The 54,181-nt window shown below is 62.0% G+C and carries 58 protein-coding genes and 3 pseudogenes (2 of these 61 running past the window's edge); 27 read left to right on the forward strand and 34 right to left on the reverse strand.

Translation table 11 applies throughout. The features are described 5' to 3' along the window. On the reverse strand, positions 1-775 hold the 5' portion of the coding sequence (locus tag G9X68_RS07825) for an MFS transporter (protein ID WP_171601899.1). It extends 461 nt beyond the left edge of the window; 775 of the gene's 1,236 nt are visible here — the first part of the coding sequence; its start codon is at positions 773-775; the stop codon falls past the left edge of the window. Positions 776-907: 132 nt separating this feature from the next. Between G9X68_RS07825 and G9X68_RS07830 the strand changes: the two genes are divergently transcribed. Beyond that, entirely contained in the window at positions 908-1,504 is a 597-nt protein-coding gene (locus G9X68_RS07830) for a TetR/AcrR family transcriptional regulator (RefSeq protein WP_171602177.1), read from the forward strand. 322 nt (positions 1,505-1,826) lie between these two features. Here the strand turns inward: G9X68_RS07830 and G9X68_RS07835 are convergent, their stop codons facing one another. Continuing rightward, positions 1,827-2,426: an NADPH-dependent F420 reductase gene (locus G9X68_RS07835; RefSeq protein ID WP_244956121.1), complete on the reverse strand. Its 600-nt coding sequence runs from the start codon at positions 2,424-2,426 to the stop codon at positions 1,827-1,829. A gap of 215 nt (positions 2,427-2,641) precedes the next feature. After that, positions 2,642-3,376 carry an SDR family NAD(P)-dependent oxidoreductase gene (locus G9X68_RS07840; protein ID WP_171601901.1) on the reverse strand — a complete coding sequence of 245 codons (735 nt, stop codon included), beginning with the start codon at positions 3,374-3,376 and terminating at the stop codon, positions 2,642-2,644. Between the two features lie 291 nt (positions 3,377-3,667). Between G9X68_RS07840 and G9X68_RS07845 the strand changes: the two genes are divergently transcribed. Then, positions 3,668-4,564 carry a LysR family transcriptional regulator gene (locus tag G9X68_RS07845; RefSeq protein WP_171601902.1) on the forward strand — a complete coding sequence of 299 codons (897 nt, stop codon included), beginning with the start codon at positions 3,668-3,670 and terminating at the stop codon, positions 4,562-4,564. Between the two features lie 79 nt (positions 4,565-4,643). Here G9X68_RS07845 and G9X68_RS07850 read toward each other — a convergent pair whose 3' ends face one another. The 3 genes from G9X68_RS07850 to G9X68_RS07860 form a co-directional block, all read right to left on the reverse strand. Further along, positions 4,644-5,174, reverse strand: coding sequence for a dihydrofolate reductase family protein (locus G9X68_RS07850; RefSeq protein ID WP_171601903.1), 531 nt, complete (start codon positions 5,172-5,174; stop codon positions 4,644-4,646). A gap of 194 nt (positions 5,175-5,368) precedes the next feature. After that, on the reverse strand, positions 5,369-6,403 hold the full coding sequence (locus G9X68_RS07855; RefSeq protein WP_171601904.1) for an SDR family oxidoreductase: 1,035 nt from the start codon (positions 6,401-6,403) through the stop codon (positions 5,369-5,371). A gap of 28 nt (positions 6,404-6,431) precedes the next feature. After that, positions 6,432-7,427 carry an aldo/keto reductase gene (locus tag G9X68_RS07860; RefSeq protein WP_171601905.1) on the reverse strand — a complete coding sequence of 332 codons (996 nt, stop codon included), beginning with the start codon at positions 7,425-7,427 and terminating at the stop codon, positions 6,432-6,434. A gap of 106 nt (positions 7,428-7,533) precedes the next feature. On the opposite strand from G9X68_RS07860, the gene G9X68_RS07865 reads away from it, so the two are divergent. After that, a complete protein-coding gene (locus tag G9X68_RS07865; RefSeq protein WP_171601906.1) occupies positions 7,534-8,481 on the forward strand; it encodes an AraC family transcriptional regulator in 948 nt (315 codons plus the stop codon). A gap of 239 nt (positions 8,482-8,720) precedes the next feature. Here G9X68_RS07865 and G9X68_RS07870 read toward each other — a convergent pair. From G9X68_RS07870 to G9X68_RS07890, 5 genes and pseudogenes are all read right to left on the reverse strand, one after another. Then, positions 8,721-8,930 (reverse strand): annotated as a pseudogene (locus G9X68_RS07870) (AraC family transcriptional regulator); the annotation flags it as partial. 103 nt (positions 8,931-9,033) lie between these two features. Further along, positions 9,034-9,876: an SDR family NAD(P)-dependent oxidoreductase gene (locus G9X68_RS07875; protein WP_171601907.1), complete on the reverse strand. Its 843-nt coding sequence runs from the start codon at positions 9,874-9,876 to the stop codon at positions 9,034-9,036. Positions 9,877-10,171: 295 nt separating this feature from the next. After that, positions 10,172-10,717 (reverse strand): YbhB/YbcL family Raf kinase inhibitor-like protein, encoded by a 546-nt coding sequence (locus tag G9X68_RS07880; protein ID WP_171601908.1) that lies wholly within the window; start codon positions 10,715-10,717, stop codon positions 10,172-10,174. Positions 10,718-10,755: 38 nt separating this feature from the next. Next, the gene (locus G9X68_RS07885) at positions 10,756-11,610 is read right to left on the reverse strand and encodes a helix-turn-helix transcriptional regulator (RefSeq protein WP_171601909.1); all 855 of its coding nucleotides are present in this window, start codon (positions 11,608-11,610) and stop codon (positions 10,756-10,758) included. 131 nt (positions 11,611-11,741) lie between these two features. After that, positions 11,742-12,638, reverse strand: coding sequence for a LysR family transcriptional regulator (locus G9X68_RS07890; protein ID WP_171601910.1), 897 nt, complete (start codon positions 12,636-12,638; stop codon positions 11,742-11,744). A 104-nt stretch (positions 12,639-12,742) separates the two neighbouring features. Between G9X68_RS07890 and G9X68_RS07895 the strand changes: the two are divergent. The 3 genes and pseudogenes from G9X68_RS07895 to G9X68_RS07905 all read left to right on the forward strand — a co-directional run bounded on the left by G9X68_RS07895 (position 12,743) and on the right by G9X68_RS07905 (position 14,817). Beyond that, a pseudogene (locus tag G9X68_RS07895) lies at positions 12,743-13,116 on the forward strand (Atu4866 domain-containing protein). A gap of 58 nt (positions 13,117-13,174) precedes the next feature. Then, complete coding sequence (locus G9X68_RS07900; protein ID WP_171601911.1) at positions 13,175-14,026, forward strand: oxidoreductase; 852 nt, start codon at positions 13,175-13,177, stop codon at positions 14,024-14,026. 56 nt (positions 14,027-14,082) lie between these two features. Continuing rightward, positions 14,083-14,817: an SDR family oxidoreductase gene (locus G9X68_RS07905; RefSeq protein WP_171601912.1), complete on the forward strand. Its 735-nt coding sequence runs from the start codon at positions 14,083-14,085 to the stop codon at positions 14,815-14,817. 86 nt (positions 14,818-14,903) lie between these two features. Here G9X68_RS07905 and G9X68_RS07910 read toward each other — a convergent pair whose 3' ends face one another. Continuing rightward, the gene (locus G9X68_RS07910) at positions 14,904-15,467 is read right to left on the reverse strand and encodes a methylated-DNA--[protein]-cysteine S-methyltransferase (RefSeq protein ID WP_171601913.1); all 564 of its coding nucleotides are present in this window, start codon (positions 15,465-15,467) and stop codon (positions 14,904-14,906) included. A 273-nt stretch (positions 15,468-15,740) separates the two neighbouring features. Here G9X68_RS07910 and G9X68_RS07915 point away from each other — a divergent pair, with 273 nt between their 5' ends. From G9X68_RS07915 to ybaK, 4 genes are all read left to right on the forward strand, one after another. Continuing rightward, the gene (locus G9X68_RS07915; protein WP_171601914.1) at positions 15,741-16,340 is read left to right on the forward strand and encodes a 2'-5' RNA ligase family protein; all 600 of its coding nucleotides are present in this window, start codon (positions 15,741-15,743) and stop codon (positions 16,338-16,340) included. Between the two features lie 100 nt (positions 16,341-16,440). After that, positions 16,441-17,502 carry a M14 family metallopeptidase gene (locus tag G9X68_RS07920; RefSeq protein WP_171601915.1) on the forward strand — a complete coding sequence of 354 codons (1,062 nt, stop codon included), beginning with the start codon at positions 16,441-16,443 and terminating at the stop codon, positions 17,500-17,502. A 118-nt stretch (positions 17,503-17,620) separates the two neighbouring features. After that, entirely contained in the window at positions 17,621-17,971 is a 351-nt protein-coding gene (locus G9X68_RS07925; RefSeq protein WP_171601916.1) for an ArsC family reductase, read from the forward strand. Between the two features lie 32 nt (positions 17,972-18,003). Then, positions 18,004-18,477, forward strand: a complete 474-nt coding sequence (gene ybaK, locus G9X68_RS07930; protein ID WP_171601917.1) for a Cys-tRNA(Pro) deacylase — start codon at positions 18,004-18,006, stop codon at positions 18,475-18,477. A gap of 63 nt (positions 18,478-18,540) precedes the next feature. Here ybaK and G9X68_RS07935 read toward each other — a convergent pair whose 3' ends face one another. After that, positions 18,541-18,984: a MarR family winged helix-turn-helix transcriptional regulator gene (locus tag G9X68_RS07935; protein WP_171601918.1), complete on the reverse strand. Its 444-nt coding sequence runs from the start codon at positions 18,982-18,984 to the stop codon at positions 18,541-18,543. A gap of 82 nt (positions 18,985-19,066) precedes the next feature. Here G9X68_RS07935 and G9X68_RS07940 point away from each other — a divergent pair, with 82 nt between their 5' ends. After that, positions 19,067-19,750: a glutathione S-transferase family protein gene (locus G9X68_RS07940; protein ID WP_171601919.1), complete on the forward strand. Its 684-nt coding sequence runs from the start codon at positions 19,067-19,069 to the stop codon at positions 19,748-19,750. A 124-nt stretch (positions 19,751-19,874) separates the two neighbouring features. After that, a complete protein-coding gene (locus G9X68_RS07945; RefSeq protein WP_171601920.1) occupies positions 19,875-21,128 on the forward strand; it encodes an aminopeptidase in 1,254 nt (417 codons plus the stop codon). Here the strand turns inward: G9X68_RS07945 and G9X68_RS07950 are convergent. After that, positions 21,076-21,987, reverse strand: a complete 912-nt coding sequence (locus G9X68_RS07950) for an EamA family transporter (RefSeq protein ID WP_171601921.1) — start codon at positions 21,985-21,987, stop codon at positions 21,076-21,078. The two genes, G9X68_RS07945 and G9X68_RS07950, sit on opposite strands and share 53 nt — an antisense overlap. Positions 21,988-22,068: 81 nt before the next feature. On the opposite strand from G9X68_RS07950, the gene G9X68_RS07955 reads away from it, so the two are divergent. Next, positions 22,069-22,569, forward strand: coding sequence for a MarR family winged helix-turn-helix transcriptional regulator (locus G9X68_RS07955; protein WP_011650088.1), 501 nt, complete (start codon positions 22,069-22,071; stop codon positions 22,567-22,569). Between the two features lie 3 nt (positions 22,570-22,572). Here the strand turns inward: G9X68_RS07955 and G9X68_RS07960 are convergent, their stop codons facing one another. Continuing rightward, positions 22,573-23,166 carry an NAD(P)H-dependent oxidoreductase gene (locus G9X68_RS07960; RefSeq protein ID WP_171601922.1) on the reverse strand — a complete coding sequence of 198 codons (594 nt, stop codon included), beginning with the start codon at positions 23,164-23,166 and terminating at the stop codon, positions 22,573-22,575. A gap of 2 nt (positions 23,167-23,168) precedes the next feature. Beyond that, the gene (xseA, locus tag G9X68_RS07965; protein ID WP_171601923.1) at positions 23,169-24,749 is read right to left on the reverse strand and encodes an exodeoxyribonuclease VII large subunit; all 1,581 of its coding nucleotides are present in this window, start codon (positions 24,747-24,749) and stop codon (positions 23,169-23,171) included. Between the two features lie 340 nt (positions 24,750-25,089). Here xseA and G9X68_RS07970 point away from each other — a divergent pair, with 340 nt between their 5' ends. Beyond that, complete coding sequence (locus tag G9X68_RS07970) at positions 25,090-25,335, forward strand: hypothetical protein (RefSeq protein ID WP_003544643.1); 246 nt, start codon at positions 25,090-25,092, stop codon at positions 25,333-25,335. A 119-nt stretch (positions 25,336-25,454) separates the two neighbouring features. Here G9X68_RS07970 and G9X68_RS07975 read toward each other — a convergent pair whose 3' ends face one another. Continuing rightward, positions 25,455-27,302, reverse strand: coding sequence for a hypothetical protein (locus G9X68_RS07975; RefSeq protein WP_171601924.1), 1,848 nt, complete (start codon positions 27,300-27,302; stop codon positions 25,455-25,457). A 161-nt stretch (positions 27,303-27,463) separates the two neighbouring features. Here G9X68_RS07975 and G9X68_RS07980 point away from each other — a divergent pair, with 161 nt between their 5' ends. Both G9X68_RS07980 and G9X68_RS07985 read left to right on the forward strand, forming a co-directional pair. Beyond that, a complete protein-coding gene (locus G9X68_RS07980) occupies positions 27,464-28,474 on the forward strand; it encodes a glycosyltransferase (protein WP_171601925.1) in 1,011 nt (336 codons plus the stop codon). Further along, positions 28,471-28,848 (forward strand): GtrA family protein, encoded by a 378-nt coding sequence (locus G9X68_RS07985; protein ID WP_171601926.1) that lies wholly within the window; start codon positions 28,471-28,473, stop codon positions 28,846-28,848. The genes G9X68_RS07980 and G9X68_RS07985 overlap by 4 nt, the downstream gene beginning before the upstream one ends. 103 nt (positions 28,849-28,951) lie before the next feature. Here G9X68_RS07985 and G9X68_RS07990 read toward each other — a convergent pair whose 3' ends face one another. Then, positions 28,952-29,938, reverse strand: a complete 987-nt coding sequence (locus G9X68_RS07990) for a Gfo/Idh/MocA family protein (RefSeq protein ID WP_171601927.1) — start codon at positions 29,936-29,938, stop codon at positions 28,952-28,954. Positions 29,939-30,116: 178 nt separating this feature from the next. Here G9X68_RS07990 and G9X68_RS07995 point away from each other — a divergent pair, with 178 nt between their 5' ends. Beyond that, a complete protein-coding gene (locus G9X68_RS07995; protein ID WP_171601928.1) occupies positions 30,117-31,064 on the forward strand; it encodes an aldo/keto reductase in 948 nt (315 codons plus the stop codon). Positions 31,065-31,078: 14 nt separating this feature from the next. Further along, entirely contained in the window at positions 31,079-31,522 is a 444-nt protein-coding gene (locus G9X68_RS08000) for a GNAT family N-acetyltransferase (RefSeq protein WP_171601929.1), read from the forward strand. Here the strand turns inward: G9X68_RS08000 and G9X68_RS08005 are convergent. Then, positions 31,512-32,166: pseudogene (locus G9X68_RS08005) on the reverse strand (hypothetical protein). The gene G9X68_RS08000 and the pseudogene G9X68_RS08005 overlap by 11 nt on opposite strands. Before the next feature lie 113 nt (positions 32,167-32,279). Here G9X68_RS08005 and G9X68_RS08010 point away from each other — a divergent pair. Continuing rightward, entirely contained in the window at positions 32,280-32,777 is a 498-nt protein-coding gene (locus G9X68_RS08010) for a YciE/YciF ferroxidase family protein (protein WP_097617111.1), read from the forward strand. 33 nt (positions 32,778-32,810) lie between these two features. Here G9X68_RS08010 and G9X68_RS08015 read toward each other — a convergent pair whose 3' ends face one another. Continuing rightward, positions 32,811-33,719 carry a LysR family transcriptional regulator gene (locus G9X68_RS08015; RefSeq protein ID WP_171601931.1) on the reverse strand — a complete coding sequence of 303 codons (909 nt, stop codon included), beginning with the start codon at positions 33,717-33,719 and terminating at the stop codon, positions 32,811-32,813. 127 nt (positions 33,720-33,846) lie between these two features. Here G9X68_RS08015 and G9X68_RS08020 point away from each other — a divergent pair, with 127 nt between their 5' ends. Next, positions 33,847-34,842, forward strand: coding sequence for an aldo/keto reductase (locus G9X68_RS08020; protein ID WP_171601932.1), 996 nt, complete (start codon positions 33,847-33,849; stop codon positions 34,840-34,842). A gap of 107 nt (positions 34,843-34,949) precedes the next feature. After that, the gene (locus G9X68_RS08025) at positions 34,950-35,309 is read left to right on the forward strand and encodes a nuclear transport factor 2 family protein (protein WP_168308052.1); all 360 of its coding nucleotides are present in this window, start codon (positions 34,950-34,952) and stop codon (positions 35,307-35,309) included. Between the two features lie 54 nt (positions 35,310-35,363). On the opposite strand, the gene pheT is transcribed toward G9X68_RS08025, so the two are convergent. The 5 genes from pheT to infC all read right to left on the reverse strand — a co-directional run bounded on the left by pheT (position 35,364) and on the right by infC (position 40,546). Continuing rightward, entirely contained in the window at positions 35,364-37,787 is a 2,424-nt protein-coding gene (gene pheT, locus G9X68_RS08030; protein WP_171601933.1) for a phenylalanine--tRNA ligase subunit beta, read from the reverse strand. A 16-nt stretch (positions 37,788-37,803) separates the two neighbouring features. Further along, entirely contained in the window at positions 37,804-38,886 is a 1,083-nt protein-coding gene (gene pheS / locus G9X68_RS08035; protein ID WP_168308054.1) for a phenylalanine--tRNA ligase subunit alpha, read from the reverse strand. A 150-nt stretch (positions 38,887-39,036) separates the two neighbouring features. Beyond that, positions 39,037-39,441: a 50S ribosomal protein L20 gene (rplT, locus tag G9X68_RS08040; protein WP_012759783.1), complete on the reverse strand. Its 405-nt coding sequence runs from the start codon at positions 39,439-39,441 to the stop codon at positions 39,037-39,039. 38 nt (positions 39,442-39,479) lie between these two features. Then, positions 39,480-39,683 (reverse strand): 50S ribosomal protein L35, encoded by a 204-nt coding sequence (gene rpmI, locus G9X68_RS08045; RefSeq protein ID WP_003544621.1) that lies wholly within the window; start codon positions 39,681-39,683, stop codon positions 39,480-39,482. Between the two features lie 326 nt (positions 39,684-40,009). Then, positions 40,010-40,546 carry a translation initiation factor IF-3 gene (gene infC, locus G9X68_RS08050; RefSeq protein ID WP_075225634.1) on the reverse strand — a complete coding sequence of 179 codons (537 nt, stop codon included), beginning with the start codon at positions 40,544-40,546 and terminating at the stop codon, positions 40,010-40,012. Positions 40,547-40,724: 178 nt separating this feature from the next. On the opposite strand from infC, the gene G9X68_RS08055 reads away from it, so the two are divergent. Both G9X68_RS08055 and G9X68_RS08060 read left to right on the forward strand, forming a co-directional pair. Continuing rightward, complete coding sequence (locus G9X68_RS08055; protein ID WP_171601934.1) at positions 40,725-41,552, forward strand: alpha/beta hydrolase; 828 nt, start codon at positions 40,725-40,727, stop codon at positions 41,550-41,552. A 165-nt stretch (positions 41,553-41,717) separates the two neighbouring features. After that, positions 41,718-42,317 carry a transglutaminase-like cysteine peptidase gene (locus G9X68_RS08060; protein ID WP_168308056.1) on the forward strand — a complete coding sequence of 200 codons (600 nt, stop codon included), beginning with the start codon at positions 41,718-41,720 and terminating at the stop codon, positions 42,315-42,317. 509 nt (positions 42,318-42,826) lie between these two features. On the opposite strand, the gene mbfA is transcribed toward G9X68_RS08060, so the two are convergent. After that, on the reverse strand, positions 42,827-43,810 hold the full coding sequence (mbfA, locus tag G9X68_RS08065) for an iron exporter MbfA (protein WP_168308057.1): 984 nt from the start codon (positions 43,808-43,810) through the stop codon (positions 42,827-42,829). Positions 43,811-43,981: 171 nt separating this feature from the next. On the opposite strand from mbfA, the gene G9X68_RS08070 reads away from it, so the two are divergent. Then, on the forward strand, positions 43,982-44,449 hold the full coding sequence (locus G9X68_RS08070) for a group III truncated hemoglobin (RefSeq protein WP_168308058.1): 468 nt from the start codon (positions 43,982-43,984) through the stop codon (positions 44,447-44,449). Positions 44,450-44,451: 2 nt separating this feature from the next. Here the strand turns inward: G9X68_RS08070 and G9X68_RS08075 are convergent, their stop codons facing one another. From G9X68_RS08075 to G9X68_RS08085, 3 genes are all read right to left on the reverse strand, one after another. Beyond that, on the reverse strand, positions 44,452-45,363 hold the full coding sequence (locus G9X68_RS08075) for an EamA family transporter (protein WP_171601935.1): 912 nt from the start codon (positions 45,361-45,363) through the stop codon (positions 44,452-44,454). Between the two features lie 245 nt (positions 45,364-45,608). Beyond that, positions 45,609-46,160, reverse strand: a complete 552-nt coding sequence (recX, locus tag G9X68_RS08080) for a recombination regulator RecX (protein ID WP_168308060.1) — start codon at positions 46,158-46,160, stop codon at positions 45,609-45,611. Between the two features lie 9 nt (positions 46,161-46,169). Further along, the gene (locus G9X68_RS08085; protein ID WP_171601936.1) at positions 46,170-47,195 is read right to left on the reverse strand and encodes a histone deacetylase family protein; all 1,026 of its coding nucleotides are present in this window, start codon (positions 47,193-47,195) and stop codon (positions 46,170-46,172) included. Positions 47,196-47,328: 133 nt separating this feature from the next. Between G9X68_RS08085 and G9X68_RS08090 the strand changes: the two genes are divergently transcribed. Continuing rightward, the gene (locus G9X68_RS08090; RefSeq protein ID WP_171601937.1) at positions 47,329-47,940 is read left to right on the forward strand and encodes an HAD-IA family hydrolase; all 612 of its coding nucleotides are present in this window, start codon (positions 47,329-47,331) and stop codon (positions 47,938-47,940) included. A gap of 15 nt (positions 47,941-47,955) precedes the next feature. Here the strand turns inward: G9X68_RS08090 and G9X68_RS08095 are convergent, their stop codons facing one another. Both G9X68_RS08095 and G9X68_RS08100 read right to left on the reverse strand, forming a co-directional pair. Next, a complete protein-coding gene (locus tag G9X68_RS08095) occupies positions 47,956-48,474 on the reverse strand; it encodes a GNAT family N-acetyltransferase (RefSeq protein ID WP_171601938.1) in 519 nt (172 codons plus the stop codon). A gap of 24 nt (positions 48,475-48,498) precedes the next feature. Then, positions 48,499-49,065: a helix-turn-helix domain-containing protein gene (locus tag G9X68_RS08100; protein WP_171601939.1), complete on the reverse strand. Its 567-nt coding sequence runs from the start codon at positions 49,063-49,065 to the stop codon at positions 48,499-48,501. 151 nt (positions 49,066-49,216) lie between these two features. Here G9X68_RS08100 and tenA point away from each other — a divergent pair, with 151 nt between their 5' ends. Both tenA and lepA read left to right on the forward strand, forming a co-directional pair. Continuing rightward, positions 49,217-49,915, forward strand: a complete 699-nt coding sequence (tenA, locus tag G9X68_RS08105; RefSeq protein ID WP_130662657.1) for a thiaminase II — start codon at positions 49,217-49,219, stop codon at positions 49,913-49,915. A gap of 76 nt (positions 49,916-49,991) precedes the next feature. After that, the gene (gene lepA / locus G9X68_RS08110) at positions 49,992-51,824 is read left to right on the forward strand and encodes a translation elongation factor 4 (RefSeq protein WP_171601940.1); all 1,833 of its coding nucleotides are present in this window, start codon (positions 49,992-49,994) and stop codon (positions 51,822-51,824) included. A 6-nt stretch (positions 51,825-51,830) separates the two neighbouring features. Here the strand turns inward: lepA and G9X68_RS08115 are convergent, their stop codons facing one another. The 3 genes in view from G9X68_RS08115 to G9X68_RS08125 are tightly spaced (at most 33 nt apart) and all read right to left on the reverse strand, a layout consistent with a single transcriptional unit that may run on beyond the window. Further along, positions 51,831-52,571 (reverse strand): ribonuclease activity regulator RraA, encoded by a 741-nt coding sequence (locus tag G9X68_RS08115; RefSeq protein ID WP_171601941.1) that lies wholly within the window; start codon positions 52,569-52,571, stop codon positions 51,831-51,833. Between the two features lie 21 nt (positions 52,572-52,592). After that, on the reverse strand, positions 52,593-53,756 hold the full coding sequence (locus G9X68_RS08120) for a mandelate racemase/muconate lactonizing enzyme family protein (RefSeq protein ID WP_171601942.1): 1,164 nt from the start codon (positions 53,754-53,756) through the stop codon (positions 52,593-52,595). A 33-nt stretch (positions 53,757-53,789) separates the two neighbouring features. Beyond that, on the reverse strand, positions 53,790-54,181 hold the 3' end of the coding sequence (locus G9X68_RS08125) for an ABC transporter ATP-binding protein (protein ID WP_171601943.1). The gene runs 706 nt beyond the window's last position; 392 of the gene's 1,098 nt are visible here — the last part of the coding sequence; the start codon falls outside the window, past its right edge; its stop codon occupies positions 53,790-53,792.

The following is a 54,181-nucleotide window of genomic DNA, read 5'->3' on the forward strand; positions in this document are numbered from 1 at the left end:
GACCGATCGGCCCCACGTGCAAGATATCACGTGCATATACCGGCAGAAGAGCGGTCGCGCCGCCGAGCAGAACCGCGAACAGGTCCAGGGAAATCGCGCCAAGCACGACCGGACGGGACCAAATGAATACAATGCCCTCGACAACGCGATCAACGCGCTTCTTCAGATCAGCGCCTTCGGCCGGCGGTGGCCGCCGCCCGCCAAGCTGCACCACACCCAGCATCGCCGCGAGAACCCCGCTGCCGCAGATCCCGTAGGCGACAGCTGGGCCATAAGCGAAAGCCAAGCCGCCCAGTGCAGGCCCGGCAATGACCGCAACCTGCCGTGCCGAGGATCCGCAAGCGATGGCGCAGGGCAGCCGCTCGTCCGGCACGAGCAAGGGCAGCAAGGCTTGACCGGCCGGGTCGGCGAAAGCGCGCGCAACCCCGAGCACCGGCACAATCGCGAAGAATGGCCACAGCGGCGGCGACGGACTCGTCGCCCACAGAAGGAAAGCGATGGAGCAGAGGCCTTGGAGCGCGAGACCGGCTATCAAGACCTGCCGCGGTGAAATCCGGTCGCACAATTCGCCAGCAGGAAGCGTGAGCAGGAACATGGGAACGAACTGTGCGAGGCCGGCGATGCCAAGGGCCAGCGGCGTGTGCAAAACGTCATAAACTGTCCAGCCGACAGCGACAGATAGTGCCAGCGCAGCGGCTTCCGAAAGAAACCGGGCTGCCAAGTAAAGTGGTAGATCGCGCTCGCGATACTCTTTGCTTTGTCCGTTCGCTGCCATCGGCACTCCACCAGGAAGATTCGCATCCTGACGCCGGCATGGACCGACATCACGAATGCGAGTAAATTGCTCATGTAGCATCTACCATGGAGGGCGCTTTTGGCTACTCGCATTGCCCAACCACCAACCACGATGCGAAAAGAGCCGCGGCAGGCGCGGTCGCGCGCGACAACGGACGCGATCTTAGACGCTGCCGCTCACATTCTGGGAGAACGTGGGTGGACCGGTCTCACGACCAATGCTGTTGCCGAGGTAGCAGGCGTCAGCATCGGGTCCCTCTATCAGTATTTTCCAAACAAGCTCGCCCTGATCGAGGCTGTGCGGCGGAGGCACTTCGATGATGTGCTGGCCGTATTGCGCGCTGCAGCGGACGAAAAGACATCCCGCCAACGTCGTATTGCGGCGCTTGTTGATGGCATGATCACGATCCACAGCCGGTATCCGGCGGCTCACCGAGTTCTCCTCGAAGAGAGCCCACGCGGCGCGGACTCGCGCAAAACCTGCGATGTTTTCGAAACGGCATGCCGGAAGGGGTATGAGGCGCTTTTCAAGGTAAATTCGCGTCGTGAGACGGATGTTCGCGTCGGTGCGCAGGTGCTCGCGGGCGCTGTCGCCGGAGCTGTTCACGAGGCTGCGCGGCAAGACACGCTGGCGTCGCCCATGCTTAGAGCAGAACTCGTCAATCTCGTTGTGTTGTTCCTTTCGAAACGCGGGCCGTGCTCCTTGTAGCGCGGATTGTCGGCCAGAAAGTCCAGGCGCGCCGGCTTCATACCGCCACATCGACGGCAATCCACGCGGCGGCCTCAAACTCCGGGATGACCCGGTATCTGCCGCAGGTCGGGTGTCTTCCCGCTCTTCGAACGGCGCCCATACGCCGTCAGGCCCACCCCAACCTTCGCGACCTTTGTGACCTTCAAAGAATCGGTCGCGCGCTGCTCGAAGACGTTAGAGCGGTTCAGCTTTTCACAGAAGCGTGGAACAGCTCTAACCTTTTCGTTTTCACTAGCACGCGCGACCAGTTCTCGGCGTCGATCACACGGTCGTCGATCGATTACTGCTCCTTCTTGAACAAATCCTGGAAGATGAGCTGGCCCCAAGTGCGGCCGCGTGCGTGCACCAGCGCGCCACCCTCGTTGAGTCTTCCCAGTGTGACGGGTGCGAACCCGAGTTGTTTGGCCAAGGCTGCCACGGGAGCGATCGCGTCCGCGTCGTCGCTCGACAGAAAGACCACCCGGTGGCCGCCCTCGACGATCGGATCGGCGGCCAGGGTGGCCGCAATCAGGTGATTGAACCCTTTGACGAGCTTGGCGGCGATGAACGCTTTGGCGACGAAGGCGGAGGACGGGAGGCCGTCCAGCTCTTCAGGGACTGGAAATGCGTTCGTCGTGTCGATGACTGTCTTGCCTTCCCAGCTCTGCAGGGCCTTCGCAACCTCGCGGTGTTCCCCGAACGGGACTGCCAGGATGATCGTGTCGGCCTCGAGTGCATCCCGCAGCGACTTGGCGACGACCGTGGGGCCAATCGCCCGAGCCTGCGGCGCCAATGCCTCGGGCGGCCGGCGGCTCGCGACGGTCACCTCGATGTTTTTACGGGCAAAGGCGTGGGCGAGGGCCTGGCCTATCTTGCCGAATCCTACAATCGCATAGCTCATAATACTTCTCCGATTTGTGTTGATATTCATTCCCCGGCCTTCAACGGCGCTGGGTTATCCGTTTCGCTGCATGGCGTCTTCGCGAGATCTTCGAACCGCCACCGCAAGCGATGCGCGTCAGCGGTTCGAATTCTTGAATTGACTCGTAGACCTCCTGCCGTGAATGACTTCAGCGCGGCCGGACGGTCAGCCACCTCCGGTGATCCAACGCGATTTCAGATGGCCGAGAAGCCGCCGTCGACAGACAACTCCACCCCATTCACGAAGCTCGAATCGTCTGAGGCAAGAAACAGCGCGGCCGCCGCAATTTCCTCAGGACGACCCATCTTTCCCCGCGGGATCAGGGATTCGAACATCCGCTTCGCCTCCTCGGTGAGGACTTGGTCCTGCATCGGTGTGGCGATCGGCCCCGGGTGCAGCACGTTCACCCGGATATTCCTGCCCTTCAGCTCGTTGAGCCACCCGCGTGCGAATGCGTGCAACGCCGCCTTGCTCGCCGCATACACGCTGTAACCAGGAAAACCTTTCACCGAAGCAACTGATCCGGTCATGAAGATCGATCCGCCATCGTTGAACAGCGGCAACGCCTTTTGCACCGTGAACAGCGTGCCGCGCGTATTCAGGCCGAAGGTCGCATCGAAATGCTGCTCGGTAATCTCGCCCAGTGGGACGGCTTCGCCCGTGCCGGCGCTCGCGTAGAGGACGTCGATCTTGCCCTTTTCCCGCTTGACTGTATCGAATAGGCGGTCGAGGTCGTCGAGATTGGCCGCGTCGCCGCGCACGCCGGTCACGTTCCGGCCAATCAGCTTGACGGCCTCGTCGAGCGCCTCCTGTCTCCGGCCCGTGATGAAAACATAGGCGCCTTCTTCAACGAACCGCTTGGCGCTCGCCAGCGCCATGCCGCTCGATCCGCCCGTGATAACTGCAACCTTACCTTCAAGCTTTCCCATAACTTCTCCTGTCAGACTCTGTCTTTGATCGTTCGGGGACGCCCCGAGAACCTCAACATAGGTTCGCCGGCGACAGGCATTGAGTGCGGAAGCGTGCACATCGGTGGTGCAAAATCGATCCGGTTGGGCGACTGACGCCAGCCGGGACGATCGGTGTCCGCCGTTCGGAATTGCGCCGCGCTCGTCAACATAAGCTATGATGACAGCTCGTTCTGCTATACGGATGGGTTGGATACGGGCTTTGGAAGGCGCACCGTGCGGTGCCGGATTGCACCATGATCGACTGGCACCATGATTGACTGGGATGACATTCGCTACTTTCTTGCCGTGGCGCGCGGGGGCTCGGTGCGGGCTGCCGCCGAGGGCCTCGGGGTGTATCACTCGACCGTGCTGCGACGCATCGCGCAGCTCGAGGAACGCCTGGGGGCGCAGATGTTCGAAAAGCTGCCTTCGGGCTACCGCCTGACGGCTGCGGGCGAGGAAGTCCTCGAGCTCGCGAACCAGATGGAAGCGTCGTCGCACCAGCTGGAGACGCGCGTCTTCGGTCGCGACCAGAGCGCGCGCGGGCTTTTGCGGGTGACGCTTCCACCATTTCTCGCCACACACCTGCTGATGCCGGATCTCGCCGACTTCGCGCGTCTCCATCCGGACATCGAGATGGAAATCTTGTCGACCGGCGAGGTGGCGAATCTGACCAACCGAGAGGCCGACGTCGCGATCCGCATTGTCGCCGACCGCAAGACCCTGCCGCTCAATCTTCACGGCCTGAAGGGACCGGAGCTGTTCAGCGGCGTCTACATGTCTCGCGATCGACTGGCCGCGTGGCGTGCGGGCGCGCCTGATCCCATTCGGTGGATCGTCATAGACAATCATGGACTCCCGGTCTGGGCGCGCGAGGGAGAGGTTCACACCACGGGAGTTCCGTTCAGGACCCCGGACGCCGAGACGCAGATCGTTGCAGTACAGCAAGGGATCGGGATGACGAAACTGCCGTGCTTCGTCGGCGATGCCGACGCTCTATTGGTGAGGGTGCCGGGCACCGACCTGCCCATGCATGGGACGCTCTGGCTTCTCACGCAGGGGGAGGCACGCAAGACGAAGCGCGTGCGGCTCTTCACGGAGTTCGTATCCCGCAGGCTCGCCGGGTACGCTCCGCTTCTCGCGGGCCTGTCCATATCGCGCGACTGACGCCCGGCAGGTCGCCGGCGACGCTTGCCGTCATCCGGTCGGAAGCCGCTCTGCGATTTTCATCTGGCGAGTCGCGAGATCAAGCCGGAACGTAGGTCAACCTGATCACATCCTCGCCAATCCGGTCATGCGCCATCAGGCGGAGCGGCGGCCGGGGTCCAGCGAAATATGGCTTGCCGTGACCGAGCACGACGGGGTGCAGGTAGATTCGATACTCATCGATCAGGCCCAGTTCGGTGAGGCTTTGCGCCAAATTGGGGCCGGCAACTTCTATCTCCCCGTCGCGTTCTGCCTTCAGCTCGCGGATCGCGGCCGCAAGATCTTCCCCAACAAGCCTGGCGTTGGGACCGACCGACTTCAACGAGCGCGAGACGACCCATTTCGGCTGGTTCCGCCACGCCGCCGCGAAGGCCTGTCGCTCTGCGTCCCATTCAGGATGTTCGTCGTCCCAGTAACGCATGACCTCATACATCTGGCGACCGTACACACTGCCCGCCTGCCGCTGAGCCTCGTCGATGAAGTGTCGGAAGAGCGTGGGGCTTGGCCCAAACGCCATATGATCGACGTAGCCGTCCAGGGACTGGTTCATTCCGAACACGAGCTTAGCCATGCTCACTTCCTTTCCTTAAACGGCATATCCGCGCGCAGGCCTGATTGCATTATGCAATCGGTTGTACGTTAGTTCAACTGGTTTTATATCGCAATTGGTTTTTATGCTCGCCACCCCCGTGTCCACGCCATATCGGCAGGCGGCGCTCGTTGCCGTAGGGCAACCGCGTCGATCTTCATGGCTGTCTCCAATTTCTAATCCGTCGTGTTGACCAGGCCGAGGCGGATCAGGCTCTCGGCCGTGGCGCCGATTGCCTCTTCGCGCGAGCGGGGCTCCCAACCAAGCAGGCGTTGGGCCTTCTCGCTGCTTGCGTTCATATTGACGCCGAGATGCGGCACGATCCCCTTCATCGCCGGATTGAACAATGCGACGACGCGGACGAACCAGTTGGGCAAAACGCGCGTCGACACCCTGCTCGCGTCTCTCCCCAGACTTTGCTTCAGCAGTCTGGCGATCTCGACCATCCACAGGCTTTCGCCCGACGCGGCAAGGAAGCGCTCGCCCCTTGCGACGGGATCGGTCATCGCGCGTAAATGCAAGTCGGCGACGTCGCGCACGTCGACAACGCAGGTGTTAATCTTGGGACAGCCCGGCTGACCGTCCAGCAAGTTCTTGATGAGACGGATCGAGTGGGAATAATCGGGGCCGAGCGCGGGCCCGAGCACGGTCGTGGGGTTGACGCTCGCAAGCTCGAGCCCGCCGCCCTCGCGGGCAATGAAGTCCCACGACGCGCGCTCGGCCAGCGTCTTCGATCTCTGATAGGGCGCCACATGCCCGTTCAGGTCACTCCAATCGGTCTCGACGAAGGGACGACTTCGCGGTTTGTGGCCGACGCCGATCGCACCGAAGGCCGAGGTGAGCACCACCCGCTTCACGCCCGCATCGCGTGCCGCGCGGAGCACGTGCAGATTGCCGTCGACCGCAGGCCCGACCCAATCTTCCTCGCGCAGCTGATCGCCGGACGGCGTCGGCGAGGCGCCGTGGATCACATAGGTACAGCTTGCGGCAGCCTCCGCCCAGCCGTCGTCGTCGGTAAGGTCAGCGGCGATAAACGAAAGGCGGTCGCCCGGCTCTGCACCGCCGGTCCTGAGGTTGCTGAGAACCTCCGCCTCTCGCGACAGTGACCTGAGCGTGGTCCGCACGCGATAGCCCGCCCGCAACAGCGCCAGGATGCAATGCTGCGCGATGAACCCGCTTCCGCCGGTCACGAGCACCAGTTCGCCACTCATAACGATCTCCAGACTTGCTTGTTGCGCATCAGCGGTCGATCCCTGCCATGACCCAGTCGGGGTAGCGATTGCCGGAGACCGTGCCGGTCGCCAGTGCGTTGTCGAGCGTCTGCATCTCGGCAGGCGTCAGCCGGACAGCGTCTGCCGCGACATTTTGCTCGAGGTAGGCGCGACGCTTGGTGCCGGGGATCGGCACGATAAAATCGCCCTTGTGCAGCAGCCAGGCGAGCGCGATCTGCGCAGGCTTTACACCGTTGGCTTCAGCGATGTCGAACACCGCCCGCGCGGCCCGCAGGTTGGCGCCGTAATTCTCGCCCTGATACCGTTCGTCGATGCGGCGGGTATCGCCTTCAGGATAGTCTTCCGCGCGTTTCACCCCGCCGGCCAGGAAGCCGCGTCCGAGCGGACAAAACGGCACAAGACCGATGCCCAGGTCGCGCAAGACCGGGATCACGTCGGCTTCGAGATTGCGTTCCCACAGCGAATATTCGCTCTGCAGCGCCGAGACCGGATGGGTGGCATGCGCGCGGCGCAGCGTGGCGGCACCTACCTCGGACAGGCCGAAGAAGCGGACCTTGCCTTCCTTCACCAGCTCGCCGACCGTACCCGCCACATCTTCGATCGGTACCTTGCGATCGATGCGGTGCTGATAGAGCAAGTCAATATGGTCGGTTTGCAGCCGGCGCAGCGAGCCCTCGACCGACTGGCGGATCGCGGCGGGCCTGCTGTCGGTCTCGGTGCCGAGCTGGCGACCATTCTCGAATCGGAAGCCGAACTTGGTGGCGAGGACCACTTTCTCCCGACGGTCGCGGAAGGCGCGGCCAAGAAGCTCTTCGTTGGTGTACGGGCCGTAGCCTTCCGCCGTATCGAAGAAGTCGCAGCCGAGCTCGATGGCGCGATGCAGGGTGGCGATCGATTCGGCCTCGTTGGCCGGTCCGTAAGACTGGCTCATGCCCATACAGCCCAGGCCAATGGCGCCGACCTTGAGGCCCTGATGTCCAAGTTGCCGTTTGCTCAATATCATTGTCATTGGCCTCGTCATTCTGGCGTTTGTGTTGGCAATGAACATAGATGCGGCAAAGCGGACGTTGAATGCTTGAGAATACGCAATACTTGCGCGAGAATACGAAATGACCACTGATCCCTTCTCCGACATTCTCAAGCTTGCGCGGGCGGAAACGCTGGTCACGGGTGGATTCACCGCTGGTGGCCCTTGGGCGATCCGTTTCCCCGTGCCGAAGACGATCAAGTTCTTCGCCGTCGTAAAGGGAGGCTGCTGGGTGACGCTCGACGGCGAAGCGCCTATCCGGTTTGCAACTGGTGATGTCGGGCTGCTCTCGGCGCCACGAGCATTCGTGCTCGCCAGTGATCCGGATGTCTCTCCTGCCGACGCGATGACGTTGTTTTCCGGAGTCGGGCGAACGACGGCTCAACTCGGCGACGGTGACGACTTCGCGCATGTCGGCGGACATGTCCTGCTTGATCCCGTGAGCGGCCGCCTGTTGGCGGACGTGCTGCCGCCCTGGATCCACGTGCAGGCGAGTTTGCCCGCAGCCACGACGTTCCGCTGGCTGCTCGACCGGCTCGTCGAGGAGCGAAGATCCGATTTACCAGGCGCTGAACTCGCATCCGCTCAACTGGCGCAGCTGCTTTTCATCCAGATCCTGCGGGCCTATCTGGCCGGAGCACACTGCGAAGGCAGCGGCTGGCTAAGGGCGCTAAGCGATCCGCGTATCGCGCCGGCCCTGCGTTTGATGCACGAGGATCCAGCGCGGGCATGGCACCTTGAAGATCTCGCCGCTGCCTGCGCCATGTCGCGGACGACGTTCGCCGACCGGTTCCGCACCGTCGCCGGCGTCGCGCCCCTGGCCTACCTGACACAGTGGCGCATGCGGCTGGCTGAGCAGGCACTGCGGGACGAGGCAGGAAAATCGGTGGCATTGATCGCGCGCTCCGTCGGCTACACGTCGGAGAGCGCATTTAGTAACGCGTTCAAGCGGGTAGCCGGTAAGTCGCCGAAATCTTATCGAGACGATAATATGCACAAGTGCAGTTTGACACAGGTCAAGGATATCTGATGCACTCCGGACCTTGGCTGTTGCGTATCTCTCAGGTGTTCGAAGGCGGACGGTACTTTCTGCCGCGTTCGCGGTTCGGACCTCAGGCTTGGAATGGTACGCTGAGAGCCGATAGTAGTCGGCAGACGACTTGCGGGGATTATAGAATTGCCTAGCGCTCAAGCCCCCGGCCGGCCTGGCGTGGACAGCGGCCTGTCCGCTTCCGGCGATCAGAATGGACAGGCCGTCATCACACGGCGCTATCTCAGCGGCAGGAACAGTTCCGCCACCGCCTCATGCTCCGGCACTTCGGGGAAGAAGCTCAGCCGCTGGCAATAGATCGGGAAATCGCGTGCCTCCTCGCCGCTGGCCGGAAGCCAGTCGCGATAAAGGTAGAGCGCGGCGGGCTCCAGATTGTCGGTGTTGCCGACGACACGCAGCACCGCGCAGCGTCCGCCAGGGATCTCGCCGGGTGCATTGATAGATGGCCTCCTGCCCGGTAATCGAAGTGCCACGGCGTCCCCAGCACGCGGGAGAGGCCCCCCGATCTCACTCGCGCCAACAGGGGAGTATTCAACCGTTCGCAAAGTCCGCGGCTGTGAGGGGAACAGGTCTGTATCCGTCGACGTCAGCAATGTCGTATTCCGCAGCCAGCTCTGCCGCGACCAGGACGTGCCCGGATTTTGACATCAGTGCAGGGTCTCGCCAAAGTCCGGCAATGACGTGGCCGATGAATTCGGGGGATTCGGAATTGGACAAGTCGAAATATTCAGCGTTCTGCAAGACGGCTTCGGTGCGGACGAGACCCGGATAGAGTGAGACGGCCGCAACATTATGTGGACGCAGATCATGTGCGAAGTCTGCAGCCATCTTATTGGCTGCAGCTTTGGCGACACCATAGATCGCGTTCCCCTCGTAGAGTTGAGCCGCCCAGAACGAAATGTTGACGATGAGACCGCGCTGCGTCGAGATCATCATTGGCGCTACTGCGCGCGACGTCATGAAAGCCGCCCTCAGCGCCGTGCCGATCATTGCATCCCATCGCCACGCAGGCTGATCCCAGAAAGCTCGAGGCCATGTAAATTCGCCATCCTCTACCATGTTTTCATAGCCGGGCCATGCATTGTTCACCAGAATGTCCAGCCTGTTGCCGGCTCGAATCTCTTCGGCCACCCGCTCGGTCTCAGTGTCGTTGCTGTGGTCGCAATGATGAATGACCACTCGTCCAGGCAATTTCGCAGCTTCAAGCTCAAGCCCCTCCAACGAACCCACGCGCTTACTTCCTAGGCCTGCCTCTGCCTCGGAACGCGTTCTGCCCGTAACATGTACTGTGGCTCCTTCAGCAAGCAGAGCAAGCGCAATCCCACGGCCGACACCGCGGCTTCCGCCGGTTACCAAAGCGATGACGTCTTTCATGTTGGTAGCCTCCTGGATGATGGTTATGCATCGGCACGGCAGAAGGGAGTGTATTTGGCTGCGACTTGCCTGGCCGGCAAAAATACGGCGCCACCGAGTCATTGTGAAGACCGACGGAACCCCTTCGTTTCCGACCTCATTGAAGCGTTGCGATGTTTTGCATCTCGAATCTGACACGGGATGCGCCGCTCGTCTCTCAGACAATCATCAGAACGCGGACGAAAGCGGCCGAGGTTCCGTCACCTCGGCCGGCCATTGTCATGGAGAGATTAACGACCGCGATCCTGAGCCGGCTTCAGCGGCCGTAGGTGACCTCGACGGAGGCTTTGTCGAGCGTGTTTGCCCTGACATAGAAGCCGACCATGGCGGCCGGCGCCGTATCGGGAAGCGGGAGCTTGTCGACCGAGAGCGCATAAACGGTGAACTGGTAGTGATGCGGCTGATCGCCGGCCGGCGGGCATGCGCCGCCATAGCCGGATGTACCAAAGTCCGTGCGACCTTCGACAGTGCCTGCGGGAAGCTTTTTGTCCCCGCTGGCGCCGGTGGCGATCTCCGCAGTATCTGCGGGAATGTTGAACACCGACCAATGCCACCAGCCCGAGCCGGTCGGCGCATCTGGATCGTAGGCCATGATGGCGAAGCTCTTGGTTCCCTCGGGAGCACCCGACCAGGTCAATTCCGGCGAGATGTTCTTGCCCGAGCAGCCGAAGCTGTTGAAGACCTGCGCATCGGCCATCGCCTTGCCGGCGGCCAGATCCTTCGAGGTGAGCTTCATTTCGGCCTGTACGGCCGTGGCGCCGAAGACGGACGCGGCGAGAAGTGCTGCTGTGATGAAACGCATTCTGTTTTCCTGCGGTTGATGATGCAGGAGAACTATCGTCAGCGCTGGAGCATATCTGCCCCGGTCTGCTCAACTTCTGCCCCGATTCGCTCAAAACGCTCGAAGCCGCCCCGCACATGGCGTGGATTGACGCCAAACCGCTCCTTGAATCGCGCCGCGAATTGAGATGGTGAATCGTAACCGACCTCAAGGGCAACCTGCGCCATCGGCAGGGTTGTGGTTTGAATGAGGCCCAGGGCGCGATTCATCCTTGTATCGCTCAAGATCTCACTGAAGCCGGTATTCTCAGCGGCGAGCTTCCGCCTCAACGTCGCTTCGCTCATGTTGAACGCGCGCGCCGCCTGCCCCAGCGTCCAATCAAAGGCCGTATCACCTTCAATCATCTGCCGCAGCCGATCCTCGAGCCGAGGACTTTGGCATTGGCCCAACACTGCTCCACAGAGCGCAAACCAGGTGATCAGTTCCATCAAGCGAGCCTTGGCAATGGCGCCGGGAAGCTTCGTCAGATTGCCGGGCTTACAGCAATAGTCAAACAACGCCGCGGCTTCCTCCGGCAGCTTCGAGGCGCCTACCGGTACGGGCCTCGCCGGAACGGCAATCGATCCCATCCTGCTATAGGTTTCCTCAAAGAGCTGGCGTGGAACAGGCAGCGCCAGGGTCTGATACTTCTGCGGCGCCTTGGGAATATTCTCCATCGTCAAGGGACGATAGTCGGGCAGCAAGCCAAAGGCGTCCGCTTCGAGGCGCAAAGCCCTATCATCCGCCATGACGATCTTCGTGCCCGATTGCACCTGGATCAACAGGGGGCTGGTATTGACGAGACGATAAAAACAAGCGCGCCCGCCTTGGCGGATCAAGGCCCTGGTCGGAACGGGAAAGGCGTCGTCAAGCATATGTTCTCCGGCAATGGGATAGAGCGGCGACCGGCAGAGCTGGCATGAAGACGACCGCTGATCCGCGAGGCTCGGGAATACCAAAACCATGTGGCAGCGGCAACATTGAACCGGGGATCCCGAGACCATGTCTACCTTCTACGGGACCTGCCGACATAATCGACCAGCGCGCGCAGCTTGAGCGGCTGCCTCTGGCGCCTGGGGTAGTAGAGATAGAAGCCAGGGAAGGGCGGACAGAAATCCTCCAGCAGCGGCATGAGTTCCCCGCGTTCGATATAGGGCTGGAAGGTTTCCACCATGCCGAAGGTGATCCCGGCTCCGGCGCAGGCCATGCGGATCATCATGCCCATGTCGTTGGTCGTGACGGCGGGATCGACGGAGACGTCGAAGTCGCGATCGTTCTCGGTGAACTCCCAGCGATAGGGCGCCGTATCCGGGCGTGGCCGCCATCCGATGCAGGCGTGGTCCTGCAGTTCGCGCGGATGGTGGGGATGGCCGCGGCGCTCGAGATAGGCGGGGGATGCGGCCGCGCATTGTCGCTGCTCTTCGGAGACTGAAATCGCAATCATGTCCTGTTCGATCACTTCGCCCAGCCGGACACCCGCGTCGAACCCGGCCTCGACGATATCGAATTCGTCATCGGTGATGGTGATATCGAGTTTGACGTCGGGGCAGGCTTCCATGAAGCCGGCCAGCAAGGTGCCGGAGAGGAAGTTCTCGGCGATCGAGGAAACCGTGATCCTGAGCCAGCCGCTTGGGCGCGCCTGCATTTCCCGCACCGTCTGCATCGCATCCTTGACCTGGCGGACCGATGGACGAACAGCCTCGAAGAACACTTCGCCGGCTTCGGTCAGGCTGACGCTGCGCGTCGTGCGCTGGACCAGGGCGACGCCGACCCGATCTTCCAGGCGTTGCAGGGCCTGGCTAACGGCGGAGCGGGTGACGCCAAGCCGCTCACCAGCGAGCCGGAAGTTGCGCGCCTCAGCCACCGCAAGAAAAACTGAAATGCCTTCGAGATCGTCGACCATTGGTTAGCATTTCTAACCACGTCATCCTGGATTGGCAACTTAATCGCTCGGTTTCTTCGTACTATCTTCAGTCGAAGTCAACCAAGGCTTCGAAAGGCAAGGCAATGCGAAGGATTTTCAGAAGCCCCGTCCTGCAGTTTTTCACGGCGGTCACCCTGGCTGGCGCGGCGACCGGTTCGTCCGCCGCCGATACCGTGAACGACCGAGAAACTCAGCAGCAACAAACAAGCGAGAACACATGCAGCAACATCCCTATGTCGGCGTGTGGGTGACGGATGATGGCCGCGTCCGCCACGAACTTCCGCCCACTGGCCGCTACGACGAAGCCCGCGGCAACCGGGAAAGCGCCTACCGGGGACGCTACGAAGTCACCGGAAGCCACATCGAATATTGGGATGATACGGGCTTTACGGCCGACGGCGATTTCGTCGACGGCAACACCCTCCATCATGGCGGCATGGTGCTTCGGCGCAAATGATGTGCCGCCCGAAAGGCAATACCGCACAGGAGAAGGCCGCGTTAGCCGGCCGGAAAGGATGACGATCATGTCTTCCCCAACACCCATCTGGTTCATCACCGGCGCATCGTCCGGCCTCGGCCGGGCGCTCGCCGAAGCCGTTCTCACCCGTGGCTGGCGCGTCGCCATGACGGCGCGCAGACCCGAAACCTTGACGGATATCACGGCAGAGCATGGCGACCGCGCGCTCGCCCTTGCACTCGATGTGACGGACAGCCGCTCCGTCGCCCGCGCCGTTCATGATGCCGAAACCCATTTCGGCGCGATCGATGTCCTCGTCAACAATGCCGGCTACGGCTACCTCTCGGCGATCGAAGAGGGCGACGATGCGGAGATACGCGCTCAGTTCGAGACCAATGTCTTCGGATTGATCGCCGTCACCAAGCGGGTCCTGCCGGGCATGCGCCGACGCCGGCAAGGGCATATCTTCAACGTCTCCTCGCTCGGCGGGCTCGTCGCTTTTGCCGCAACCGGCTACTACCACGCCACCAAGTTCGCGGTCGAAGCCTTGTCGGAATCGCTTTCGCATGAGGTCAAACCGCTCGGCATCGATATGACGATCCTCGAACCCGGCGCCTTCCGCACGGATTGGGCCGGCCGGTCGATGGTCGAATCCAGCACGATCATCGAAGACTATGCCGAAACATCCGGCAAGCGACGCCAGGCCACCCGCTCGATCTCCGGCAACCAGCCGGGCGATCCCACGCGCGCGGCCACCGCGATCATATCGGCGTTCGAAGCGGACGCGCCGCCGCTGCGCCTGCTGCTCGGCGCACCCGCCCTGAAGATCGCCCGCGAACGGCTCGATGCGCTGCGCGCAAACTTCGATGCCTGGGCGGAGACGACGCTCAGCGCGGATTTTCCCACCTGACCACCAAAAACCCTCAGCCGCATCGCCAGGCGAGCGGCGTAGAAATGGAGCTTGAAATGTCTGATATCAAAGGAAAAGTCATTGCCATCACAGGCGCCAGCAGCGGCATCGGAGAGGCTGCGGCAAAGGTACTGGCTGCCGCAGGCGCCCATATCGTGATCGGCGCACGCCGCACCGAGCGCCTGGAGGAACTCGCCGGCGAAATCGCCGCAAAGGGCGGGACGGTGCGCCTGCGACAGCTTGACGTCACCGACCGTTCCCAGGTGGAGGCTTTCGCGGGCTTTGCCAGGTCGGAATTCGGCCGGCTGGATGTCATCGTCAACAATGCCGGCGTCATGCCGCTCTCGCCGCTCGAGGCTCTCAAGGTCGACGAGTGGGACCGGATGGTCGACGTCAACATCAAGGGCGTTCTCTACGGCATCGCGGCAGCGCTTCCGATCATGAAGGCACAGGGATCAGGGCAGATCATCAACCTGTCTTCGATCGGTGGCCACAGCGTCTCGCCGACGGCGGCCGTCTATTGCGCGACGAAATTTGCGGTGCGGGCGATCTCGGACGGATTGCGGCAGGAGACCGATCATATCCGCGTGACCGTCATCTCTCCCGGCACGACGACATCGGAACTGGCCGACACCATCACCGATCCGACGGCGCGCGATGCCATGAAGGCTTTCAGGGCGATCACGATCAGCCCCGAGGCCATCGCCAATTCGATCCTCTACGCCATCAGCCAGCCTGATGACGTCGATGTCAGCGAGATCATCATCCGGCCGACTGCCAGCCCGCATTGAGTGGCTGAGACTTTGCCAACGCAATTCCAGCAAAAGTGTAGAGCGTTTTTGCGTCGGGAATTGCGGAAACGAAAAGCCTCCGCCGCCTAAAAACCCAGCGACTGCTGGGCAGGCGGCGGCGGTGCGAGGTTGACTCCCTCGAGCTCCAGCATGCGGGCCTTCGATGACGAACCGCCGGGAGCGGAGAAACCGCCGATCTTGCCGCCGGCCGCAAGCACCCGGTGGCAGGGAATGATCAATGCGACCGGGTTCTTCGCCATCGCCTGGCCGACGTCGCGAGCGGCTTCCGGCCCGACGCCAAGCTCCTTGGCCAGCGCGCCGTAAGTGGTGGTGCGGCCCCAGCCGATACGCCTTGCCGCCGCATAAATATCCCGGAAGAAGGCATCCTGGCCGGCAAGATCGACTTCGACGCCGGAAAAATCCGTCTCCTCGCCCTGGAAGTAGCGCTTCACGGCCGCGACCGTTTCCAGCACAGCAAGCGTCGGCGCGCCGGCTTCGGCGTCCGGCAGGCGGCGCAGCAGCAGCCGTTCGGTCGCTTCCGCTGATTTGGTCGGTAGTTGGAAGCGGGTGATGCCGGCATCGCTCCAGGCGATGCCGCAGAAACCGCCCGCGGTTTCGAAGATGAGATAGTGGTCTATGGTCTGGCCCATGACACAGCCTCCGCGTTTTCGATTACCACCAAAATCGTATGGGACGGCCGCTGTTTCAACCCGTTTCTTGCGCGCGCCGGGCTTTCGGGAAAGATCGCGGTCCCCAGGAAACATACACTCCATCCGGACCCCGGAGGTGATGGATCTGATTAGTTCGACGGCCAGCATATTGGGGGATTATGTTCTCTTTTTGTTCTTGATTTTCCGTTCTTTCGGCAATAGCCTGCTTTGCTTTTTGGAGACGACGAGGTGGGGCATGACGCCTGAAATTCTATGAACCAGATGCTCCTCGACTTCGGAGACGACAAAAAAGGGCGCGGACGGCCGGGCAAGAATCACGATGCTGAACATCGACTTTTCTTCGCCCTCTATCCTCCTGACGCCATCGAGCAGCAGGCGGCGTCGATCGCCCATGACTATTGTCGAGCCTTCTCCCTTTTCGGCGAGCCGCGGCTGACGACATTGCATGTAACGATCATCTGGGTCGGCGACTATGCGAGGCTGCCGGAGGATGTGGTCTTCGCAGCGCTACAGGCCGGCGCCACAGTCGAGAGTGCCCCGATCGCAATGAGCTTCGATCGGGTCATGCGATTCCCGCAGGCCCGAGCGCTTGTGCTTTGCGGCGAAGGCGGACGGAAACCGCTCACCCGACTGCGCGTCCAACTCGGCGTCAGCATGCACAATGCCGGATTTCCGCACAATATCGGCCGCAATTTCAAGCCGCACATGACACTGCTCTACGACCGCAAGGCCGTGCCGCCGACGAGGCTCGACACACCGGTTTCATGGACGGCGTCCGAATTCCTGCTCATCCACAGTGTTCTCGGAAAAACCGAACATCGCATCATCGATCGCTGGCCGCTACTCAGCTGAGGCAACGCGTCCGCGGATCTCGGCTTGCGCTTGCCTGATTTCCGCGCATAAAGCTTCGAAGCCTGTTCCGGCATCGGTGCAAACGGGGAGCGAAATCAGCATGGACGTTTCAGAGATCATCATCCCTGGAGATACGCCGGGAACGGAGTGGCGGTTGCCGGTGCTGCGCTTTAAAGGCCGCGATCCGAAGGCGCCGAAGACCTATATCCAAGCGGCACTGCATGCCGGCGAGCTGCCGGGAACGGTGCTGCTGCATTTCCTCTGCGAAAGGCTGCGGCAGGCGGAAAGCCAAGGCGCGATTGCCGGCAACATCACCATCGTGCCGCAGGCCAATCCGATCGGTGCGGCTCAATCGCATTTCGGCGAGCTGCAGGGTCGTTTCGACTTGGGTTCACGCACCAATTTCAACCGGGATTTTCCGCTGATCTCCATTGTCGATCGCGCGACGCTGATCGAGGATCTCGATGATTACCCGGCTACCGACAGATTAAAGCGGCAGCTGCTGCATATGGCGCTTGGGGCCGATCTCGTGCTCGACCTGCATTGCGACGACGAATCCCTGCAATATGCCTATATCGACGAGGCCTTCTGGCCGGAGGCGGCCGATCTTGCCGCTGCACTCGAGATGGAGGCCGTGCTGCTTTCGGATGGCGAAAGCTCGGCCTTCGAGGAGGCCGTCGGTTTTGCCTGGAAATATGAAGTTCCAGGCGAACGCCGCCCCCGGCTGCCCGGCAAACTCTCCGTCACCGTCGAGCTGCGCGGCAAGCGCGACGTCGATCCGGTACTGGCGAAATCGGATGCGGACGGGCTCTGGCGCTTCCTAGCGGCACGCGGGATCGTTGGCGACGAAAAACCGGCGGCAACGGCATTTTCCGGTCCGGCCGTGCCGCTCGACAATGTCGAGATCATCCGCACGCCACAAGGCGGCGCCGTGCTTTTCCATCGCGATATTGGCGAGAGGATTGCGGAAGGTGACCTTCTGGTAACGATCGTCACCCGGCCGGGGCAGCCGGGCGGCAGCATCGAGCTCACCGCGCCACAGGACGGGCTGATCCTGACCCGGACCTCCGACCGGCTGGTGCGGCGGCGCGGCGACCTGATGAAGATCGCCTGCGACGAACCCAGCAAGGCTTCCCGCAAAGCCGGCACGCTGGAGAATTGAGCGGGGCCGGTTTGTCCTGCTGCGATTATCGACGCGCTCGGGGATAAAACGTCGCACAGCGTTTGCGCCGGCCTTCGTGCATGTTATCTCGCTGCCATCACAGGGAGATCGATCGGGCATGGCCGTCACCATCTATGGCATCAAGAATTGCGACACGATGAAGAAGGCCCGCAGCTGGCTGGAAGAACACAGCGTCGCCTATGAGTTTCATGATTACAAGGCGCTCGGTATCGACCGCGCCCATCTCGAAGCCTGGGTCGACCAGGCCGGCCTCGATACCGTCCTCAACCGCGCCGGCACCACCTTCCGCAAACTGCCCGATGCCGACCGCGAGAATCTGACCCGGGAGAAGGCAATCCAGCTGATGCTCGAGCAGCCGTCGATGATCAAGCGGCCGGTGCTGGAGGCGGAGGGGAAATTGCTGGTCGGCTTCAAGCCGGAGATTTACGCCGGAACATTCAGAAGCTGACAGGCGGCCGGGTGAACTCACGAGGGAAAGAAATGTCCAAGACCACGCGCGCGACACAGGTTCTTTCGCAGGCGGGCGTCGCCTTCACCGTTCACTCCTATGACTACGACCCCAATGCCGAGCGCGTCGGGCTGCAGGCGGCCGAAGCACTCGGCGAGGCGCCGCATAGGGTGCTGAAGACGCTGATGGCGGAGGTGGACGGCGAACCGGTCTGCGTCGTCGTGCCGTCGGACCGCGAAGTCAGCATGAAGAAGCTTGCCAGCGCCTTTCACGGTAAATCGGCCCATATGATGAAGCCTGCCGATGCCGAGCGGCTGACGGGCTACCATGTCGGCGGCATCAGCCCGTTCGGCCAGAAGAAGACCGTGCCGACGGCGATCGAGGAGGCCGCGCTTGGCGAACCGCTGGTCTATATCAATGGCGGGCAGCGCGGGCTGCAGGTGCGGCTCGATCCGAAGCATGCGTTGAAGGCGCTGAAAGCTGTCGCCGCGCCGCTGATTGCCTGATCGGAGCATGATGCCGAAAAGTGTAAGCGGTTTTCGGACGACATCATGCTCTTACTATTGAATCTAGAGGAAGCGTTCGAGCAGGCCGGCGATCGTCTTCGCCTCGTTTTCGGCAAGCCTGCAGCCGATATGGGTCTCGATCGATCTGGCATAGACGATCCACATGCGCTCGCGAAGCTTTCGGCCGGCATCTGACAGCACCACCCAGCGACCGCGTCCATCCTCAGCGAAGACCTCGCGCCGCACCAGCCCCTCTCTTTCCAGCCGGTCGAGCAGGCGGGAAAGATTATACTGGGCCAGCAATGTCCGCTCTTCGATCTCGTAGGGGCGCAGCATGCCGTCTTGCGAGCGCGCCAATTCCCAAAGCACGTCATACCAGGCAAGCGGCGGCATGCCGGCCGCCTTCAGGTCGGCTTCGATGGCAGCGAGCAGCCGCTCGCGGGCGCGCATGATGCTCGTCCAGGCAGAGGTGACCGCTTCGCTTGGATTCGACATTTTTTCGGACATAAATGCAATTACATCTATCTTGAATCCGCCGCAAGCGACATTAGATGCAGTTACATCTATCATCATTGCCAAGGAGGCCCTCATGAGCAAGCTTACCCTCGTCAGCCATCATCTCTGCCCCTATGTGCAGCGCGCCGCGATCGCGCTGCTCGAAAAGGGCGTGCCTTTCGAGCGCATCAACATCGATCTTGCCAACAAGCCAGACTGGTTCCTGCAGATCTCGCCGCTCGGCAAGGTGCCACTGCTGCGGATCGAGGAGGAGGACGGCAGTCAGGCCGTGCTGTTCGAAAGCAGCGTCATCTGCGAATATCTGGAGGAGACGCAGCCGGGTGTGGCGCTGCATCCGAAAGACGCGCTGACGCGTGCCCGCCATCGCGGCTGGATGGAATTCGGTTCCTCCGTGCTTTCCGATCTCTGGGGTTACGAGACGGCTGAGGATGCCACGCAGTTGGAGGCCAAGCGCACGGCGCTCATCTCCAAATTCGCGACTGTCGAGAAGGTGTTGACGGACGGCCCCTATTTCGCCGGCAACGACTTCAGCCTGGTCGACGCCGTCTTCGCGCCGGTCTTTCGGTATTTCGATCTCTTCGAGACGCTCGGCGACGGCGACATCTTCGAAGGGCTTGAGCGTGTAAAGCGCTGGCGCAAGGCGCTCTCCGAGCGGGCGAGCGTCAAGGCCGCCGTTGGCGGGGACTACCCGCAGCGGCTGATGGAATTCCTCGACAAGCATAACTCGATCCTGCTCAGGCTGCCTGCCGCCACCTGAAGCGCGCCCGGCGGCCGGACATATCCGGCCGCTTGCAATTCGGCAGCAACACGCTTCATTTTCGCCGCAAACGGGTCTAAGTCTTCCAGCCTCCCACCGTCGATGACAGAAGGCAGGTTGAACCATGACTTTCATGCCCCAGAGCCAGAACACCATTGATCCCGTCAAGCTGGAAAAGCTTGCGGAAGTCGCCATCAAGGTCGGGCTGCAACTGCAGAAAGGTCAGGATCTGGTGATCACTGCGCCTGTCGTGGCGCTGCCGCTCGTCCGCCTGATCACCAAGCACGCCTATCAGGCCGGCGCCGGGCTGGTCTCCGCCTTCTATTCCGACGAGGAGACGACGCTGGCGCGCTATCAGTATGGCAGCGACGAGAGCTTCGACCGCGCCTCCGGCTGGCTCTACGAGGGCATGGCCAAGGCCTATGCCAATGGGGCGGCCCGTCTCGCGGTCGCCGGCGACAATCCGATGCTGCTGTCCGAGCAGGATGCCGGCAAGGTCGGCCGCGCCAATCGCGCCAACTCCACCGCCTACAAGCCGGCGCTGGAAAAGATCTCGAATTTCGACATCAACTGGAACATCGTCTCCTATCCGAACCCGTCCTGGGCCAAGGTGGTCTTCCCCGACGATCCGGAACCGATCGCGATCGCCAAGCTCGCCAAGGCGATCTTTGCCGCCTCGCGCGTCGATGTCAGCGATCCGGTCGCCGCTTGGGCCGAGCACAATGCCAACCTTGGCAAGCGCTCCGCCTGGCTGAACGGAGAACGCTTCGCCTCGCTGCATTTCCGGGGACCGGGCACCGACCTGACGATCGGCCTTGCCGACGGGCATGAATGGCATGGCGGCGCTTCCACCGCCAAGAACGGCATCACCTGCAATCCGAACATCCCGACCGAGGAAGTCTTCACCACGCCGCATGCGCTGCGCGTCGAAGGCCATGTGTCGAGCACCAAGCCGCTCTCGCACCAGGGCACGCTGATCGACAATATCCAGGTGCGTTTCGAGGGCGGGCGCATCGTCGAGGCCAAGGCCTCGCGCGGGGAAGAGGTCTTGAACAAGGTGCTCGATACCGATGAGGGCGCGCGCCGGCTCGGCGAAGTGGCGCTGGTGCCGCATTCCTCGCCGATCTCGGCGAGCGGCATCCTGTTCTACAACACGCTGTTCGACGAAAACGCCTCGTGCCACATCGCGCTCGGCCAGTGCTATTCCAAATGTTTCCTCGATGGCGCGACGCTCAGCCAGGAGCAGATCAAGGCACAGGGCGGCAATTCCAGCCTGATCCATATCGACTGGATGATCGGCTCCGACAAGGTCGATATTGACGGCATCAAGCCGGATGGTTCACGGGTTCCGGTGATGCGGCAGGGCGAATGGGCCTGAGCGGCATCATCGTGCGCTGACTGAGCCAGACGCTGGCAAGCACCATAGCGAAACCGCCGATCTGCACCGGCGTCAGGCTCTGGCCGAGCGCCAGCCAGCCAAGCAGGGTCGCGACCAGCGGACTAAGGAAGCCAAGCGAGGCAACCGCCGAGGGCTCGATGCGCGACAGGCCGCGGAACCAGAGCAGATAGGTGAAGGCTGCGCCGATCAGCCCGAGATAGGCTATGCCGGCAATGTTTGCGGCGGTCGGCTTCGGCGGCGCCGGTTCCATGATAAAGGCGAACGGCACCAGCAGCATGCCGCCCGCCGTCAATTGCCAGGCGGTGAAGGTGAGGTTTGAGACCGGCGGCGCCCAGCGGCGCGTCAGCACCGTGCCGAAGGCCATCGAGACCGCGCCGGCGAGACCAGCAGCGACACCTATCGGATCGAGCCCCGCCTTCGGTGTCAGCACCAGCAGTCCGACGCCGGCCATGCCGACGAGACCGGCCAGCACGGCAAGCAGCCGGATCGGGTTGGCGAGAAAGAGCCGCGACAAAGCGATGACGATCAGCGGCTGCACGGCGCCGACCGTTGCGGCGACGCCGCCCGGCAGCCTGTAGGCCGAGACGAAGAGCATCGCCCAAAAGAACGAGAAATTCAGCGCGCCGAGAACGAAAGCCCTTCCCCACCAGATGCCGAAAGGCAGCTTTCTGACCAGGAAGAGAAGCAGCAGGCCGGCCGGCAATGCACGCAGCATCGCAACCGTCAGCGGATATCCGGCCGGCAGGAAAGCGGTGGTGACGATATAGGTGCTTCCCCAGATTGCGGGTGCGAGCGCGGTTGCCATAAGATCGGCGACATAGCGTGAATCTGTCTTCATATCAAGAATCTCTATTTCAAGATAAATTCATCCTACACCTTCTTATCTTGACGTCAAGATAATGAATGGTATCGATGGAGCATGAGCGAAGACGGCAAGATGGACCATGTCGACAAGATCCTAGCGCAATGGCGACGGGAGCGGCCCGATCTCGACGTCGAACCGATGGGCATCCTCGGCCGTCTGAAACGCCTGAGTACCCATCTCGGCCGCGAAGTGGAGGCCGTGCTCATGAAGCAGGGGCTTTCGTCCTCCGCCTTTGACGTGCTGGCGACGCTGCGCCGCGCCGGCGCCCCCCACCGGCTTTCGCCGGGGGAGCTTCTGGAGATGACCATGGTCAGCTCCGGCACGATGACGAACCGCATCGACCAGCTGGAGAAGGCGGGCTACGTCGAACGTATCCTCAATCCGGAGGATCGCAGGAGCGTGCTCATCGCGCTGACGGAAAAAGGGCTTGCGACGGTGGAGACCGCCGTCGATGCGCATGTCGTCAATCAGCACCGGCTGTCGAAAAATCTGAGCGCGGCCGACAAGGCGGAACTCGACAGGCTGCTGCGCAAGTTTCTTGCGGACTTTGAATAGCGGCTATCGAATTGCCGATAGCAGCTTGCGCACACGATCGAGATGCGCCCTGCGCTTTGCATCCGAGGCCCGGTCCATGTCGTGCAGGCTGAGCATGCGGAAATTCAATCCCTTCGAGCAGAAGGCGGCGATGCCGCGCTTCAAGAGCCGGCGTACCGGATCACCCATATAGAGACGCACCAGCCACCAGGGCGAGCCTGTCGTCGTCAGCGCATAGAGCAGCCTGATATGGGTCAGCTGCGGCACGATACGGCCGCCGGCGGCATCATGGCTGAAGGCAACGCCGGGGGCGAAAACACGGTCGAAGAAACCCTTCAGGACGGCGGGAAAATTGAACCACCACTGCGGAAAGACGAAGATCAGGCCGTCGGCAGCCTTCAGGCGGGCAACGATATCGGCAACGGCTGAGGTATCGTAGGGAATGTCGAAATAGCTGCCGCGCTCAGCCTTCGAAAGGCGCGGATCGAAATTTTCGGCATAGAGATCGAGTAGATCGACGACATGGCCGGAGGCTTCCAGTGCTTCGCGGGCCGTGCGCGCCACCGAGGCGGCGAAACTGTCCTCCAACGGATGGGCAAGCACCAGCAGGATCCGCATCGTCAGAACAGGCTTCCCTGCTTCGGCGGATCTGCGGGTCTTGTGCTGCGCTTCTTGGCACCGGCCGGCGGTGTACCGCCTTCCGTGGTCATGGCGCCGACACGGCCGTCGGCGAATTCGATGGCGATGCCCATGCCGGCGGAGAGCTGAGCAGCTTGCGAGACCGGCCTGTTATCCTCATCGCGAATGACGGCGTAGCCGCGCTTCAGCACATTCTTATAGGAGAGCGACTGCAGCACGCGGTCCTGCGCGGAAAGCTCGGCGCGCGCACGGGTCAGCTGGTGGCGGACCGCCGTATCGGCATGGCGCGAAAGATTGCCAAGGCGTTCGCGACCGCGGTCGGTCTGGCTCTTCAGCCGAGCCGGCAGTGAGGCGAGGATGGTTTCGGCGCGATCGACGCGCGATTTCGAGCGGTCGATCAGCCGCTCGACCATGCGCTCGGCCCGGGCCATGCGCTCGTTCAGCGTCTGGCGGCGCTCGGCGATGCGATTGGACAGTACATCAGGACGCAGATGCGCGGCGACACGCTCGAAGCCGCGGCGCTTGTTGATGGTGTTGAGCTCCAGCCCGCGGCCGAGGCCGGTTGCCGCCTCGTCGAAACGGCGGCGCGGCAAGGCGAGAAGCTGATCGAGCGAGGGCAATGCCCGCATCAGAGCACGCACCGACTGGCGGCGCTGATCCATCTGCCGGTTCATGCAGCCCTGCAGCCGCGCGGCAAGAGCGGCGGCCTGCGCCTCAAGCTCGGCCTTGACCGGCACCGCCATTTCCGCTGCCCCGGTCGGCGTCGGCGCGCGGACATCGGCGGCATAGTCGATCAGCGTCCAGTCTGTCTCATGGCCGACGGCCGAGATCAGCGGTATCCGGCTTTCAGCCGCGGCACGTACGACGATTTCGTCGTTGAAGCTCCAGAGGTCTTCCAGACTACCGCCGCCGCGCGCGACGATCAGCACATCCGGGCGCGGGATGGCGCCTGAAGGTTCCAGCGCGTTGAAGCCGCGGATGGCGTTCGCCACCTCATCGCCGGAGCCCTCGCCCTGGACCTTCACCGGCCAGACGAGGACATGCACGGGAAAACGATCGGAGATGCGGTGAAGGATATCGCGGATCACGGCGCCGGTCGGCGAGGTGACGACGCCGATCACGCCGGGCATGAAGGGCAACCGCTTCTTGCGGGCGGCATCGAACAGGCCCTCGGCACCGAGCTTGCGCTTGCGCTCTTCGATCAGCGCCATCAGCGCTCCGGCGCCGGCCGGCTCCAGCGTCTCGATGACGATCTGATATTTCGAGGAGCCCGGAAAGGTGGTGACCTTGCCGGTGGCGATGACTTCCATGCCCTCTTCCGGGCGGAACTTCAGCCGCGAGAAGGTGCCCTTCCAGATGACGGCGTCGATGCGGGCGCGGTCGTCCTTCAGCGCGAAATAGGCATGGCCCGAGGAGTGCGGCCCACGATAGCCGGAAATCTCGCCGCGCACACGAACCTGGTCGAAGGCGGTTTCAACGGTGCGTTTGATCGAGCCGGAAAGTTCCGAAACCGAATATTCGGCAAGGTTGGTCGGCGAATCGCCGTCGAAGACGTTGCTCATCCCTCTTTGTATGTCGATCAGCGATAAACAGGAAGCTCGGCCTTGGTGCAGGAACCTGTTTTCCCGGCCGTTGAAATCGTTGTGGGAGGGGTTCGTCGCCATTGCATCAAGAGCGCTCGTCTCAACGCATCCTGCACATGCACTCGTTGTATCCAGGTGGACAAACAACAAAATCGTGTAAATTTGTTTTGCTGCGGAACGGATAGTTAGAATATGCGTTTTACCCGAAAGGGATTGCTAACCACCGCAATACAAAGGCTTTTTGGCGAGGACCGTCGGTAAATCTTTGTTAGTTGGCGCTTCCTATGCTTCCCCTCGTTCTCTCTGGGAAGGTGCTGAAATGATTATTCTCACAGCAGCAGCATTGGGCGTCAGCGCCGGGCAGACGCGTTCGGCTGGCGTGATCGCGCTGGTCGCCGCGCTGATCGGAATGACATTCGCGTTGGCGGCGATAACCTCGCCCGGGCCGGTGTCTATTCTCGCATTCGTCTATGCCGTGCTCGGCTATAATGGCGGCCTCATGCTCTTCGTGCTCGGGCTCTATGCCAATCAGCGCCTTCGCCGCGCCATGCGCGTTTCGCACTGACAGCGCGTTTTCACACTGATAAGCGCGTCGCGATTTTTCAGATTGGCTCCCGCGCTTGTTTGGTTTTTACGCATGTCGTTATCGCGACATGCTTTATCCCATCCTGAAGATTGCCGGCGTCAATTCGTCGCCGGCCGATAGCGAAAGAACTGAACGCCCACGTCCACCGCCTTCGGAAGCGGTTCCAGATAGGGCGGGATATTGCCCTTGCCGAGCTCAGCATAGAGCCCATCCGGCTTCAGTTTGGTGATCTCGCGAGTCTGCAGGTCGCCGCGGCAGAAGGCAAGCACCGTCACGCCGGTCCCCTTCAGGAACGCTTCCGCCTCCTGCGGCTCCGCCATGCCGATATGCAGCTCCGTCAGCATGCCGCCCTGATTGCGATGATAAGGCGCGGAGAGAACCCGGTTGGCGGTGAAGCGGAGGATGGGCACGCCCATTTCCGACGGCGCCGAGACCAATCCGGCCGGTAGCCCGGTGAGCGGCGCCAACGCCGCTTGCGATGTGCAGGAAATCTTCTTTGCCGGCTCTGCCGCCTTCTTCTGCGCAGCATTCTCCATCTGCAGCGAGACAAATCCGCCGCCGACGGCCCAAGCGGCCGGAGCACTGGCGAGCACGGTGACGATATAGACGAAGGCGGCTGCGACATTCTCGCTGTCGCCGTTGGAGATGCGGCGGACATCTATAATCAACAGGGCAAGCGGCAGGATGGAGATCAAGTTCGAGAAGGTGGAACCGCGCACCTGGACCAGCGCGATTGCCCAGCTGGTCATCAGCAGGAAGAGCAGGACCAGGTGGATTTGCACGCGGTCACGCTGAACGACGCGGAAGATGCAGACGGCGATGCCGAACAGGCCGGCCGCATAGAAGGCACCAATCGAGAAGGGGTCGGTGCGTCCGAGAGCGAAAATCGACTGCGCTTCCGAAACATTTCTCAGCCAGAGCTCGACGAGCATCGGGTCGAGACCGGCCAGCGGATCGCTCAGGCATTGCGGTGCAATCACAATCGCCGAACCGAGAACGACGGCGCCGACGACGGCGAGTGCGGCAAAGCGCAAGGGCCGGCGCAAGCGGCTGGCAAAGACCGCCGAAAACAACAGTAACCCGCCGCCGATCGCCGCCAGGCTGTAATAGCCGAGCGAGAGATTGTCGCAGGTAACCGTCGAATAAAGCCGGGGCGGCACGGTTGCGAAGAACAGGATGCTGATCGCAGTCGCCAGCGCCAGCCCGAAGGCCTTGGCGGCGACGGCGAAATCTTCGCCCTCCCATGCCCACAGCAGGGCGACGATCACGCAGACGGTAGCGACGAAGGGCGTCGTCTCGGCGCCGATGGCGATGGCAACGGCTGCCGCGATGCCGGCGACCGCATAGCTCCAGGCGCGACGCTCTGGATCCAGCAGCATCGCGATCATCGTCGCGACCAGCGCCAGCTGCGCATTGTGATGATCAATGGCGCCCGGCGCGAAACGGTTTCCGGCGTAGATCGCAAAACCTGTCAAGCCGAGACTGATATGCATGGCGGCAACCCCGCCGATGCGCCGGCCAGCAACCGCCATGGCGAGCATGGCGGGCAGGATGAGCGATACCGGCCAGACGGCGAGCGCAAGCGCTTCGGCCGTCTCGCGGGGCGCAAACAGGCCAACGAACCAGATCAGCGAGGCGATCGGCAGATCGATCAGCCGCGACCAATGCATCAGCGTGCCGCCGTCGAGGCCGAGACGGTATTGCATCAGATCGAACCAGCCCTGCCCGGCCAGGAAATCGCGAACCTCGACGAGACGCATTCCGTCATCATTGTCGGGGCCGACGTAATCGGTGGCGACGGAAAGCTTGGTGATGAGGATGGCGGCAGCAAGGATGACGCTATAGGCGATGACGGTTGGCCAGAGACGCGTCAGCAGGTCGCGCAGCCCGCCCCTGGGAGCGTCGATCGCGGAGGATGCATGGGGGATCGGCTGCACAGCGTTCATCGTGGTTAGCGGTTCGTTTCGATACCCGAACTTTAGCCGCCGCCGATCAAGAAAGTGTAAAGCCGTTTGTGGCAGCTGCCTATTTTTGCCTGCGTCATAGGGTCTTATTAACGGCGCATGATTTAGGCTGAGCGCGGCTTTCAAGTGTAACGAGTAGAGTCATGGCCCGATCGCGTACCGATAATCTGAATATTGCCGTCCTGCTCCCCTGCTATAATGAAGCCGCTACAATCGGCGCTGTCGTGCAGGGTTTCCGGGCGACGCTGCCGGATGCTGCGATCCACGTCTACGACAATAATTCCACCGACGGCACCGCGCTGCAGGCGATGCTTGCCGGCGCGCATGTCGTGCGCGAGCGGCGCCAGGGCAAGGGCCATGTCGTGCGCCGCATGTTCGCCGATATCGACGCCGACATCTACATCATCGCCGACGGCGACGGCACCTATGCGCCGGAGGATGCCGAGGAACTGGTCCGCACGCTTCTGACCGAGCGCGCCGACATGGTGGTCGGCACCAGGCGCGGTGTGCACGCCGATGCCGGCCGTCAGGGCCATGCGCTCGGCAACCGGCTTTTCAACCTGCTTTACCGGATGATCTTCGGCCCCGACTTCACCGATATCTTTTCCGGCTACCGCGCGTTTTCGCGCCGCTTCGTCAAGAGTTTCCCGGCAGTATCAGCCGGCTTCGAGATCGAAACCGAGATGTCCGTGCATGCCTCCCGGCTGAAGCTGCCGGTCAGCGAGCTGGAGCTCGATTATGGCCGCCGGCCGGAAGGCTCGCATTCCAAGCTTTCGACATTCCGCGACGGCGCCAAGATCCTCTGGATGTTCGCGATGCTGATGAAGGAAACCCGGCCCTTCGCCTTTTTCAGCGTGATCAGCGCCACCTTCATGCTGGCGAGCCTCGGCTTCATGGCGCCGGTGCTGGCGGAATATTTCGAAACGGGTCTCGTCAGCCGCATGCCGACCTGGGTGCTGTCGACGGCGCTGATGATGATTTCCTTCATGCTGTTCACCGCCGGGGTCATCCTGGATTCGGTTGCGCGTGCCCGCGCCGAACAGCTTCGTATCCATTATATGGGCCTGGAAAGGCCGAGCGCGTTGAAGGCGCCGCTCGGCGACGCAGGGCCGGTCTCGTCGCGCGCGCGTCCCGGCAAGGCGGATGCGGCATGAGGAAGCTCGTCCGCTTCGCCATCGCCGGCGGCATCGGCTTCCTCGTCGATGCCGGAATCCTGTCGGCGCTGCTCCATCTCACGCCGCTCGGGCCGTTTCTGGCGCGGCTCGTGGCGATCGCCTTCGCGATGGCCGCGACCTGGGCTTTCAACCGGCGCTTCACCTTCGATCGCTCCGGCCGTTCGCTTGCCGCCGAAGGCTTCCGCTACGGCTCGGTCGGGGTGACGGCAGCGCTCGTCAATTACGGCCTCTATTCCGCGCTTCTGCTGTCGCTGCCGGCGCTTCAGCCGCTGGCAGCCATGGTGATCGCCAGCATCGCCTCAATGATCTTCAGCTTCTTCGGCTATTCGCGCTTCGTCTTCCGCGCGGAATAGTTAGAGCACCGCGCGTCCAATAGGACGCGCTAAGGACGCTCTAACCCCCTGAAGTGGTGCATAATCCTTTCCGAAAATCGATTCCGATTTTCGGGGTTATGCGCTAGACTGCTTCCCAGCCATCCTTCTCGCTGGCCCGGTAGATCGCGTCGATCACCTTCTGGTTCAGCTTCGAATTTTCGAGCGTGACGATCTCTTCCTTGCCGTTCGTCACCGCCCGGGCAAAGGCCTCGACCTGCCGCTTGTACTGGCGGCTGTCCTGGAAGCGGAAGATGCGCGATTCATTGTGGCTGCGGTCGGCAAGCTCGATCTCTTCCGGTCCCCAGCGATTGGCGTTGAACGGCGATTTGACCTCGATGTACCCTTCGGTGCCGTGGAAGACCATGACCTGGCGGTTGGCCATCTGCGTCGAGATATAGAAGCTCAGCTCGAAATCGCCGAAATCGGCCTTGACGCTCGAATAGATATCGGTGCCGAAATCCGCATCGCGCTCGGTGATCGCCTGGATCCAGAGCGGCTCCTTGCCGGTGGAAAAACGCGTGCCCATGACGGGATAGACGCCGATATCGGGAAGGCCGCCGCCCCCGAGCTCCGGGATATTGCGCATGTTGGCGGGGTCGCGGTTGAAATAGGTGAAGGCGCCCTGCACATGCCGGAGCGAACCGATAGCGCCCTCGTCAATCAGCGAGCGCACCTTCTGCCAGACCGGCGAATAGGTGATCATATAGGCTTCGGTGACCACCACCCGGTTGCGGTCGCGGGCGGTGATCAGATCGTCGATATCGCCGGCCTTGAGCGCTAAGGGCTTTTCGCAGAGCACGTGCTTGCCGGCATCTGCCGCCTTGATCGACCATTCGATATGCTGCGAGGTCGGCAGCGGGATGTAGACGGCGTCGATGAGGTCGGAGGCCAGCATCTCCTCGTAGGAGCCGAAGGCATGCGGCACCGAGAAGCGGTCGGCCATCTCCCTTGCGCGCGCCAGATCACGGCTGGCAATCGCCGTGACCACGCAATTCTCCGCATCCTGGATCGCCGGAACGACGTTGTCGCGGCCGATCTTCGCCGTTGAAATGATACCGAAACGCAGCATGATCCAAGTCTCCCAAACTGATTTCCGCGAACCATATTCAGGCCTTAGCTGCGGCGCAATGGCGCGACCTGAAATCACGGAAGTTTGCCTTCCCGAATGCGCGGATCGCACTAAGTTGGTCAACGCGGCGTTCTGTCGTATCCGCGATTTCAATTCCTTCATACTTCTGGAGAGCGTCATGGAAATGCGCCGGCTTGGAAAAACAGGTCTGTCGGTCGCGCCGATCGTCATCGGCGGCAATGTCTTCGGCTGGACGGCCGACGAAAAAACATCCTTCGCCATTCTCGACGCCTTCTTTGACGCGGGGCTGAACACGATCGATACGGCCGATGTCTATTCCTCGTGGGTTCCGGGCAACAAGGGCGGCGATTCCGAGGAGATCATCGGGCGCTGGCTAAGCCAAGCCAAGATCTCGCGCGACAAGGCCGTGATCGTCACCAAGGTCGGCTCCGACATGGGACAGGGAAAGACGCTGAAGGAGACCTATATCCTGAAGGCGGTCGAAGATTCGCTGCGCCGGCTGCAAACCGACTATATCGACCTCTATCTCTCGCACTGGCCGGATGAAGATACGCCGCACGGGCAAACGCTTGGCGCCTTCGCCAAGCTGAAGCAACAGGGCAAGATCCGCGCCATCGGCTGCTCGAATTATGATGCAAAACTGCTTCAGGCTTCCTTCGACGCTGCCGAAAAGGCCGGCCTGCCGCGTTACGATGTGCTGCAGCCGGAATATAATCTCTATGAGCGCGCAAGCTTCGAGGGGCCGCTTGCCGATCTCTGCGTCAAAGAAGACATCGGCGTCATCACCTATTTCAGCCTCGCCGCCGGCTTCCTCACCGGCAAATACCGCAGCAAGTCCGATACGCAAGGCCGCGCACGTGAGGGCCGGGTTTCAAAATATCTGGACGACAAAGGCCTGCGCATCCTGGCCGCGCTCGACAGGGTTTCTGCCGAGACCGGCGCCAAGCCGGCGGAAATTTCGCTCGCATGGCTGCTGCGCAAGCAGGGCGTGACGGCGCCGATCGCCAGCGCCACCAGCCTTTCGCAGCTTGAAAGCCTGGCGAAATCGGCGACACTGGCGCTTTCCGATGACGCGATGGCGCTGCTCGACCAAGCCGGTGCCTGAAAGAAAGAGACGCCATGACCGTGACGATACGTGATGCCCGCCCCGAGGACGAAGCCCGCTGGCGCGAGCTCTGGGCGGCCTATCTCGTCTTTTACGACGTCACGGTCGATGCCGATATCACCGATTCCACATGGCGCCGGGTCTTCGATCCGGCGTCGGCGATCGCCATGCGTGTCGCCGAAATCGACGACAGGATCATGGGCTTTGCGCTCTATCTCACCCATGAAGGCACGTGGATCCGCGGCAGGGACTGCTATCTCGAAGACCTGTTCGTCGATGCCGATGCGCGCGGCAAAGGCGTCGGGCGGGCGCTGATGGACGATCTCGTTTCGACCTGCAGAGCCAACGGCTGGTCGCGGCTCTACTGGCATACGAGCGAGCAGAACAGAACCGCGCGAGTGCTCTATGACAGCTACGTCGAAAGCGACGGCCACATCCGCTATCGTATCACCTTCTGAGCATAGGAAATCCTTCGTAAAAGGCGGCGTGATCGCCTTCCCAATTGGCCATGCCCGGCTTGGTGAGGATGCCGCGCGGACTGATGTAGCTCTGGATCACCCGTTTCGGCCGTTCGTGCCACTGGATATTGAAGGCCCAGAGCTTCGGGAAGAAGCAGAGCGAGGCATAAGGCAGGTGGTCGTGAATCCACCAGGCGAGCCGCTGCCAGTCGCTTTCGTCGCGGTAATGGTCGATCATCCATGGCACGGCAATGCAGACGGCTGCACCCATGCAGCCGTCAAAATCCCTCATATCCCAGATGTGATGCGCTGATGTGGCGGCATTGGTCGAGCAGTTCAGTTTGTTCTCATTGCCGAACCTGTTGACCGCCGGCGAACGATAGCCGGAGCGGATATGCAGGCGCCCGAACGTCGCCTCCAGCGGCTCGAGCAACTCCTCGCAGAGCCTCTTGCCCACCTCGATCGCCAGATCGGGATCCTCGGGGATATTGGGGATGCGATAGAAATCGGCGATTTCGGAATGCAGGAAATCGCGAAGGAAGAAGTTTTGCGACAGCCTTACGCGGCCGAGATCCTCCAGACCCTTCATCGAATTCGGCTTTCGCATGACTTTATATTCCTCCCATATCCACGGCAGGAATCATTGCCCGGCACCGATTTCCAGTCCACCCGAAATTGATCGGGAACAATTAGCGGGATCTTCGCTTCTTAATGTGTCGCCGCATTCGCGGTTTTCCCCAGAACAAGGATCGAGAAAATGGCCAAGGAAAAGACGTTGGAAGATCTATTCCACGACACACTCAAGGACATCTACTTTGCCGAACGGCAGATTTTGCGCGCCCTGCCGAAGATGGCGCGCGCCGCCCAGTCCTCCGAACTGAAGGCGGGCTTCGAAAAGCACCGTGAGGAAACCGAAGCTCAGGTCGAGCGCCTGCAGCAGGTTTTTGAACTGATCGGCAAACGCGCCCAGGGCAAGACCTGCGAGGCGATCCAGGGCATTCTGGCCGAGGGCGAAGAAATCATGGAGGAATTCAAGGGCACATCGGCCCTCGATGCCGGCCTGATCTCTGCGGCTCAGGCGGTCGAGCATTATGAAATCGCCCGCTACGGTACGCTGAAGACCTGGGCCGCGACGCTCGGCCTCAAGGATGCCGTCCGCCTGCTCGACCAGACGCTGCAGGAGGAAACGGCCACCGACAAGACCCTCTCCCAGCTCGCCACCACGGCGGCGAACCAGAAGGCAAAGGCTGCCTGATGAAATGATGGGAACGGGCGGCTGTTTCAGTATTTATCGGCCGCCCGCATCCTTCTCGGCATATCTGAAGAAATCGATGAAGGCGCGCAGTGCCGGCCGCATCTGCCGCCGGCTGGGATAATAGAGAAACGGCCCGGAATAGGGCGCGCACCAATCCTCCAGCACCCGCACCAGCTTGCCGGTCGCGAGTTCCGCATAGACCCGCATGTCGAAGAGATAGGCAAGACCGGCGCCATTCAGCGCCGCAAGCAGCGCGAGGCGATCCTCGCTGACGATCAGCGGCCCGTCGACCGAAACGACCAGTTCCTGCCCGTCCTTTTCGAATTCCCAGCGATAGATCGAGCCATTGGTAAAGCGCCGCTTGATGCAGCGGTGATGGACGAGATCGCGTGGATGCTGCGGCTTCGGATGATACTCGAAATATTCGGGCGAAGCGGCGATCACCGTCGTCAGATTGGGCGAGACCCTGACCGCGATCATATCAGCCTCGAGGCTCTCCTCCAGCCGGATGCCGGCATCGAAACCCTCCTTGACGATATCGGTGAAGCCGTCCTCATTGGCGATCTCCAGGGTGATATCGGGATAGAGGTTGAGAAAGTCGCCGAGGCGCGGGGCGAGCAGCAGATCGGAGGCGAAGCGCGGCGCGGTGATGCGCAGGTTTCCGGCCGGCTTGGCGCGCGTATCGCGGACGGCCTCCAAGGCAATATCGATCTCCTCGAGTGCGGGACGAAGTCTTTCGAGAAGCAGGCGGCCCTCCTCCGTCGGCGCCACGCTGCGGGTGGTGCGCGCCAGCAGCCGCACCCCCAGACTGTCTTCTAGGCTGGAGATCGCATGGCTGACGGCCGAGGGCGCGACGAGGAGTTCCTTTGCAGCGGCCCGGAAGCTGCGATGCTCCGAGACGGCGGCGAGAACGGCGAGTTGCGAGAGCTGGGTCCTATTCATTGATCGAATTGATAGAACAACCCGTTTGAAACTGCATGTATTTTCTGATCGATGCTGCAGCGATATGGTCTGCTGGTGCCGCAACAACCGATCAAGCGGTTTCAAAATCAGCTCAAAGGAGCACTTCATGAAAACCCGGAAACTCGGAAACGATCTGACCGTCTCTGCCGTCGGCCTTGGCTGCATGGGCATGAGCTTCGCCTACGGCGCCAGTGACGATGCAGAATCGATCAAGACACTGCATCGCGCCATCGATCTCGGCGTCACCTTCTTCGACACCGCCGAAGTCTATGGTCCCTTCACCAACGAGGTTCTGCTCGGCAAAGCGCTGAAGCCATTCCGGGACCGCGTGGTGATCGCTACCAAATTCGGCTTCAAGATCGATGCCAACAAGCCGGGTGCTGCCGCCATCGCCGGCGTCGACAGCCGCCCCAAGCATGTGCGCGCGGTCGCCGAGGCTTCGCTGAAACGCCTCGGCATCGACACCATCGACCTCTTTTATCAGCACCGGGTCGATCCCAATGTGCCGATCGAGGAGACCGTCGGCGTGATGGCGGAACTGGTGAAGGAAGGCAAAGTTCGGGCGCTCGGGCTTTCGGAAGCCGGCAGCGCCACCATTCGCCGCGCCCATGAAGTCCATGCGATCGCAGCCCTGCAGAGTGAGTATTCGCTCTGGACGCGCGATCCTGAAGAGGAGGTGCTTGCGACATGCCGCGAACTCGGCATCGGCTTCGTACCTTATAGCCCGCTTGGACGCGGCTTCCTGACCGGGTCGATCCGCAAAGTGGAGGATCTCGCTGCCGACGATTTCCGTCGGCAAGTGCCGCGGTTCCAGGCGGAAAATTTCGACGCTAATGCCGCCCTCGTCGCGACTCTCGAGCGGCTTGCCGCCGAGAAAGGCGTGACGGCGGCGCAGCTGGCGCTGGCCTGGGTGTTGAACCAGGGCGACGACATCGTGCCGATCCCCGGCGGCCGCAAGCTTCACCATCTCGAACAGAATGCGGCCGCTGCCGATATCGTGCTGAGCCCGGCGGAACTCGAGCAGCTCAGCGAAGCGATCCCCGCCGGACAGGTGGCCGGCAAGCGCTATTCGGACGCCTCGCTTGCCATGACGAATATCTGAACCCCTACCGAAACAAAGAGCGAAAGCCCGGTCGGCAACAACCGGCCGGGCTTGCCTTCGGGGCTGGCGAAACTATCTAAGGCCATCTCGGAGAACGGGATGACAATATGTCGGACAGGCAGGCAGTCGAACAGACAGTTCATCTCTATGTCGAAGGCATGGCCTTCGCCAATGAGGCAGCCTTGAAAAAGGCCTTTCACCCGCAAAGCTCGATCATCGGCCATTACGAAAATGCGGTCGAATGGCTGACGCGGGACGAGTTCATCGCCGCGATCCTGGCGGAAGAGCCGGCGCCACCCGGCACGCAGCCCTACATGGACATTCAGAGCGTCGATGTCGAGGGCGAAGCGGCAAGCGTCAAGGTGACAGACGACTTTGCCGGAATGCGCTTTACCGATTATCTCTCGCTGCTGAAGATCGACGGCCGCTGGACGATCGTCAGCAAACTCTTCCATCTGCATAGGTGAAAGGACCGGCCGCCATTCGCGACCGGTCCATTATTTGACAACGTTGGGTGAAGCTCAGCTTCTGAGGACACCGCCGGTGAATTTGGCGACGCTGGCGACGATCTTCTGCGTCAGCGCCTCGAAATCCTCGTCCGTCAGCGTGCGCTCGACCGGCTGGATCTGAACCTCGATCGCCACCGACTTCTTGCCGTCGCCAACCGATGCACCCTCGAAGATATCGAAGACATTGACGCCGGTCACCAGCTTGCGGTCGGCGCCGGTCGCGGCCTTGACGATGGCGCCGGCTTCCACCGTCTTGTCGACGACGAAGGCGAAGTCGCGCCGCACCACCTGGAAGGGCGACAGCTCAAGCGCCGGCTTGGTGCGCGTCGCCTTGCGCTTGGGCTCCGGCATGGCGTCGACATAGACCTCGAAGCCGCAGAGAGCGCCGGAGACGTCGAGCGCTTCCAGCGTCAGAGGATGGAATTCGCCGAAATAGCCGAGCACGACCTTCGGCCCCATCTTGATCGTGCCGGAGCGGCCGGGATGATACCATTCCGGTCCGCCCTGCTCGATCTGGATATTGCCCATCGGCAGGCCGCAGGCTTCGATGACGGCGAGCGCATCGGCTTTGGCGTCGAAGACGTCGACCGGCTTGCCCCCGCCCTTGGCGGCGTTCGACCAGGCGCGACCGGCGCCGGCAAGCGAGGCTGTGCCGCGGCGAATGCCGCCGGCCACGCGGCGCTGACCGTCCGCCCTGTCGTTCTCATAGGTGCCGGAGACCTCGAAGAGGGCGACGTCGGCGTAACCCTTGTCGGCATTGCGCTGGGCTGCGGTCAGCAGGCCCGGCAGGAGTGACGGGCGCATATCCGACATTTCGGCGGCGATCGGGTTGGCAAGCTTGAGGGCGGGCGAGCCGCCGCCGAACAGCTTTGCCTGGTCTTCCGGAATGAAGGACCAGGTGACGGCTTCGAGCATGCCGCGTGCGGCGAGCGCCCGCTTGGCGAGGCGGCTGCGGATCTGCAGCGTCGTCAGGATCTTGCCGTTGACGGCCGCGTGACTTTCGAGCGGCGCCGGCTTGATATTGTCGACGCCGTGGATGCGCATGACTTCTTCCACGAGATCTGCCTTGCCGTCGACATCGGGACGCCAAGAGGGAACGGCGACGGAGACCCGCTCGCCGGAACCGGAGACCTTGAAGCCAAGGCGCGTCAGGATCGTGTTGCTTTCCTCATTCGAGACGTCGAGGCCCGTCAAGCGCTTGACCTCCGAATAGGGGAAATCGACGATCTTCGGCTGGTAACCCTTGTAGCCGACGACCTCTGCTCTGGCGGGTTTGCCACCGCAAAGTTCCACCACCAGTTCCGTCGTGCGTTCGAGACCGGGGACCATATATTCCGGATCGACGCCGCGTTCGAAGCGGTAGCGGGCATCGGTGATGATGCCGAGGCTGCGGCCTGACTTGGCGATGTTCATCGGGTCCCAGAGGGCGGATTCGATCAAAACGTCGACGGTGCTCTCATCGCAGCCGGAATGTTCGCCGCCCATGATGCCGCCGATCGATTCGATGCCATCCTCATCGGCGATGACGACGTTGTTCGGCGAGAGCTTGTATTCGCGCTGGTCGAGCGCCAGCACCGTCTCGCCCTCGACGGCGCGGCGGACGGTCAGGTTGCCCTTGATCTTGGCAGCGTCGAAGACGTGGATCGGCCGCCCCTGATCGAAGGTCATGTAATTGGTGACATCAACAAGCGCGTTGATGGGGCGCAGGCCGATGGCGATCAGCCGCTGCTGCATCCAGCGCGGGCTCAGGCCGTTCCTGACGCCGCGCACGAGGCGCAGCGCAAAACCCGGGCAAAGCTTCGGATCGTCGAGATCGAGCGTCAGCTTCACCGGCGTCTCGCCTTCGACGGCGAAGGACGGCGCGGGCCGCGTCTTCAACGTGCCGAGGCCGGAGGCAGCGAGATCGCGGGCGATGCCGTGGATCGAGGTGCAATCCGGCCGGTTGGGCGTCAGGTTGATCTCGATTATCGGGTCGTCGAGATGCGCATAGGCGGCATAACTCTGGCCGACCGGCGCATCCTCGGGTAGATCGATGATGCCGTCGTGACTGTCGGAGATCTGCAGCTCCTTTTCGGAGCACATCATGCCATGGCTTTCGACGCCGCGGATATTGCCGACGGCGAGCGTCACGTCGATACCGGGAACATAGGTTCCGGGCGCTGCGAAGGCGCCGACGAGACCGGCGCGCGCATTCGGGGCGCCGCAGACGACCTGGACCGGCGCGCCGGATCCGGTATCGACCATCAGGACCTTCAGGCGATCGGCCTGCGGATGTTTTTCGGCCGAGACGACCCTGGCGATAACGAAAGGCTTGAATGCCGCCTTGTCGTCGACGTCCTCGACCTCCAGTCCGATCTCGGTGAGGCGCGTGCAGATTTCATCGAGGCCGGCATCCGTTTCCAGATGCTCTTTCAACCAGGAGAGCGTGAATTTCATCGTCCCAATTCTCCGTTCAAGCGCTGAGGCCGCCGAACAGCGTCGGCATGTCGAGCGGGCGGAAGCCGTAATGCGTCATCCAGCGGACGTCGGCGTTGAAGAAGTCGCGCAGGTCGGGCATGCCGTATTTCAGCATGGCGATGCGGTCGAGGCCCATGCCCCAGGCAAAACCCTGATATTCGTCCGGATCGAGCCCGCCGTAACGCAGCACGTTCGGGTGGACCATGCCGCAGCCGAGGATCTCCATCCAGTCGGTGCCCTCGCCGAACTTGACGATCGGGCCGGAGCGGTCGCACTGGATATCGACCTCGAAGGAGGGCTCGGTGAAGGGGAAGAAGGACGGGCGGAAACGCATCGTCACGCTGTCGACCTCGAAGAAGGTCTTGCAGAATTCTTCCAGCACCCAGCGGAGGTTGGCGACATTGGCCTTCTTGTCGACGACGAGGCCCTCGACCTGATGGAACATCGGCGAATGGGTGGCGTCCGAGTCCTGGCGGTAGGTCTTGCCGGGAATGATAATGCGGATCGGCGGTGTCTGCGCCTCCATGGTGCGCACCTGCACCGGCGAGGTGTGGGTGCGCAGGACCTTGCGCTCGCCATTCTCATCCGGGTTGAAGAAGAAGGTGTCGTGCATCTCGCGGGCCGGATGGCCTTCGGGGAAATTCAGCGCGGTGAAATTGTAATAATCGGTCTCGATGTCGGGACCTTCGGCGATCGAGAAGCCCATGTCGGCGAAGATCGCGGTGATCTCGTCGACGATCTGGCTGATCGGATGGATACGGCCGCGCTCGGCCGGCGAAGAGCGCACCGGCAGGCTGACGTCGACCGTCTCGGCCTTCAGCCGCGCATCGATCGCCGCTTGCCGGAGCGTCGTCTTGCGGGCAGTAAGCGCCTCGGTCACGGCGGTCTTCAGAACGTTGATCGCAGCGCCCTTGCTTTGGCGCTCTTCCGGCGTCATGGCGCCGAGCGTCTTCAACAGTTCGGAGACGGAGCCCTTCTTGCCGAGGGCGGAAACGCGCACGGCTTCGAGCGCCGTTTCGTCATCGGCGGCGGCGATTTCGGCGAGCAGCGATGCATTGAGCTGGTCGATATCTGACATTGTCACTTCTTTCCGTCCAGTATCAGGCGGGCGATCGGGAGGCAGGCGGCGCCGGCGGGCGCCAGGAATATAAAGAAAGAAAAACCCGCGCTAGCCCAAACCAGCGCGGGTTTCCCAAAATCATAAATTCAAAAGCTTGGGAAGCGCTGGTTACTTGACCGCGCCTTCAAACTCGTTCGTCGTGCCGGCTTCCTTGAGGTATTCAAGAGCCTTCTTGGCAGCGCTGACCAGCGCGCCGAATGCTTCCGGCTCGTGGATCGCCATGTCGGAGAGAACCTTGCGGTCGACTTCGATGCCAGCCTTGTTCAGGCCGTCGATGAAGCGGCCATAAGTCAGGCCGAATTCACGCACAGCGGCGTTGATGCGCTGGATCCAAAGCGCACGGAAGTTGCGCTTGTTGACCTTGCGGTCGCGGTAGGCGTACTGCTTCGAACGATCGACAGCAGCCTTGGCGGTACGGATGGTGTTCTTGCGGCGGCCGTAAAAGCCCTTTGCGGCCTTCAGAACCTTCTTGTGCTTGGCGTGAGAGGTGACGCCTCTTTTTACACGTGCCATATCATGATCTCCTTAAATCTAGCGTTCGCGGACGAGTCTCAGAGACCGTTCGGCAGGTAATTCTTGATAACCTTGCGGCCATCCGGTTCTGCGAGAACCATGGTGCCACGTGCATCGCGAATGAACTTGTTGGAACGCTTGATCATGCCATGGCGCTTGCCGGCAGCGGCAGCCTTGACCTTGCCGGTTGCGGTGATCTTGAACCGCTTCTTGGCAGAGGACTTCGTCTTCATCTTGGGCATTTTGCTACTCCTTCTGTCCTCCCTGCGCGCTTTATCAAAAAAGCCCTTTTCGCGAAGTCCGGTTCTCCGGCCGTCGCAACCAGGTGCGGGAGCGTTTGTTGTTGATCCGCGGCATCGGCGACGAACCGTTCCGCAAGCATTCGAAACTGCCACGGCATGCCCTGCCGGTCAGTTCGGACGCGCGCTTATAACCGCAGCGTCATGAAAGTGCAACGGGGCCGCGGAGGAATCTTCGCGCATCCCAAAATACAACGGCGCAAAGCAAAATGGCAGAAAGCACAAAAGCCGCCCTTGCGGACGGCCTTGGGCGAAAAACTGCCTGGCGCTTATTTCGGGGCCAGCACCATCATCATCTGGCGGCCTTCGAGCTTGGGTTCGGCTTCGACCTTGGCGAACTCGATCGTATCGGCCTTGACCTGCTGCAGAAGCTTCATGCCGAGTTCCTGGTGGGCCATTTCACGGCCGCGGAACTTCAGCGTCACCTTGACCTTGTCGCCTTCGTCGAAGAAGCGACCCATCGCCTTCATCTTCACCTCATAATCATGGGTGTCGATGTTCGGGCGCATCTTGATTTCTTTGACTTCGACGATCTTCTGCTTCTTGCGCGCCTCAGCAGCCTTCTTCTGGTTGGCATATTTCAGCTTGCCCAGATCGAGGATCTTACACACCGGCGGTTCGACATTGGGGGAAATTTCGACGAGATCGAGGCCGGCTTCTTCCGCCATTCTCAAGGCCTGGTCGGTAGGCACGACGCCCATATTCTCACCGTCAGCCCCGATCAGCTGAACTTTGGGAATGCGGATTTCACGGTTCGAGCGCGGTCCGTCCTTCACGGGTGCGTCGGTTTTAAAAGGTCTGCGAATGGTCGTATTCTCCTCGCGTTGTTTCGGAACGTTGCAGCATCGCGCTCCCAATCAGGGGTGCACAAACGTGTCGCGTCATCGCTGCAACGGAGTCAATATCATCCTTTAGCGGAAAAATCACCCGCTGTCAGCCTGCCAAGAATCTGTTTTATAGGCCAAAACAACAGGAGTTTCGCCGATGCCCGATCAGTTGTCCAATGCCCAACCGCAGTTCCTGACGGTCGGCGAGGGTGAGGCGGCGCGTGAGATCGCCATGCTTGTCCGCCCGGCACGGGCCGGCAATGGCGCACCGGCACTAGTCTGGCTGTCCGGCTACCGCTCCGACATGAGCGGCACCAAGGCGGTGGAACTCGATGGGCTGGCGGCGGACCTTGGGCTTGCCTGCATCCGCCTAGACTATTCCGGCCACGGGCTTTCCGGCGGCAGCTTCAGCGACGGCACGATCTCGCGCTGGCTGGAGGAGGCACTTGCCGTCCTCCGCCATGTCGCCCCCGATCGGATAATCCTCGTCGGCTCGTCGATGGGCGGCTGGATCGCGCTCAGGCTGGCGCAGGAGCTTGCGCGGACGCTCGAAGGCCCAAAGCTCGCAGGGATGGTGCTGATCGCGCCGGCCCCCGATTTCACCTCCGAGCTGATCGAGCCGAACCTGAAGGCCAAGGAGCGCGAGTCGCTTGCCGAGCGCGGCTATTTCGAAGAGCGCTCGCAATACAGCCCAGAACCCAACATCTATACGCGGGCGCTGATCGAGGACGGCCGAAAGAACCGGGTGCTCGACGGCATCATCGAAACCGGCTGCCCGGTGCACATTCTCCAGGGTATGAAAGACGCTGATGTGCCGCATGCGCATGCGATGAAACTGGTCGAACATCTTCCCGCCGACGACGTTGTGCTGACCTTCGTCCGCGACGGCGACCACCGCCTTTCCCGCCCCGGCGATATCGCGCTTCTCTTGAGTGCCGTCAAAGGCATCATCCGTTCATCAACAAATAGGCAGATGCCCGCTTGAACGGCAGAGGCGGATAAATTCGCCTGATGCAGGTCCCCCAACCCGTTGCATTTTAACCATATCGGCGGGTCGTAAGGTCCTCCCAAGAAGTAACGATTGACTCTTTCCGGCCCTCTCCATTAACACTTTGTTAATAAATAAGGGCGATGCGAGGAAAGAGCGGGCGTGCGGATCAAGGGTATCTTTGTGGCCATGATGGCCATGTTTGCGATGGCGACGGCCGCCATACCAGCCCCCAGCAGAAATGCTTCCATGGTGACAGGCAATGCCACCTCACAGCCGATCGGGCACTATGATTTCTGTCAGATTCACCGCATTGAATGCGGCGCAAACCGCAACGCCGGCCCCGTTGCCATGACCCTGGGGAAGTGGTCGCTCGTGCGTTCGGTCAACGCCACGGTCAACCGCACGATCACGCCGATGACCGACAAGGAAATCTACGGCAAGGATGAGGTCTGGGCCTATCCGACCACCGCCGGCGACTGCGAGGATTTCGCGCTGTTGAAGCGCCGCATGCTGATCCAACGCGGCTTTCCGGCTGCCGATCTGCTGATGACCGTCGTGCGCAAGCCGGATGGTGAAGGTCATGCGGTGCTGACGCTGCGCACCGCCGAGGGCGATTTCGTGCTCGACAACCTCGCCGCCGACGTCAAGCCGTGGTTCGGCACGCCCTATTCCTTCGTCAAGCGCCAGTCGAGCTACAATGCCGGCCGCTGGGTCACCATCGAGAACGGCCGCGACGTCCTAGTCGGCGCGCTGCGGTAAGGGTTGCAATAGAGAATGTGGAAAGGCCGGCGGTTTGCCGGCCTTTTTTGTTTTGTGGTTCTCTCCGTTCGCACCAGGTCAGTTTTAGAGGAGAGGTGTTCCCCGTTACTCGCCTTTCGCTGCGCTCAAGGCGTTCGTCACTACCGCTCCTCACCCCTCATCTGCCCTACGGGCATCTTCTCCCCGTTGGGGAGAAGCGGGAGCAAGACGTACTGTCGTCGTTCCGATAGCAAAGGCCTCGAGGGGAGCGAGGCGGTGCCACGACTCCGCTTCTCCCCAGCGGGGGTCCGAAGGACGGGTCGAGACCCGTGGCTCGACCGCGGTCGATGCCGGCAGGCAGATGAGGGGGTGAGCGGCGAAGCCGCGAGTGCACTGAGCGCAAGCGAAGAGCACGGACCGCTTTTGATGCCGGGTATGACGCACCGTCTCCCGGCCCTTCGCTTTGGGCTCAGGGCGTTCGTCGCTGCAATCGATTCACTGGATCGATTGCTGGGCTCGCCGACCGCTCCTCACCCATTCCCAATCAAAATCCCCGCGCCGAGCACCAGGCCGCCGCCGAGCACCACCTGGAAGGCGGCGCGCAGGAAGGGGGTTTCCATGTAGCGGTTCTGGATGAAGGCGATGGCCCAGAGTTCGAAGAAGACGACGACGGCGGCGGTGATCGTCGCTGTCCAGAAATGCGGGATCAGATAGGGCAGCGCGTGGCCAAGGCCGCCGAGCGTCGTCATGATGCCGCAGGCAAGGCCGCGCTTTACCGGCGAGCCTCTGCCGGAGATCTTGCCGTCGTCATGGGCGGCCTCAGTGAAGCCCATCGATATGCCGGCGCCGACAGAGGCCGAAAGGCCGACGAGAAAGGTCTGCCAGGTATCCTGCGTGGCGAAGGCGGCGGCGAAGATCGGCGCTAGAGTCGAGACCGAGCCGTCCATCAGTCCGGCAAGACCCGGCTGCACATAGGTCAGCACGAATTGCCGATGCACCGTCGCGTCCTCGTCGTGCTTGACGTCTGCGGGCGTATGTTTGTCGCCCAGCATGCGGGCGATATCCTCATGTCCCTGTTCGGCGAGGGCGAGATCGCCGAGAAGCTCACGCGTCGAGGCGTCCGCAGTCCGTTTTGCCGCCTCGACATAGAAGCGATAGGCCTGCTCCTCCATCGCCTCGGTTTCCTGCCGCATCGCATCCAGCGAAAGGTTTGCCCTGAGCCAGTCCGGCTTGCGCTCGTAAAAACCCTGCACATGCTCGCGCCGGATCAACGGGATGCGCTCGCCGAAACGCTGGCGATGGATCTCGATCAACGACTTGCGATGGGTATCCTCGACTTCGGCCATGTCCTCGAAGACTTTGGCCGAGGCCGGAAATTCGCGGCGCAGCCTGTCGGCATAGGCAAGATAGATGCGGGCATCGTCTTCCTCGGAGGCGATCCCAAGGGCAAGAATCTCCTGCTCGGACAGCGACTCGAAAGATCGTTTCGAGGATCTGAAAAATCGCGTCAGCATGACTTTCTCCAATTTTTAGAATTATTCTAAATCTAAAGAACGCAATGATGACGGTCAAGTGCGCGAGCACGCCCGCTGACAGATTGCCGCAAGCGGCGCGGACGACTTTGGCGCGCCGCCATAAACACCTATATGAGAGGGCGCCGCATCACGCGGCGCCGGGGATTTGGAATGGACAATGACATTCAGGGCCGCCCCGCCCATGTCGCGGCGATCCGCGAAAGGGCGGAGGCCGAGATGCAGGCGATGGGCGTCGACGCGGCCTTCATCGACAGGCTGGTCGAGACCTTTTACGCACGCGTGCTAACGCATCCCGATCTCGGCCCGGTGTTCGACGCCAGGCTGTCCGGCCGCTGGCCGGAGCATATGGCGAAGATGAAAAACTTCTGGTCGGCCGTCGCCTTCCGCAGCGGCGCCTATGGCGGCAAGCCGGTGCAGGCGCATACGGGCGTCCAGAACCTGACGCCGGATCTCTTTCCGAAATGGCTGTCGCTGTTTGCCGCAACGCTCGACGATATCGCCCCGTCACCGGAGGCTAAGGCCTGGTTCATGGCAACGGCGGAGCGGATCGCCAAAAGCTTGACACTGTCGCTGTTCTACAATCCGGCGCTCGACGATCCCGCGCGCGAACCCGCCTGATCTCAGGCCTTTTCCGCCGAGGCGGTGGCGCCGGCACTGGCTGCCACGACGAGCGCCGTACCCAGCATCTGCAGCGCGGTCATCGGCTGGGCGAGGATCAGAAAACCGGCGAGCGCGCCGAGCGCCGGTTCGAGGCTCATAAGGATGCCGAAGGATGCCGCCGGCATGCGCCGCAGCGCCACCATTTCCAGCGCATAGGGCAGGAGCGGCACGAGGATGGCGAGGCCGAGAACCTCGACCAGTCCCTTCAGCGTGAAGGCGCCCGCCGTCTCCGCCAGACCGAAGGGGGTTGCGACGAGGCCGGCGACGAGCAGCGACATGGCGAGACCTTCCAGCCCCTTGAAGGCAGCGCCGACCTTCTTCGTTAGCAGGATATAGACCGCCCATCCCACAGCCGAGCCGAGAGCGAAGAGGACGCCTGAGAGATTGCCGACCCAGCCTTCGCCGTCATGGGCGAGAAAGAGAATGCCGGCTGCAGCGATCAACGGCCAGGTAAGTCGCCAGCTCAGGCCATAGCCAAAGACGGCGACCGAGAGCGGCCCGAGGAAATCGATGGCGATCGCCAGGCCGAGCGGCAGCCGCTGAATCGCCGCGAAGAAGCACAGCGTCATGGCAGCCGTCGTCGTGCCGAGCAGCAACGTCGCCCGCCATTGGGCGCCGCTATAACGCAGCACCGAAGGCCTGACGACGGCGGCAAGGATGATCGCCGCGAAAGCAAGCCGCAGCCAGGTAGCGCCGGCAACGCCATAGGTCGCAATGGCTGACGAAGACAGTGCCGCCCCGAACTGGATCGAAGACATCGACATCAGGCACATGGCGATACCGGCCGCCAAGCCGCCCGAAGTCGGCGATACGCCCGGCTGCGCAATCAAGGCCGCGCCGTCCGTCCCACTCTCGATATTCTTGATGTCCATGTGGCCCCCGATCCCGGCGCGGTTCTAAGCCGAAGACGGGGGAGAGCCAAATTCAAACTTTTCATGCCGGGATCAAGAGCGCTTATGCCGCGCCCTCTCCGTACCTCTACCGCTCGCAGGGCACGTCCCCTCTCCCCGTTTACGGGGTACAAAGGACGGGTCGAGGCGAGTGGCTCGACCCCGCTAAGATTAGGGTGAGGGGCAGCCATTAGCGCAAACCGGACCGCAAAACCCTTGATGCAATATCAGAGACGGCCCGCGAGGATGACCTCTTCGGCATCTTCGAAGCTCATGTCGAAGACCTTCCTGCCGATGTCGAAACTAAAGCCGTTACGAGCGAAGGCCGAAAGCTCTTTCGCCTTCCGTTTTTCGTCGAGCTCGACCCGGCGGAAGGGACCGAAGGCGCGTTTGCGGGCAAAAATCGCTGCGGCATAGAGATCGTCAGCCTCCTCAAGTGCCGCCTCGACCTTGTCGCTGGAGACGCCCTTGGCAACAAGCTTCTGGGCGATCGCCCGCTTCGATTTACCGCCGCGCACGGCAGAGCGCGTGCTGATCTCCGCATAGGCGTGATCGTCGAGCACCTTGTTGTCATAGGCAAATTTGACCGCGAAATCGGCGATGGCCTTGAGTTGCGCCGCACTGATACCATCGAATTTCTCCTTGGCCTTACGGGAGATGGCCTCAAAGAGCTGCTTTTCCGTCATCATCCGCCGCTCGAGGCGATAGACGGTGGAGTTGCGCGCCCAGCTCAGCATGCGTGATGTCGGAATGTCGGATGGAGCGGTCTCGTCGGTCATCGGCAGGGATCAGACTTCCAGACCCTTGAGGACATTGGCGACGTTGAGGCCGATCTCCGGCACGCCGTAGCCGCCCTCCATGCAAGCGAGCACCGGCAGGCCGGCGGCTGATATCATCGCGCCCATGCGGGTGAAATCGTCGGAGGTGAGGCTGAAGAAGGAGATCGGATCGCGCTCGAAGGTATCGACGCCGAGCGCCACGACGATCGCCTCGGCGCCGAAGGTCTTGATGCGGGCCAGTGCATCGGCAAGGGCCGAAGACCAAATATCCCAGGGCGTGCCCGGGAGCATCGGATAGTTGCGGTTGGCGCCTGTGCCCTCCCCCTCGCCTTCCTCGTCGGCATGGCCGAGGAAATAGGGAAAGGCATGCATGGGATCGCCATGCAGCGATGCGGTGAAGACATCGCCTCTGTGATAGAAGAGGTCCTGCGTGCCGTTGCCATGATGGAAATCGACATCCAGCACCGCGACTTTCCTGGCACCATGGTCGAGCAGCCGCTGCGCGGCGACGCCCGAATTGTTGATGAAGCAATAGCCGCCGAAGAGATCGATGCCGGCATGATGGCCGGGCGGGCGGCAGAGCGCGAAGGCGAAAGGATTGCCGGCATTCAGCCAGTCGGCGCCCGTGATCGCGCAGCGCATGGAGGCGATCGCCGCCTCGTAGGAGCCCTTGGTGATCGAGGTGTCGGCGGCATTGGCATAGTGGCCGATCGCGCCGACGATATTGTCGGGCACGCGCTTGCTGGTGCGGCGAACGGCGAAGGAATTGGCGATCGCCTCGCCGGTGAAACCGGCCGCCACCCAGCGGTCCCACACGGTGGCAAGAAAATCCAGATAGGCGGGATCATGCACTCTTAGCGCCGTTTCCAACCCGTGCGCATCGGGCGCCACCACGTCGGTAAAGCCCGCCTCCTTGACCGCCGCCAGGATCCATTCGACGCGAAACGGCGCCTCGAAAGGCGTCACCAGCTGGCCGGCATGCAGCTCGGTCCTGGCATCACGCAGCTTGTGATCTTCGGAATAGATGACGCGCATTTCAGTTCCTGCCCTTGATTGACAATGGAGATTTACACGGCTCTGCCCTGACAAAAAAGCGGTGCGTGCCCTTGATCGTCTGGAATAATGACGCCACCTTCGCCGGTGTTTTGAGAAGGAGGAAATTTCCCGCATGAAAGTGCTGATGGTCGATGTCGACGGTGTGCTCATTCATGGTCGTCCGACCGACGGGTTGCCGCACTTCGCCTATCTGGAGCGCGATCTCGGGCTGCGCCACGATCTGCTGCAGCAGGAATTCTTCCAGACCTACTGGCGCGATATCATCATCGGCCGCGAGGCGCTGGAACCGCGGCTCGCCGGCGTTCTCGCAAAGATCGCGCCCCACCTCGGCGCCGAAACACTGATCGACTACTGGTTCGAAAACGATTCCCGCCTCGACCGCAATCTGCTCGAAGAACTCGCTGCTCTCAGGCAAAGCGGCATCACTCTCTTGCTGGCGACCAACCAGGAGCATAGGCGGGCACGCTACCTGATGGAGCAGATCGGCCTTAGCGCGCATTTCGACGACATCATCTATTCCGCAGCACTCGGACACAGCAAGCCTTCCCCGGATTTCTTCCGGCTGGCGACCGAGCGGGCCGGCGTGCTGCCCGGCGAGATCGCCTTCATCGACGATATGGCGGCGAATATCGAAGCGGCACGGCAATTCGGCTGGAATGCCGCACATTGGACGGCGGGCGCGACGCTTGGCGGCGCGTTTCCGGTCTTCGCCAGGCAGGCGTGAGCGGGCCTGGTGCAATCAGGTAAGCCGCTTGTAGAACAGGGTGGTGGCGCAGAAGCCACCTTCCGGCCACAGCGCATAATCCGGAATGACGCCGACGCGCTGCCAGCCCAGGCGCGGATAGATCGCCTCGGCATCGCTGCCGGTTGCCGTGTCGAGCACGAGCAGGGTCTTGCCGTGGCTTGCCGCCTCGCGCTCGGCGGCATCCATCAGCAGCCGGGCGAGCCCCTTGCCGCGGGCGGAGCGGTGTACCAGCAGCTTCTTCAAATCGCCGCGATGCGGCTGGTTCGGCATCTGCGCGGCCCCCACCTGCACCGTGCCGACGATCCTGCCGTCGAGTTCAGCGACCAGCAGCAGATTGCCGCCGGTGGCAACGGCATCGGCGACATCGCGCCAATAGGGCTCGGCATCTTCATGCCCATAGGGCTGCATGAAGCCGACGGAGGCGCCGCCCGCGACGCAATCGGCAAGCACCTCCGAAAGAGCCGGAATGGCGGCGCGGGCCTCCTCGGCGGAAAGGGTACGAATAGCGGGCATGCTGTTCTCCTGAAATGAATGGTGTTATCGGCCGCCGCGATCGAGCACGACGCAGTAACGCGCCGGCGCGTGGCCCGGATTGTGGAAGACGTGACCCTCGCCGACCGGCATGAAGAGGCAATCGCCCGGGCGCAGCCGGTAGACAGTCTCAGCCGCCGTCATCTCCAGCTCGCCGTCGAACAGCCAGATATGCTGCGTCATGCTATGGGCGCCCGCATGCGGGGGGAAGCTGACGCGGGCGCCAGGGGGGAATTCGACCTCGACGATATCGACATCGGAAGCCGTGCCCGGGGGTGAAACAGAGCGTCTGAGATAACCGGTCTCCGGATCGCGCCAGACCTGCTGTTCCTGCCGACGGGCGAGCGGCGAGGCCTGCCCCTCTTCCGCAAAGAAGGCCGACAGCGACAGGCCGAGCGCGGCGCAGATCCTTGCCAGGAGCGAGGCGGTCGGGCTCGCCTCCGCCCGTTCGATGCGCGAGATCATCGCCCGGCTGACGCCGGAGGCCCCAGCCAGATCATCGAGCGTCAGAGCCTTTTCCTGCCGCAGCGTGCGGATGCGGATGCCGATCGCCTGTTCGAGTTCCAGTTCCATTTTCCAGTCCAATTTTCCAGTCCAAGGATTCCACTATAAGAGAAATACAATATCTGATGATGGAATCAAGTGACTACAAAAAGCGGCCAAACGCGCCTTGCTTTCGCCGCTGCGCCGTCCATATATGGCGGCGTAATCCGAGGAGAGAGCGATGGACGCCAGTACACAGAGCACGGAACTGACAGGGAGTTTCACGGCTGCCGCCTGGGACAGGATCGCGCCCATCATGGCCGAGATCGAGGCGTTGCCATTGCTGCAGCGCCTTTCGGACGGCACGCTGCCGCCTGAGGTTTTCCGGCATTACATCCTGCAGGATGCGCTCTACCTGAAGCATTATGCGCGATGCCTTGCGATCGTTGCGGCCAAAGCGCCCGACAATGCGCAGGTCCTGCGCTTCCTCGGTTCGGCGCAGAAGGCGATCACTGTCGAGCAGGGCTTGCATGCCGGCTTCCTCACCCAGTTCGGCATCACCTCCGCGGATGTCACATCAGCCGAGCCCTCGCCTGCCGGCTTTGCCTATACGAACTTCCTGCTTGCCACCGCCTATCACAGCTCCTACGCGGTGGCGCTGTCCTCCATCCTTCCCTGCTTCTGGATCTACTGGCACGTCGGCGAAGCGATCAAGAACCGGCCTGTTATCGAGGGCAATGCCTTCCAGGCCTGGATCAACACCTATGGCGACCCGCAATTTGCCGCCGGTGCCCGCGAGGTGATCGCACTGACCGACATCGCCGCCCGCGCCGCATCGCCGGTGGAGCGGGCGCAAATGACCGATGTCTTCGTGCGCGCCTCGCAATATGAATGGATGTTCTGGGATTCGGCCTGGCGGCTGGAGACGTGGCCGGTCTGATACGCACCCGACACAGGACGAAATAGCGTAAACAGTGGGATAATTACCGCTTTGCGGCAGGGGGCGGCGCTGCTATATGGCGCGCATGAGCACCAATTCCACCACTCCGCTGTCCCATATCCGCAACTTTTCGATCGTGGCCCATATCGACCACGGCAAATCGACGCTGGCCGACCGCCTGATCCAGACGACGGGCGGCCTTGCCGAGCGCGAAATGTCCGAGCAGGTGCTCGACAATATGGATATCGAGCGCGAGCGCGGCATCACCATCAAGGCCCAGACCGTGCGCCTGCATTACCAGGCGAACAATGGCGAGAAATACATTCTCAACCTGATCGACACGCCCGGCCATGTCGACTTCGCCTATGAAGTCTCGCGGTCGCTGTCGGCCTGCGAAGGTTCGCTGCTCGTCGTCGACGCCAGCCAGGGCGTCGAAGCGCAGACGCTCGCCAACGTCTACCAGGCGATCGACAACAACCACGAGATCGTCACCGTCCTCAACAAGATCGACCTGCCGGCCGCCGAACCCGACCGCATCAAGGAACAGATCGAGGAAGTGATCGGCATCGACGCCTCGGAGGCGGTGCTGATTTCGGCCAAGACCGGCCTCGGCATTCCCGATGTGCTGGAAGCGATCGTCCACAAGCTGCCGGCGCCGAAGAGCCCGGGCGGCGACAAGGCGCCGCTGAAGGCGCTGCTCGTCGACAGCTGGTACGACACCTATCTGGGGGTCATGGTTCTCGTGCGCATCATCGACGGTGTGCTGACAAAGGGCCAGACGGTGCGGATGATGGGCACCGATGCGAAATACCAGGTGGAGCGCGTCGGCGTGCTGACGCCGAAGATGGTCACTGTCGACAGCCTCGGCCCCGGCGAGATCGGTTTCATCACCGCCTCGATCAAGGAAGTGGCCGATACCCGCGTCGGCGATACGATCACCGAGGACAAGCGGCCGACGGCCCAGGCGCTGCCGGGCTTCAAGCCGGCGCAGCCGGTGGTGTTCTGCGGTCTCTTCCCGGTCGATGCCGCCGATTTCGAGGATCTGCGCGCCGCAATGGGCAAGCTTCGCCTCAACGACGCCTCCTTCTCCTTCGAAATGGAATCGTCGGCCGCCCTCGGCTTCGGTTTCCGCTGCGGCTTCCTCGGCCTGCTGCATCTCGAAATCATCCAGGAACGGCTCGAGCGCGAGTTCGACCTCGACCTCATCGCCACAGCACCCTCGGTCGTCTACAAGATGTACATGACCGACGGCACGGAGCGCGAGCTGCACAATCCGGCCGACATGCCCGATGTCGTCAAGATCTCCGAAATCCACGAGCCGTGGATCCGCGCGACGATCCTGACGCCCGACGATTATCTCGGCGGCATCCTGAAGCTCTGCCAGGACCGGCGCGGCATCCAGATCGAGCTTACCTATGTCGGCACGCGCGCAATGCTGACCTACGACCTTCCACTCAACGAAGTCGTCTTCGATTTCTACGACCGGCTGAAGTCGATCTCGAAGGGTTATGCCTCCTTCGACTATATGCTGACCGACCACCGCGAGGGCAACCTCGTGAAGATGTCGATCCTCGTCAACGGCGAACCGGTCGACGCGCTGTCGATGATGGTGCACCGGACGGCGGCCGAAAAGCGCGGCCGCGACATGTGCGAGAAGCTCAAGGAGCTGATCCCGAAGCACATGTTCAAGATCCCGATCCAGGCGGCGATCGGCGGCAACGTCATTGCCCGCGAGACGATCTCGGCGCTGCGCAAGGACGTGACCGCGAAATGCTACGGCGGCGACGCCACCCGCAAGCGCAAGCTGCTTGACAAGCAGAAGGCCGGCAAGAAGCGCATGCGCCAGTTCGGCAAGGTGGAGATCCCGCAGGAAGCCTTCATCGCGGCGTTGAAGATGGGCGACGAATAATACTTCTCAACGGAGGCGGTTTGTTTTGCGCCACTCTTCGTACTCTCCGCGGGCATCGTCATGCAGCGGATAGTAGCGCTGTAACGACCCGCCCTCCATAAGCTTCACTCGCGAGAACTCCTCCCAATCGTGATGCTTTTGCGACTCTTCGATTACCTTCGAGGCCATTGCGACTGGAAGCACCACCACCCCGTCATCGTCGGCGACGATGATGTCGCCGGGGATTACCGTGACACCGCCGCAGGCAATCGGAACGTTGACGGCATTGGGATAAATGCTGGTCTGCACATGGTAGTTGGGAGTCCAGCCACGTAGCCATAGGGGGAGATCCAGCTTCTCGACATTGGGCCGATCACGCATGCATCCGTCGATTACGATGCCAGCGCCGCCTCTGCCTTTGAAATAGGTCGACATCATATCGCCGAAGACGCCCGAGCTCATGTCGCCGCGCGCGTCGACCACGACCACATCGCCCTCCTGCGCGTGATAGAGCACGTGCCGGTGCAACTGCGTCTCCGGATCGGCATATTCTCCCTCGGTGAAGAGGTCCGGCCGCTGCGGCATGAACTGGAGCGTCAGCGCCGGCCCGACGATCGACTTCCCGCGGTTCTGCGCCACGGGACCGACCATGTGCGGATTGCGGAAGCCCATGTGGCCAAGCGTGCCGGAAACCGTCGCGGCGCCGATTTCCTTCAGCGCGTCGATCAGGTCTTTGGGCGGTCGCGTAATGTCGGGAGTATGCGTCATTTGAGGCTCCGGTGGATGAAACTACCAGTTCGTAACAGAACCGTCGCGGCGCTTCAGGTGAGGCGCTTCCCAGAAACGAAAGCTCTCCGCCTTGACCGCCTCTTCGTTGACCTCGACGCCGAGCCCCGGCAGATCGCTGACCGGATAGTCGGGGCCGTCGAGCCGTGGCTGCACGGGGAAGAAGTCGGAATTATCGAAGCCGAGCTTTGCTTCGGGTGCCCTGGTCTCGAGCCAGGCGAAATTCGGTACCGCGGCGGCGAGATGGATGGTCGCGGCCGTGCAGACCGGGCCAAGGGGATTGTGGGGCATCAGGTCCACATAGTGCGCCTCGCTCCAACCGGCGACCTTCGTCGCTTCGGTGAGCCCGCCGACATTGCAAACGTCGAGCCGGTTGAACTGGTGGATACCACGCTCGACGTAGGGCAGGAATTGCCACTTGCTGGCAAATTCCTCGCCGATGGCAAAGGGGATGTCGGTCATCGTGCGCAGGGATTCGTAGGCTTCAGGCGTCTCATCTCGTATCGGCTCCTCGAGGAAATCAAGCACGCCACGGCCGAGCTTGTTGCAGAAGCTCGCCGCCTCTGCCACCGACAGCCGATGGTGATAGTCGATGCCGAGGACGACCTCGTCGCCCAGCGCCTCACGCGCCTTATTCAGCATGCTTGCGGAAGCGCCGATCGATTCGCGCGGCTCAAAGATGTCCTTGCTGTTTTGCCCGATGGGAAAGAAGCGGATCGCCTGCCACCCCTGTGCGCGTAGTTCGCGGGCTCGTTCGATGGCAACATCGCCTTCGGCTTCGTCACCGGTCGAGGCGAAGGTAGGAATGCGGTCGCGCTGCTTGCCGCCCAGCAGGTCGTAGGCCGGCACCCCCAGTGCCTTGCCCTTGATGTCATGAAGGGCAATGTCGATGGCGGAAATCGCCGCCTGCAGAACGCGCCCGCCTTCGAAGTATTGGCTGCGATAGGCTTCTTGCCAGATCCGACCAATCTGCATCGGGTCGCGGCCGATGAGAAACTCGCGATAGTGCTCGATCGCGCCGGCCACGGCCTTCTCGCGACCGCTCAAACCGCTCTCGCCCCATCCGAAGATGCCGTTGTCGGTCTCGACCTTGACCAGCATCTGGTTGCGTGTTCCTACCCATACTGGATAGGGCTTGATAGCGGTGATTTTAAGCTTCGTAGTCATCCACACCCTCGTTCCAGACGCATCGGCTTTGTGTCAGTTGGCCATGAGGGCCATTTCTGTTTCGCCGTCGAACAGGTGCATCCGCTCCTGGTCGAACTCGAGCCAAATCTTTTCGTCCGGTGCGACGGCAATGGTCGGCGGCACGCTGACGTTGACGATGGCGCCAGACAGGAACGCCTGTACGAAGGTGACGTCTCCGGTCGGCTCCACCGTATAGGCCTTGGCAGGAATGCTTCCTGGCACCGCACTCTTGTGCAGCTTGATCGCCGAGTGACGTGCGCCGAGCACGACTTTCTTGGTGGTTGCCCTCGCGACCTTCTGGGCGTTTTCTGGCGAGAGCTCGAGGCGCCAGCCCTCCGCGCTGGTCAAAACAGTATTGCCGCTTGCCGTTGATGCCTCCAGCGGAACCAGGCTCATCGCCGGGC

The sequence above is a fragment of the Rhizobium changzhiense genome, assembly GCF_013087625.1.
GTDB classification, from domain to species: Bacteria; Pseudomonadota; Alphaproteobacteria; order Rhizobiales; family Rhizobiaceae; genus Rhizobium; species Rhizobium sophorae.

Coding starts and splice junctions, on each gene's coding strand:
- G9X68_RS07915 (WP_171601914.1), top strand. CDS start 15,741: ATGAACCAGATGCTCCTCGACTTCGGAGACGACAAAAAAGGGCGCGGA.
- G9X68_RS07860 (WP_171601905.1), bottom strand. CDS start 7,427: ATGATATTGAGCAAACGGCAACTTGGACATCAGGGCCTCAAGGTCGGC.
- G9X68_RS07955 (WP_011650088.1), top strand. CDS start 22,069: ATGAGCGAAGACGGCAAGATGGACCATGTCGACAAGATCCTAGCGCAA.
- G9X68_RS07940 (WP_171601919.1), top strand. CDS start 19,067: ATGAGCAAGCTTACCCTCGTCAGCCATCATCTCTGCCCCTATGTGCAG.
- G9X68_RS08025 (WP_168308052.1), top strand. CDS start 34,950: ATGTCGGACAGGCAGGCAGTCGAACAGACAGTTCATCTCTATGTCGAA.
- G9X68_RS07945 (WP_171601920.1), top strand. CDS start 19,875: ATGACTTTCATGCCCCAGAGCCAGAACACCATTGATCCCGTCAAGCTG.
- G9X68_RS08100 (WP_171601939.1), bottom strand. CDS start 49,065: ATGGAACTGGAACTCGAACAGGCGATCGGCATCCGCATCCGCACGCTG.
- recX (WP_168308060.1), bottom strand. CDS start 46,160: ATGACCGACGAGACCGCTCCATCCGACATTCCGACATCACGCATGCTG.
- G9X68_RS08120 (WP_171601942.1), bottom strand. CDS start 53,756: ATGACTACGAAGCTTAAAATCACCGCTATCAAGCCCTATCCAGTATGG.
- G9X68_RS07845 (WP_171601902.1), top strand. CDS start 3,668: ATGATTGACTGGGATGACATTCGCTACTTTCTTGCCGTGGCGCGCGGG.
- G9X68_RS08070 (WP_168308058.1), top strand. CDS start 43,982: ATGGACAATGACATTCAGGGCCGCCCCGCCCATGTCGCGGCGATCCGC.
- G9X68_RS08020 (WP_171601932.1), top strand. CDS start 33,847: ATGAAAACCCGGAAACTCGGAAACGATCTGACCGTCTCTGCCGTCGGC.
- G9X68_RS07900 (WP_171601911.1), top strand. CDS start 13,175: ATGACGATCATGTCTTCCCCAACACCCATCTGGTTCATCACCGGCGCA.
- pheS (WP_168308054.1), bottom strand. CDS start 38,886: ATGTCAGATATCGACCAGCTCAATGCATCGCTGCTCGCCGAAATCGCC.
- G9X68_RS07855 (WP_171601904.1), bottom strand. CDS start 6,403: ATGAGTGGCGAACTGGTGCTCGTGACCGGCGGAAGCGGGTTCATCGCG.
- G9X68_RS07975 (WP_171601924.1), bottom strand. CDS start 27,302: ATGAACGCTGTGCAGCCGATCCCCCATGCATCCTCCGCGATCGACGCT.
- ybaK (WP_171601917.1), top strand. CDS start 18,004: ATGTCCAAGACCACGCGCGCGACACAGGTTCTTTCGCAGGCGGGCGTC.
- G9X68_RS08085 (WP_171601936.1), bottom strand. CDS start 47,195: ATGCGCGTCATCTATTCCGAAGATCACAAGCTGCGTGATGCCAGGACC.
- G9X68_RS07985 (WP_171601926.1), top strand. CDS start 28,471: ATGAGGAAGCTCGTCCGCTTCGCCATCGCCGGCGGCATCGGCTTCCTC.
- rpmI (WP_003544621.1), bottom strand. CDS start 39,683: ATGCCCAAGATGAAGACGAAGTCCTCTGCCAAGAAGCGGTTCAAGATC.
- tenA (WP_130662657.1), top strand. CDS start 49,217: ATGGACGCCAGTACACAGAGCACGGAACTGACAGGGAGTTTCACGGCT.
- G9X68_RS07905 (WP_171601912.1), top strand. CDS start 14,083: ATGTCTGATATCAAAGGAAAAGTCATTGCCATCACAGGCGCCAGCAGC.
- G9X68_RS07925 (WP_171601916.1), top strand. CDS start 17,621: ATGGCCGTCACCATCTATGGCATCAAGAATTGCGACACGATGAAGAAG.
- G9X68_RS08015 (WP_171601931.1), bottom strand. CDS start 33,719: ATGAATAGGACCCAGCTCTCGCAACTCGCCGTTCTCGCCGCCGTCTCG.
- G9X68_RS07850 (WP_171601903.1), bottom strand. CDS start 5,174: ATGGCTAAGCTCGTGTTCGGAATGAACCAGTCCCTGGACGGCTACGTC.
- G9X68_RS07840 (WP_171601901.1), bottom strand. CDS start 3,376: ATGGGAAAGCTTGAAGGTAAGGTTGCAGTTATCACGGGCGGATCGAGC.
- G9X68_RS08090 (WP_171601937.1), top strand. CDS start 47,329: ATGAAAGTGCTGATGGTCGATGTCGACGGTGTGCTCATTCATGGTCGT.
- G9X68_RS07835 (WP_244956121.1), bottom strand. CDS start 2,426: ATGAGCTATGCGATTGTAGGATTCGGCAAGATAGGCCAGGCCCTCGCC.
- xseA (WP_171601923.1), bottom strand. CDS start 24,749: ATGAGCAACGTCTTCGACGGCGATTCGCCGACCAACCTTGCCGAATAT.
- lepA (WP_171601940.1), top strand. CDS start 49,992: ATGGCGCGCATGAGCACCAATTCCACCACTCCGCTGTCCCATATCCGC.
- G9X68_RS08095 (WP_171601938.1), bottom strand. CDS start 48,474: ATGCCCGCTATTCGTACCCTTTCCGCCGAGGAGGCCCGCGCCGCCATT.
- G9X68_RS07875 (WP_171601907.1), bottom strand. CDS start 9,876: ATGAAAGACGTCATCGCTTTGGTAACCGGCGGAAGCCGCGGTGTCGGC.
- G9X68_RS07910 (WP_171601913.1), bottom strand. CDS start 15,467: ATGGGCCAGACCATAGACCACTATCTCATCTTCGAAACCGCGGGCGGT.
- G9X68_RS08000 (WP_171601929.1), top strand. CDS start 31,079: ATGACCGTGACGATACGTGATGCCCGCCCCGAGGACGAAGCCCGCTGG.
- G9X68_RS07995 (WP_171601928.1), top strand. CDS start 30,117: ATGGAAATGCGCCGGCTTGGAAAAACAGGTCTGTCGGTCGCGCCGATC.
- G9X68_RS07935 (WP_171601918.1), bottom strand. CDS start 18,984: ATGTCCGAAAAAATGTCGAATCCAAGCGAAGCGGTCACCTCTGCCTGG.
- G9X68_RS08075 (WP_171601935.1), bottom strand. CDS start 45,363: ATGGACATCAAGAATATCGAGAGTGGGACGGACGGCGCGGCCTTGATT.
- G9X68_RS08055 (WP_171601934.1), top strand. CDS start 40,725: ATGCCCGATCAGTTGTCCAATGCCCAACCGCAGTTCCTGACGGTCGGC.
- rplT (WP_012759783.1), bottom strand. CDS start 39,441: ATGGCACGTGTAAAAAGAGGCGTCACCTCTCACGCCAAGCACAAGAAG.
- G9X68_RS08010 (WP_097617111.1), top strand. CDS start 32,280: ATGGCCAAGGAAAAGACGTTGGAAGATCTATTCCACGACACACTCAAG.
- G9X68_RS07865 (WP_171601906.1), top strand. CDS start 7,534: ATGACCACTGATCCCTTCTCCGACATTCTCAAGCTTGCGCGGGCGGAA.
- G9X68_RS07920 (WP_171601915.1), top strand. CDS start 16,441: ATGGACGTTTCAGAGATCATCATCCCTGGAGATACGCCGGGAACGGAG.
- G9X68_RS07950 (WP_171601921.1), bottom strand. CDS start 21,987: ATGAAGACAGATTCACGCTATGTCGCCGATCTTATGGCAACCGCGCTC.
- G9X68_RS07890 (WP_171601910.1), bottom strand. CDS start 12,638: ATGGTCGACGATCTCGAAGGCATTTCAGTTTTTCTTGCGGTGGCTGAG.
- G9X68_RS08115 (WP_171601941.1), bottom strand. CDS start 52,571: ATGACGCATACTCCCGACATTACGCGACCGCCCAAAGACCTGATCGAC.
- pheT (WP_171601933.1), bottom strand. CDS start 37,787: ATGAAATTCACGCTCTCCTGGTTGAAAGAGCATCTGGAAACGGATGCC.
- G9X68_RS07990 (WP_171601927.1), bottom strand. CDS start 29,938: ATGCTGCGTTTCGGTATCATTTCAACGGCGAAGATCGGCCGCGACAAC.
- G9X68_RS07960 (WP_171601922.1), bottom strand. CDS start 23,166: ATGCGGATCCTGCTGGTGCTTGCCCATCCGTTGGAGGACAGTTTCGCC.
- G9X68_RS07830 (WP_171602177.1), top strand. CDS start 908: ATGCGAAAAGAGCCGCGGCAGGCGCGGTCGCGCGCGACAACGGACGCG.
- G9X68_RS07970 (WP_003544643.1), top strand. CDS start 25,090: ATGATTATTCTCACAGCAGCAGCATTGGGCGTCAGCGCCGGGCAGACG.
- G9X68_RS07885 (WP_171601909.1), bottom strand. CDS start 11,610: ATGCTTGACGACGCCTTTCCCGTTCCGACCAGGGCCTTGATCCGCCAA.
- G9X68_RS07880 (WP_171601908.1), bottom strand. CDS start 10,717: ATGCGTTTCATCACAGCAGCACTTCTCGCCGCGTCCGTCTTCGGCGCC.
- mbfA (WP_168308057.1), bottom strand. CDS start 43,810: ATGCTGACGCGATTTTTCAGATCCTCGAAACGATCTTTCGAGTCGCTG.
- G9X68_RS07980 (WP_171601925.1), top strand. CDS start 27,464: ATGGCCCGATCGCGTACCGATAATCTGAATATTGCCGTCCTGCTCCCC.